General features: G+C 45.3%; 58 protein-coding genes and 3 tRNA genes (2 of these 61 cut by a window edge). 22 read left to right on the top strand and 39 right to left on the bottom strand.

The genetic code is table 11. The features are described from left to right. The 5 genes from M0P91_RS03275 to M0P91_RS03255 all read left to right on the top strand — a co-directional run. On the top strand, positions 1-861 hold the 3' portion of the coding sequence (locus M0P91_RS03275; RefSeq protein WP_295064448.1) for a phosphoglycerate kinase. The gene continues 363 nt to the left of window position 1, outside the view; the window shows 861 of its 1,224 coding nt (coding positions 364-1,224); its start codon lies off the left edge, out of view; the stop codon is at positions 859-861. Further along, a complete protein-coding gene (locus M0P91_RS03270; protein WP_295064445.1) occupies positions 862-4,062 on the top strand; it encodes a glycoside hydrolase family 15 protein in 3,201 nt (1,066 codons plus the stop codon). A gap of 21 nt (positions 4,063-4,083) precedes the next feature. Further along, on the top strand, positions 4,084-5,067 hold the full coding sequence (glk, locus tag M0P91_RS03265; RefSeq protein WP_295064442.1) for a glucokinase: 984 nt from the start codon (positions 4,084-4,086) through the stop codon (positions 5,065-5,067). A gap of 372 nt (positions 5,068-5,439) precedes the next feature. Then, positions 5,440-7,260 (top strand): pyruvate kinase, encoded by a 1,821-nt coding sequence (locus M0P91_RS03260; RefSeq protein ID WP_295064439.1) that lies wholly within the window; start codon positions 5,440-5,442, stop codon positions 7,258-7,260. Positions 7,261-7,363: 103 nt separating this feature from the next. Beyond that, positions 7,364-7,504, top strand: coding sequence for a hypothetical protein (locus M0P91_RS03255; protein ID WP_295064436.1), 141 nt, complete (start codon positions 7,364-7,366; stop codon positions 7,502-7,504). Between the two features lie 63 nt (positions 7,505-7,567). Here the strand turns inward: M0P91_RS03255 and M0P91_RS03250 are convergent, their stop codons facing one another. Next, complete coding sequence (locus tag M0P91_RS03250; RefSeq protein WP_295064433.1) at positions 7,568-9,025, bottom strand: HAMP domain-containing sensor histidine kinase; 1,458 nt, start codon at positions 9,023-9,025, stop codon at positions 7,568-7,570. Between the two features lie 348 nt (positions 9,026-9,373). On the opposite strand from M0P91_RS03250, the gene M0P91_RS03245 reads away from it, so the two are divergent. Next, positions 9,374-9,796 (top strand): hypothetical protein, encoded by a 423-nt coding sequence (locus M0P91_RS03245; protein WP_295064430.1) that lies wholly within the window; start codon positions 9,374-9,376, stop codon positions 9,794-9,796. A 129-nt stretch (positions 9,797-9,925) separates the two neighbouring features. Here M0P91_RS03245 and M0P91_RS03240 read toward each other — a convergent pair whose 3' ends face one another. Together M0P91_RS03240 and M0P91_RS03235 are read right to left on the bottom strand one after the other, a co-directional pair. Next, on the bottom strand, positions 9,926-10,648 hold the full coding sequence (locus tag M0P91_RS03240) for an NnrU family protein (protein WP_295064427.1): 723 nt from the start codon (positions 10,646-10,648) through the stop codon (positions 9,926-9,928). Between the two features lie 272 nt (positions 10,649-10,920). After that, positions 10,921-12,378: an acetyl-CoA carboxylase biotin carboxylase subunit gene (locus M0P91_RS03235; RefSeq protein WP_295064424.1), complete on the bottom strand. Its 1,458-nt coding sequence runs from the start codon at positions 12,376-12,378 to the stop codon at positions 10,921-10,923. Positions 12,379-12,702: 324 nt separating this feature from the next. Here M0P91_RS03235 and M0P91_RS03230 point away from each other — a divergent pair, with 324 nt between their 5' ends. Further along, the gene (locus M0P91_RS03230) at positions 12,703-14,328 is read left to right on the top strand and encodes a YcaO-like family protein (protein ID WP_295064421.1); all 1,626 of its coding nucleotides are present in this window, start codon (positions 12,703-12,705) and stop codon (positions 14,326-14,328) included. Between the two features lie 22 nt (positions 14,329-14,350). On the opposite strand, the gene M0P91_RS03225 is transcribed toward M0P91_RS03230, so the two are convergent. The 5 genes from M0P91_RS03225 to M0P91_RS03205 form a co-directional block, all read right to left on the bottom strand. Then, complete coding sequence (locus M0P91_RS03225) at positions 14,351-16,141, bottom strand: HD domain-containing phosphohydrolase (RefSeq protein WP_295064418.1); 1,791 nt, start codon at positions 16,139-16,141, stop codon at positions 14,351-14,353. A gap of 63 nt (positions 16,142-16,204) precedes the next feature. Further along, a complete protein-coding gene (locus M0P91_RS03220) occupies positions 16,205-17,365 on the bottom strand; it encodes a hypothetical protein (RefSeq protein ID WP_295064416.1) in 1,161 nt (386 codons plus the stop codon). Positions 17,366-17,473: 108 nt separating this feature from the next. After that, positions 17,474-18,055: a hypothetical protein gene (locus M0P91_RS03215; protein ID WP_295064413.1), complete on the bottom strand. Its 582-nt coding sequence runs from the start codon at positions 18,053-18,055 to the stop codon at positions 17,474-17,476. A gap of 122 nt (positions 18,056-18,177) precedes the next feature. Then, positions 18,178-18,966 (bottom strand): polysaccharide deacetylase family protein, encoded by a 789-nt coding sequence (locus M0P91_RS03210; protein ID WP_295064411.1) that lies wholly within the window; start codon positions 18,964-18,966, stop codon positions 18,178-18,180. Between the two features lie 78 nt (positions 18,967-19,044). Further along, a complete protein-coding gene (locus tag M0P91_RS03205) occupies positions 19,045-19,386 on the bottom strand; it encodes an Hpt domain-containing protein (protein ID WP_295064408.1) in 342 nt (113 codons plus the stop codon). Positions 19,387-19,689: 303 nt separating this feature from the next. Between M0P91_RS03205 and M0P91_RS03200 the strand changes: the two genes are divergently transcribed. Genes M0P91_RS03200 through M0P91_RS03185 form a run of 4 tightly spaced genes read left to right on the top strand, consistent with a single transcriptional unit; the run spans position 19,690 to position 25,330 of the window. Then, complete coding sequence (locus M0P91_RS03200) at positions 19,690-21,924, top strand: ATP-binding protein (RefSeq protein WP_295064405.1); 2,235 nt, start codon at positions 19,690-19,692, stop codon at positions 21,922-21,924. A 54-nt stretch (positions 21,925-21,978) separates the two neighbouring features. After that, on the top strand, positions 21,979-23,319 hold the full coding sequence (locus tag M0P91_RS03195; RefSeq protein ID WP_295064402.1) for a methyl-accepting chemotaxis protein: 1,341 nt from the start codon (positions 21,979-21,981) through the stop codon (positions 23,317-23,319). Next, on the top strand, positions 23,316-23,687 hold the full coding sequence (locus tag M0P91_RS03190; protein WP_295064399.1) for a response regulator: 372 nt from the start codon (positions 23,316-23,318) through the stop codon (positions 23,685-23,687). The genes M0P91_RS03195 and M0P91_RS03190 overlap by 4 nt, the downstream gene beginning before the upstream one ends. Then, complete coding sequence (locus tag M0P91_RS03185) at positions 23,687-25,330, top strand: hybrid sensor histidine kinase/response regulator (protein WP_295064396.1); 1,644 nt, start codon at positions 23,687-23,689, stop codon at positions 25,328-25,330. Before M0P91_RS03190 ends, M0P91_RS03185 begins: the two co-directional genes overlap by 1 nt. Positions 25,331-25,529: 199 nt before the next feature. Here the strand turns inward: M0P91_RS03185 and M0P91_RS03180 are convergent, their stop codons facing one another. Next, on the bottom strand, positions 25,530-25,754 hold the full coding sequence (locus M0P91_RS03180; protein ID WP_295064394.1) for a type II toxin-antitoxin system RelE/ParE family toxin: 225 nt from the start codon (positions 25,752-25,754) through the stop codon (positions 25,530-25,532). A 5-nt stretch (positions 25,755-25,759) separates the two neighbouring features. Continuing rightward, on the bottom strand, positions 25,760-25,987 hold the full coding sequence (locus M0P91_RS03175; protein WP_295064391.1) for a hypothetical protein: 228 nt from the start codon (positions 25,985-25,987) through the stop codon (positions 25,760-25,762). Positions 25,988-26,169: 182 nt separating this feature from the next. Here M0P91_RS03175 and M0P91_RS03170 point away from each other — a divergent pair, with 182 nt between their 5' ends. From M0P91_RS03170 to M0P91_RS03145, 6 genes are all read left to right on the top strand, one after another. Further along, entirely contained in the window at positions 26,170-26,421 is a 252-nt protein-coding gene (locus M0P91_RS03170; RefSeq protein WP_295064388.1) for a type II toxin-antitoxin system Phd/YefM family antitoxin, read from the top strand. Next, positions 26,414-26,806, top strand: coding sequence for a PIN domain-containing protein (locus M0P91_RS03165; protein ID WP_295064385.1), 393 nt, complete (start codon positions 26,414-26,416; stop codon positions 26,804-26,806). Before M0P91_RS03170 ends, M0P91_RS03165 begins: the two co-directional genes overlap by 8 nt. A gap of 136 nt (positions 26,807-26,942) precedes the next feature. Next, positions 26,943-29,282 (top strand): EcoAI/FtnUII family type I restriction enzme subunit R, encoded by a 2,340-nt coding sequence (hsdR, locus tag M0P91_RS03160; RefSeq protein ID WP_366934054.1) that lies wholly within the window; start codon positions 26,943-26,945, stop codon positions 29,280-29,282. Positions 29,283-29,297: 15 nt separating this feature from the next. Beyond that, a complete protein-coding gene (locus tag M0P91_RS03155) occupies positions 29,298-30,797 on the top strand; it encodes an SIR2 family protein (RefSeq protein WP_295064382.1) in 1,500 nt (499 codons plus the stop codon). After that, positions 30,798-32,285: a class I SAM-dependent DNA methyltransferase gene (locus M0P91_RS03150; protein ID WP_295064379.1), complete on the top strand. Its 1,488-nt coding sequence runs from the start codon at positions 30,798-30,800 to the stop codon at positions 32,283-32,285. It abuts the gene before it with no gap. After that, positions 32,278-33,519: a restriction endonuclease subunit S gene (locus M0P91_RS03145; RefSeq protein WP_295064376.1), complete on the top strand. Its 1,242-nt coding sequence runs from the start codon at positions 32,278-32,280 to the stop codon at positions 33,517-33,519. The genes M0P91_RS03150 and M0P91_RS03145 overlap by 8 nt, the downstream gene beginning before the upstream one ends. 49 nt (positions 33,520-33,568) lie before the next feature. Here the strand turns inward: M0P91_RS03145 and M0P91_RS03140 are convergent. From M0P91_RS03140 to M0P91_RS03130, 3 genes are all read right to left on the bottom strand, one after another. Beyond that, positions 33,569-33,645: transfer RNA gene (locus tag M0P91_RS03140), tRNA-Met, on the bottom strand. Between the two features lie 58 nt (positions 33,646-33,703). Beyond that, positions 33,704-33,780 (bottom strand) — tRNA-Met (locus M0P91_RS03135). A 9-nt stretch (positions 33,781-33,789) separates the two neighbouring features. Next, positions 33,790-33,864 (bottom strand) — tRNA-Gln (locus tag M0P91_RS03130). A gap of 158 nt (positions 33,865-34,022) precedes the next feature. On the opposite strand from M0P91_RS03130, the gene M0P91_RS03125 reads away from it, so the two are divergent. Beyond that, entirely contained in the window at positions 34,023-35,057 is a 1,035-nt protein-coding gene (locus M0P91_RS03125) for a bifunctional 3,4-dihydroxy-2-butanone 4-phosphate synthase/GTP cyclohydrolase II (protein ID WP_295064487.1), read from the top strand. Positions 35,058-35,081: 24 nt separating this feature from the next. Here M0P91_RS03125 and M0P91_RS03120 read toward each other — a convergent pair whose 3' ends face one another. The 15 genes from M0P91_RS03120 to M0P91_RS03050 all read right to left on the bottom strand — a co-directional run bounded on the left by M0P91_RS03120 (position 35,082) and on the right by M0P91_RS03050 (position 47,265). Next, positions 35,082-35,483: a glycine zipper 2TM domain-containing protein gene (locus M0P91_RS03120; RefSeq protein ID WP_295064373.1), complete on the bottom strand. Its 402-nt coding sequence runs from the start codon at positions 35,481-35,483 to the stop codon at positions 35,082-35,084. A 137-nt stretch (positions 35,484-35,620) separates the two neighbouring features. After that, entirely contained in the window at positions 35,621-36,328 is a 708-nt protein-coding gene (locus tag M0P91_RS03115; RefSeq protein ID WP_295064370.1) for a hypothetical protein, read from the bottom strand. A 2-nt stretch (positions 36,329-36,330) separates the two neighbouring features. Then, a complete protein-coding gene (locus tag M0P91_RS03110; RefSeq protein WP_295064367.1) occupies positions 36,331-36,951 on the bottom strand; it encodes a penicillin-binding protein activator LpoB in 621 nt (206 codons plus the stop codon). 13 nt (positions 36,952-36,964) lie between these two features. Beyond that, positions 36,965-37,333: a DUF1425 domain-containing protein gene (locus M0P91_RS03105; RefSeq protein WP_295064364.1), complete on the bottom strand. Its 369-nt coding sequence runs from the start codon at positions 37,331-37,333 to the stop codon at positions 36,965-36,967. Beyond that, the gene (locus M0P91_RS03100) at positions 37,320-38,687 is read right to left on the bottom strand and encodes a hypothetical protein (protein ID WP_295064363.1); all 1,368 of its coding nucleotides are present in this window, start codon (positions 38,685-38,687) and stop codon (positions 37,320-37,322) included. The genes M0P91_RS03105 and M0P91_RS03100 overlap by 14 nt, the downstream gene beginning before the upstream one ends. 60 nt (positions 38,688-38,747) lie before the next feature. After that, a complete protein-coding gene (locus tag M0P91_RS03095) occupies positions 38,748-39,101 on the bottom strand; it encodes a VanZ family protein (RefSeq protein WP_295064360.1) in 354 nt (117 codons plus the stop codon). Next, a complete protein-coding gene (cysE, locus tag M0P91_RS03090; RefSeq protein WP_295064357.1) occupies positions 39,098-39,799 on the bottom strand; it encodes a serine O-acetyltransferase in 702 nt (233 codons plus the stop codon). Before cysE ends, M0P91_RS03095 begins: the two co-directional genes overlap by 4 nt. A gap of 9 nt (positions 39,800-39,808) precedes the next feature. Further along, entirely contained in the window at positions 39,809-41,638 is a 1,830-nt protein-coding gene (gene speA / locus M0P91_RS03085; protein ID WP_295064354.1) for a biosynthetic arginine decarboxylase, read from the bottom strand. After that, positions 41,635-42,864 (bottom strand): histidine--tRNA ligase, encoded by a 1,230-nt coding sequence (gene hisS / locus M0P91_RS03080; protein ID WP_295064351.1) that lies wholly within the window; start codon positions 42,862-42,864, stop codon positions 41,635-41,637. The genes speA and hisS overlap by 4 nt, the downstream gene beginning before the upstream one ends. Next, positions 42,861-43,442: a dTMP kinase gene (gene tmk, locus M0P91_RS03075; protein ID WP_295064349.1), complete on the bottom strand. Its 582-nt coding sequence runs from the start codon at positions 43,440-43,442 to the stop codon at positions 42,861-42,863. Before tmk ends, hisS begins: the two co-directional genes overlap by 4 nt. Continuing rightward, on the bottom strand, positions 43,433-43,942 hold the full coding sequence (gene coaD / locus M0P91_RS03070) for a pantetheine-phosphate adenylyltransferase (protein ID WP_295064346.1): 510 nt from the start codon (positions 43,940-43,942) through the stop codon (positions 43,433-43,435). The genes tmk and coaD overlap by 10 nt, the downstream gene beginning before the upstream one ends. After that, positions 43,942-44,463, bottom strand: a complete 522-nt coding sequence (locus tag M0P91_RS03065) for a UbiX family flavin prenyltransferase (protein WP_295064343.1) — start codon at positions 44,461-44,463, stop codon at positions 43,942-43,944. Before M0P91_RS03065 ends, coaD begins: the two co-directional genes overlap by 1 nt. Beyond that, complete coding sequence (gene flgA / locus M0P91_RS03060; RefSeq protein WP_295064340.1) at positions 44,460-45,323, bottom strand: flagellar basal body P-ring formation chaperone FlgA; 864 nt, start codon at positions 45,321-45,323, stop codon at positions 44,460-44,462. The genes M0P91_RS03065 and flgA overlap by 4 nt, the downstream gene beginning before the upstream one ends. 2 nt (positions 45,324-45,325) lie before the next feature. Further along, complete coding sequence (locus M0P91_RS03055) at positions 45,326-45,598, bottom strand: thioredoxin family protein (protein ID WP_295064337.1); 273 nt, start codon at positions 45,596-45,598, stop codon at positions 45,326-45,328. Beyond that, positions 45,598-47,265, bottom strand: a complete 1,668-nt coding sequence (locus tag M0P91_RS03050; protein ID WP_295064334.1) for a SulP family inorganic anion transporter — start codon at positions 47,263-47,265, stop codon at positions 45,598-45,600. The genes M0P91_RS03055 and M0P91_RS03050 overlap by 1 nt, the downstream gene beginning before the upstream one ends. Before the next feature lie 278 nt (positions 47,266-47,543). Here M0P91_RS03050 and M0P91_RS03045 point away from each other — a divergent pair, with 278 nt between their 5' ends. Further along, on the top strand, positions 47,544-47,711 hold the full coding sequence (locus M0P91_RS03045) for a hypothetical protein (protein WP_295064331.1): 168 nt from the start codon (positions 47,544-47,546) through the stop codon (positions 47,709-47,711). A 95-nt stretch (positions 47,712-47,806) separates the two neighbouring features. On the opposite strand, the gene M0P91_RS03040 is transcribed toward M0P91_RS03045, so the two are convergent. The 9 genes from M0P91_RS03040 to M0P91_RS03000 form a co-directional block, all read right to left on the bottom strand. Continuing rightward, entirely contained in the window at positions 47,807-49,033 is a 1,227-nt protein-coding gene (locus tag M0P91_RS03040; RefSeq protein ID WP_295064329.1) for an MFS transporter, read from the bottom strand. After that, on the bottom strand, positions 49,017-49,970 hold the full coding sequence (locus M0P91_RS03035) for a cation diffusion facilitator family transporter (protein WP_295064326.1): 954 nt from the start codon (positions 49,968-49,970) through the stop codon (positions 49,017-49,019). The genes M0P91_RS03040 and M0P91_RS03035 overlap by 17 nt, the downstream gene beginning before the upstream one ends. Positions 49,971-50,033: 63 nt before the next feature. After that, positions 50,034-50,402: a thioredoxin family protein gene (locus tag M0P91_RS03030; RefSeq protein WP_295064323.1), complete on the bottom strand. Its 369-nt coding sequence runs from the start codon at positions 50,400-50,402 to the stop codon at positions 50,034-50,036. Positions 50,403-50,414: 12 nt separating this feature from the next. Continuing rightward, the gene (locus M0P91_RS03025; RefSeq protein ID WP_295064320.1) at positions 50,415-51,119 is read right to left on the bottom strand and encodes a cytochrome c biogenesis protein CcdA; all 705 of its coding nucleotides are present in this window, start codon (positions 51,117-51,119) and stop codon (positions 50,415-50,417) included. After that, complete coding sequence (locus M0P91_RS03020; protein WP_295064318.1) at positions 51,120-51,356, bottom strand: thioredoxin family protein; 237 nt, start codon at positions 51,354-51,356, stop codon at positions 51,120-51,122. Positions 51,357-51,450: 94 nt separating this feature from the next. Beyond that, on the bottom strand, positions 51,451-52,401 hold the full coding sequence (locus M0P91_RS03015) for a permease (RefSeq protein WP_295064484.1): 951 nt from the start codon (positions 52,399-52,401) through the stop codon (positions 51,451-51,453). A 2-nt stretch (positions 52,402-52,403) separates the two neighbouring features. Continuing rightward, positions 52,404-52,808: an arsenate reductase ArsC gene (locus M0P91_RS03010; protein ID WP_295064315.1), complete on the bottom strand. Its 405-nt coding sequence runs from the start codon at positions 52,806-52,808 to the stop codon at positions 52,404-52,406. Next, on the bottom strand, positions 52,805-53,128 hold the full coding sequence (locus M0P91_RS03005; RefSeq protein WP_295064312.1) for a metalloregulator ArsR/SmtB family transcription factor: 324 nt from the start codon (positions 53,126-53,128) through the stop codon (positions 52,805-52,807). The genes M0P91_RS03010 and M0P91_RS03005 overlap by 4 nt, the downstream gene beginning before the upstream one ends. Before the next feature lie 3 nt (positions 53,129-53,131). After that, positions 53,132-53,590 (bottom strand): ArsI/CadI family heavy metal resistance metalloenzyme, encoded by a 459-nt coding sequence (locus M0P91_RS03000; protein ID WP_295064310.1) that lies wholly within the window; start codon positions 53,588-53,590, stop codon positions 53,132-53,134. A 124-nt stretch (positions 53,591-53,714) separates the two neighbouring features. On the opposite strand from M0P91_RS03000, the gene M0P91_RS02995 reads away from it, so the two are divergent. Next, positions 53,715-54,152 (top strand): arsenate reductase ArsC, encoded by a 438-nt coding sequence (locus M0P91_RS02995; protein ID WP_295064307.1) that lies wholly within the window; start codon positions 53,715-53,717, stop codon positions 54,150-54,152. Next, the gene (locus tag M0P91_RS02990; protein WP_295064304.1) at positions 54,149-55,402 is read left to right on the top strand and encodes an arsenic transporter; all 1,254 of its coding nucleotides are present in this window, start codon (positions 54,149-54,151) and stop codon (positions 55,400-55,402) included. Before M0P91_RS02995 ends, M0P91_RS02990 begins: the two co-directional genes overlap by 4 nt. 18 nt (positions 55,403-55,420) lie before the next feature. Here the strand turns inward: M0P91_RS02990 and M0P91_RS02985 are convergent, their stop codons facing one another. Further along, positions 55,421-56,191, bottom strand: coding sequence for a hypothetical protein (locus M0P91_RS02985; RefSeq protein ID WP_295064301.1), 771 nt, complete (start codon positions 56,189-56,191; stop codon positions 55,421-55,423). Further along, complete coding sequence (locus tag M0P91_RS02980; protein WP_295064298.1) at positions 56,188-57,246, bottom strand: AAA family ATPase; 1,059 nt, start codon at positions 57,244-57,246, stop codon at positions 56,188-56,190. Before M0P91_RS02980 ends, M0P91_RS02985 begins: the two co-directional genes overlap by 4 nt. 353 nt (positions 57,247-57,599) lie before the next feature. Here M0P91_RS02980 and M0P91_RS02975 point away from each other — a divergent pair, with 353 nt between their 5' ends. Further along, positions 57,600-57,671, top strand: partial view of a class I SAM-dependent methyltransferase gene (locus tag M0P91_RS02975; protein ID WP_295064295.1) — the beginning only. The gene runs 1,305 nt beyond the window's last position; the window shows 72 of its 1,377 coding nt (coding positions 1-72); the start codon lies at positions 57,600-57,602; its stop codon lies beyond the right edge, outside the window.

Below are 57,671 nucleotides of genomic sequence, written 5' to 3'. Positions count from 1 at the left end.
GTCGAAAATATCCGTTTCCATGAAGGGGAGAAGAAAAACGATCCCCTCCTTGCCCGTAAATTGGCAGAGGTGTGCGATGTTTACGTCAATGATGCCTTTGGAACCTCTCACCGCAAACACGCTTCGACCTACGGGATTACGGAGTTTGTAGAGACTAAGGTGGCCGGATTTTTGATGATGAAAGAGATCGAAGCGTTTAGCAAAGCGCTCGAAAAGCCGATCCGCCCGATGGCACTGGTTGTCGGAGGGTCAAAAATTTCTTCCAAGATCACCCTTCTCACCTCTGTCATGGAAAAAGTGGACAAACTCATTATCGGCGGAGCGATGAGCAACACCTTTTTGCAAGCCCTCGGACATGAGATGCAAGGCTCTTTGGTCGAAGAGGAGTACCTGCAAACGGCCAAAGAGGTTCTGGAAGAGGCCAAACGCCATAAGGTAAAAGTCTATCTTCCGGTGGATGTCGTGATCACCGATTCGATTGACCATCCGGTCGATGTCAAAGTCGTCCCGGTGCAGGATATCCTCGAAGGGTTCAAAGCCGTCGATATCGGTCCCGCAACCCTCAAGCTCTTTTCCGAAGCGATAGAACTCTCCAATACCATCATCTGGAACGGACCGATGGGGATCTATGAGATCAATCAGTTCTCCAAAGGGACCTACAAGCTTGCAAGCGCCATCGCCGATTGCTATGCCTACAGTATCGTCGGAGGGGGTGATACGGCCGATGCGGTTGAAAAAGCGGGCGAAAAAGAGAACTTCAGTTTTATCTCCACCGGAGGGGGGGCGAGTCTGGAACTGCTGGAGGGGAAAATCCTCCCCGGATTTGAAAAGCTGGACCGTAATGACGTTAAAGGCAGTTAGATGAATCCGGAGACGCTTTACTCTTCTCTTGATCGCCATTTTCATGCCATTGAGAAGATCATCCTCTCCCGTCAGGACCCTATTACCGGGTTATTGCCCGCGAGTACGGCGGTCAATGCCCACGGCGATTATACGGATGCCTGGGTTCGGGATAACGTTTACAGTATCCTCGGGGTGTGGGGACTTGCCTTATCGTACCGCAAGCACAATCCGGAACATCACCGCAGCTATCTGTTGAGTCAGAGCGTCGTTAAACTGATGCGGGGGCTTCTGGGGGCTATGATGCGTCAATCGGACCGGATTGAAGCCTTTAAAAAGACCCTTGATCCGATTAATGCCTTGCATGCGAAGTATGGTACCAAAACAGGTTTGGCTGTCGTCGGGGATGATGAATGGGGGCATCTGCAACTGGATGCGACCTCTTTGTATCTGCTGATGATCGCCCAGATGACCGCTTCGGGACTCCGATTGATTTACACGATGGATGAGGTTGATTTTGTCCAAAATCTGGTCCATTATATCAGCCGGACCTATTGCACCCCCGATTTCGGTATCTGGGAACGGGGCAATAAGATCAATCACGGAACGACGGAGATTAATTGCAGTTCGGTCGGGATGGCCAAAGCGGCTCTCGAAGCGATGGACGGTTTCAACCTCTTTGGCAATGTGGCAAGTCAGGAGGCGGTGATCCATGTCATCCCCAGTGATATCGCCCGTTCTCGTTTTACCCTTCAGGGGCTTCTTCCGCGCGAATCCAATTCCAAAGAGAGCGATGCGGCATTGCTGAGCATTATCGGATATCCGGGGTATGCGGTTGAGGATGAAACGCTTGTCGAACAAACACGGGATAAAATTATTAAAAAACTTGCCGGCCGATACGGCTGCAAACGTTTTTTGCTCGACGGTCACCAAAGCACTATCGAAGACGTTACTCGGTTACACTATGAGCCTTCGGAGTTGCGGGAGTTTGAACATATCGAATCGGAGTGGCCCCTCTTTTTTACCTATCTGCTCTTGGATGCGCTGATGCGCGACGATACGGAGGCCATTCAAAAATGGAAGGAAAAATTGGAGCCGCTGTTTGTAAAACACGATGGTCAAAAACTCCTTCCGGAGCTCTATATCGTCCCCAAAGAACGGATAGAAGCGGAAAAGCTAAATCCCGGAAGCCAGATACGTATTCCCAATGAAAACGTCCCTCTGGTCTGGGCACAAAGTTTGTATATGCTCTCCGAGATGATCCTCGATGGGGTATTGCGTCCCAGCGATATTGACCCTTTGCGTCGCCGTGAACGGATCGGGCATAAACGCAATACCCATCTTCTGGTTGCCGTATTGGCAGAAAACGAATCGGTTAAACAGCAATTACTCGATCGCGGATTTAGCAGCGAGACGCTCGAAGAGGTGAAACCGGTCCGAATCATGCATTCATCCGAACTCTCCGAAGTGCACACCTTGTTGGGGAAAAACGAGAAACTCTCTTTAAGCGGGCGACCGTTTTTGGTAGCCCGTACAATTACCACCTCCCGCTTGCATCTTCTTGCCGGTGAGGAGATGATTTTTCTCCCCTACTATTTCAATCCGCACGGATTTTATTTTAGTTATGACAATACCTTATTGATCAAACAATTCCGCTCTTCGTTGAAATTTCTTGCGATGCATTGGGATCAGCCCGGTCAACCGATCGTCCCGTTTCTCGTACGCGAAGATATGCTTGCAGAGAGTGAGCAGGGGGTCGTTCTTGCGTTATTGCACGATTTTCAGACCGGGGAATGCGATTCGGTGGTGATTAAAACAAGACCGATCGGGCAATTGTTGACGACTGCGGCGGTCGAACGGATCGATTATCTGCACGGTTTCGATTTGAAGGATGTTCAACTCCATTTTGTCAATAGAGGCAACTGTACCTCTTCGGGAGAGAACCCGATACACGCCCCCCTGAGTGCACAGGAGCTTCAAGAGCTTGGGCACGGGGAGGACTCTTTTTTGGCGGATGCCCTGATCCACAGCACGAATCGTCAAATCCAGGTGAATGTACTCGGTTTATTATGGGAGCGCAGGGGGGGTGATTTTGAAATTTTTATTGAACCGGAAAACCTTCCCCTCTCTTCTATCGCCGAGCGGTTGTACGAGTCGGCGACAATCTGTCATGATTGGGCTGTAGTGCGCCGTATCGCCGATCTGACCGGAAAATACGATGATCGTCTGGAAGATGCTTTGCTTGATATTGTGATTCGGCAAAAACGGTTGGCGGTGGGACGTGCCTACAGTGAAAAGGCGACCTTTTCGAAACCCACCGAATGTACGTCGATTGTCAAAACTATTGCCGAATTTTGCGGTAACAATGCGGCTGAGCGGGTTCTGACGCAGGAGGTGATGCTACATCTTGGGCATCTGATCCGAACGGAGCCGGAGCTTTTTAAAAACATGCTCACCTTGCGTACCTGGTATTTCGTTCAGTTGCTGGTGGGACAGATCAGTCGGGAAAAACACTTGCCGATGGGGGATGCGTATGAATTATTACTGGGGATGGCTCCCCATGCCCTGTATGACCACCTCCGCTTGATTTTGAAGTCTTTTAGCCGTGAAGTGACCCAATTGGTGGGTCAGGAAAATCTTTATGCCTCGGGTATAAAGAGTGTTGCATCGATCAAATCGGCTCCGCCGCTTGCTGAGCTTTCCGAAGTCGATGATTGGGCTCAGTGGCGACAGCATGTGGGGATGATCGGGGCCCTCGCATCGACATTCTATAAAGATGTATGGTATTTGCTGCAACAGTGCAACGGTCTGGTGATCGGGGATAAATACAGCGTTCAAAGCCGTATCGGATCGGAACTGACCCTTGACTCTACTGCGGGGGAACAAAATTTTGCCTTGAGAATTGATGCTTTGCTTCAGAGTATTCATGCACCGGATTATCGTCAACTGAATATTGAAGGGATTGAAAGCCTCTCAAGGCTTTTACGGCAAAATCCCGATTTTCATGTGGAGAACGATTTGATTCTGGATGTTTTGATCGGACATGCCGTACGCATTGCCTGGCAAAAATACCATACGTCGGAAAATTACGATGAACAGCGTGCTCAGGCATGGGAGGCGATCTATAAGCTCTCTCCCCAAGAAACCGATAAGGCTTTTATCGAAGCATTTATCTATTTGCTGATACCGCAGCAGGAACATCATGATGAATCGGTCGTATAAGCCGACAACAAAAGGGGTATTATGATATTAGCAGGCGACATCGGGGGGACAAAAACGAATCTGGCCCTCTTCGCAGTAGAGGGGGGGAGAGTGGAACTTCAAGAAAAGTATCAGTTTGCCAGTCGGGAATTTTCCAGTTTGGAGGAGGTGATCATCGAGTTTGAAAAGCATACCTCCAAAGTGCCGATTGATGCTGCCTGTTTCGGTATTGCAGGTCCCCTCATCGATGGGCGTTGCCGAACCACCAATTTGGCCTGGGATGTTACAACCTCAGGGTTGCAAAAACATCTGAACACCGATAGGGTCCGTTTGCTCAACGATCTCGAAGCGACCGCTTATGGGATGCTCTATTTGGAAGAGGATGAATTCGTCACCCTTAACCCGACCGGAAAGGGGCGTAACGCTAACCGCGCCGTTATTGCCGCAGGGACGGGATTGGGGGAAGCGATGCTGTTTTGGGACGGGATGCAGTACCATCCGATCGGTTCGGAAGGGGGACATAGCGACTTTGCCCCTTTGGACGCCCAACAAGATAAACTGTTACAATGGCTGCGGCTTCGATATCCCGAACATCTCAGTTATGAGCGGATTTTATCGGGTCCGGGAATAAGTACCCTTTATGAATTTTTGGCGCAGAGCGGTTTCGCACCCCAGCCCTCTTCCCTGATGAATATACCCGAAGGGGCAGATCGCAGTGCCCGAATAAGCGAATGCGCTTTGGAAGAGAATGATCCCTTATGCCGGGAAACGCTACAGCTGTTTGCCCGGATTTACGGCGCCGAAGCCGGCAACCTGGCACTGAAAACGATGTCACTGGGGGGAGTGTATATCGGCGGCGGAATTGCTCCGAAAATTTTGCCGTTTATGACCGATATCCATTTTATGGATGCCTTTACAGCGAAAGGACGTTTTAAAGAGTTATTGCAGGGGATGGAGGTCAAGATCTCCTTGAACCCCGAAACCGCATTGTTCGGTGCAGCCCGTTTTGCCGCAGATAAATTGTAACAACGAGAGCTTTCGGAAGTCTCAGGTATCTCCCGCATCCGGAAGATGCGGGTAGCTTCAGGGGGGTGCAGGGGACAAATTGTCCCCTGCCACTTTCCGGGCTATGCCCAAAAAGTGCGTAACATCAGTAAGTAACCTCAAGGTAATCCTAAACATTCATAATTCGTGTAGAAAAAAATGAATAACTGAATCTTACGTACCTTGTCTTGACCGGTGAGGGGAGTTAATCTCGCGCATCCGAAAGATGCGGGTAGCTTTAGGGGGTTGTAGGGACATTTGTCCCTGCCACTTTCCGGGCTTTGCCCGAAAAGTGCGTAACATTAGTGATAAATTGATGGTTGGACAGGAGAGATAGTGTTAAACAGAGCTTTAATGGAATCGGCACTCGGAGATATAGAGATACTTCGAAAACATTTGCGAGCGGCACGTGATGAGGTAAACAGCGATTATCCGCGCGCCCAGAGTCTTCTGAATTTGAATCACTATATGCTTTTGCGGCAAGAGGATCGGACCGACCTTCAGGAAAAACTTTTCATGCTTTCACTCTCTTCTTTGGGACGCTCCTATGCCCATGTAGCGGCAAGCATCGATACCCTTTACGATCAGCTCAGCTCTTCACTCGGGAATGAAGAGATCAGTGAAGCGTTAATGGCTGAATTTCGCCATCTCTCCATAGCCGATGCCATCTCAATCGCTTCGAAAAACAGCAAAGCTCTTTTTGGCGGTAAAGCCAGTTCCAAACTCAGTAAACAAATCACTGCGGTTATGGTTACCCTTCCCTCACACGCCGCAGAGAATGATGGGCTACTGATTCGTCAGCTTGCCGATTCGGGGGTTAATGTATTCCGGATTAATACGGCGCATGATGATAGTGCGGTGTGGAGATCGATGGCCGAGGTGATTGCCGCGATCAATACCCAAAGAGATAGGGAAGAGAAGATCAAAATTTTTATTGATTTGGCCGGACCGAAGATACGGACAGGAACAATCCGAGAGGTAGAGATGCCGATCGAAATCGGTAGCAATAAACAGGTAAAAGAGGTAATGATCTATTCAACCGATGCTGCTACCAAAGGGGAGACGACCGACTCGGTGACTCAGGGAAAAATCCCGGCACAGATCGCGGTGGATAAAAAGTTCTTCAAAAAAATCGGAACGGCACACCCTGTCGAAATTATAGATGCGAACCATAAAAAAGCGTTGATAACCCTTAGCGAAGTGAACGAAAGCTACGCCAGAGGAGTGATTAACAAGAAAGTTTTTGTTAATAAAAAAACAAAACTCAAATACGGTGAACATGAAGGAAAAGTTCAAAATTTACAGATGCAGAAAGATCCGATCCGATTGTTTGTAAATGATCGTTTGATCATTACTGAAAATGAGATCGAGGGGAGTTCACCCTTGTTAGACGGTGAGAATAATATTATTCGTCCGGCATTGATTAGCTGCAGTTTAAAAGGGATGCTTTCCTCGCTCAAAGTGGGTGAAAAAATTTTTATCGATGATGGCAAAATCGGGGGTGTCGTCATCGAAAATAATGTCACATCCGTGACTTGCAAGGTCGTTGTCTCCAAACCGAGCGGAACATTGCTTAAAGAAGAAAAAGGGATCAATTTTCCCGATACCTATATCCAAACCTCGGCCCTTACCGCTTTGGACCGTACGAATGCGCTTGAGGTACTGGAGATCGCCGATAGTCTAAGCCTCTCTTTTTGTCAAAGCGCCCAAGATGTTCATGACCTTCAGCGTTTGTTGGAAGAAAACAAAAGAACCGACATTGGCATTATTGCCAAAATCGAGACTCAGCAAGGTGTAGTGAATATGCCGGAAATCCTTAAACAGCTTCTTCAATCGGAAAAAAGCGGTGTCATGATTGCCCGGGGGGACTTGGCCATTGAGGTGGGATTCGAAAATATGGCGTACATGCAAGAGGCGTTGCTCGATATATGCGACGCGGCACATATGCCTGTTATCTGGGCAACTCAGGTTCTGGAAAGCAAAATGAAAAACAATCTTCCCAGCCGTGCCGAAGTGACCGATGCGGCAATGGCAGGACGTGCGGAGTGTGTTATGCTTAACAAAGGGGCTTTTGCTATCGACACGATTGATGTTTTAACCCGTATTTTAAATGATATGCATCTCGTATCGAAAAAAAATAGACAGCTCTTAAAGAAAGAGACCCTTTGGTGTTAAATCCAAGATAGCCCCCTTCTTGACAATATTTTTTACTTTTTAATATCAGAATAAGTGAGTATACCTTAAGATGGGGGTCTACTAAACATGAAAAGGATTAAAAATGGGAAGTAAAGTCAAAAAAATGGTTAAGAAACAAGTGAAGAACCTCCTTAAAAAAGAGTTGAAACAAGAGGTTAAAAAGCAGATAAAGCTTTATAAGAAAAAAGAAAAAGAGGAAAAAGAGGTCGTTATCGCAGAATAAACACCTTTTTGAATGGAGTAAGAGTGATAAAGACGATACCGTTATCTTGGGACGGAGAGGGAGTTACTCTTGCTTTGGAAAAGGGACTTTGATTAAGAAGAGTGCACCGTCATTAAAATTATTGGCTTCTATCGTACCGTTAAATTTTAGTTGGATGATCATTTTTGCGATAAAAAGCCCCAATCCCGTCCCCTGAGACTGGTGTTTGGTCGTAAAATAGGCATCAAACAGATTATCCATAATTTCCGGTGCAAATCCTCCCCCGTTATCGTATAGTGTAATGAGATTGTTTCGGGGATCGGAGATGCATTCGATCGTTATTTTGGTGCTGCCGGCATCTACGGCATTATGCAGGATGATCAGTATGACTTGCTGCATTTCGCTGATAGATCCGTACGCATACGATCTTTCATCCAAACGCAATTCGATGGTTATATTTTTTTTTGCAAACGTATTGCCCACGAGTTGCATTGTCTCCTCTATCGCTCTTTGAATGGAGAATACCTCCATTTTTTTGTTGGATTGGTCATCTTTTAGAAAATCTTTAAAAATATCGATGGTTTTTGACATAAATACGACCTGCATGTGCATGTCGTTAAACACCTTTTGCTGATACTCCCTATCCACTTCGCCCATCATGCTTTTAATGGTTAAATCCGTTATGCACAGCTCAATTATATTAAGGGGTTGTTTCCATTGATGGGCGATATTGTTGATCATGGTTCCCATTTCAATAAAGCGGGACTGTTTCAATAAAATGGCATCTTTGAGTCGGCTGCTTTCTTCTTCTATTTCTCTTTTTCGCATTGCATCGTCAATATTTTGCTGCATTTGAAGAAAGCCGTTAATAATTTCATAAATGACATCGTCTTTGTTGGTGTTGATCGGGTCAAAAATCAGTTTGTCTCCGGGCATATATCCTTTGATTTCCGATGCTATTTTGCTTAAAGGGGTCAGCAGTTGTTTGAGAAGACGCATTTCCAGATAAAAATAAAGGGCCAGTAAAGCGATGAGAAGTACTCCCGCCGAGTAATATTTAACAGAGAGTTTTTTTAGCATCTGGTGCCCGTATGCTATCTCAAGCGTCCCTAAGCTCTTTTGAAATTTACCGTTTTCCGGGCTTTTGACAATGCTTTGATGCAGTAGATAGAATGGATCGTCGGAAGAATAGCTGGGCGAACTGACTTTGGATATCAGTGATCCGTTCTGATCTTTAAATGCGATGTATTCCAGATCGTAGGTAACCAGCATGTTATGTAAAAATTCATCCATCTGCCCATCGGCAGACTCTTTGTTGATAAAATACCACACGGCAACTTTTGCGGATAAGGGTTCCGAGATGATTGCTATGTGCCTCTTTTCGGATTCTCGAAACGTATCATTGACCAATTTATAGATTAATATACCGCTTCCCGCAAATATAATCGTTAGAGCTACTATAACAAATAAAAGCAATTTACGCTGCAGCGAAATGGTAGTAAATGATTTTATAAATTCTTTACGGAGGGTAGAATTATTCATGAATCGATTTTCTTTGAGTGCTTTTGGTTTGATTTGCAACCCATTTTACCAACAGACTACCGTTGTATTGGGATGAATTAAGAGAAGCGGTGCCAAGAGATGAGAATTTTATACAATATTTTTTCATGATGAATCCTTCTGATTGTTTATTGTAGCAAAAACAATTAAAATAGCAAAATGTATATTTTTGTTGTTTTACGTTTTGAACAGAGAACGTAAAAAGACGAACAGCTTCTTTTAACCGGTCGTTTGGAGATAAACTGCCAAACCATTTTCCATCTATACTTTTTTTTTCGATAAAATTTCAATCTTTTTAGCAAAGTGGCAATAGAATTATTAAGGAATTATATGAAAGAGTTAAGCACGATTGATGTAAAGCTCGCATTCGAACACGATATTAAAATGGCGCTGTATACGCTTGAGAGATACAATATTGATGCAAATCTGGCGTTAGTAGCCTGTGCCGATTACGATGTAGATAAAGCGTATCTGATGGAAAGCGTCAGGCAAAGCGATGTTGCAAAAAAAATAAACGATCATTATATCGCCGTTTTATTTACGTTTGTGGATCATACGGGCGCTCAGTATGCGTTGGAAAAATTGGTTGATCACTATCAGCAATACCCTTTGCGAGGAAGTTTAGTCGTATTGAAAAAAGGGGAAACGATTGATGATGTATGCGAACGGTTGGTACGTGTCAACCACTCTGCCCATCAAGACCCCCAAAGAAAAGTATTTCATGAATTTGATTATCCCCTGGCCATGGAGTAGGATAGCAACAGACCGCTCTTGTGTGACTAACTGATGTTACGCACCCCCTGAAGCTACCCGTATCTTTCGGATACGCGAGATTAACTCCCCTTGATGCACTTGCTGGGGCAAGGTGCGTAAGGTCAGTGCCTAAAAAGGGAACAGCATCCCGACACGCTGCTGATATTCTCGATAGGTATTGCCCCATACGGCGATTAAATCCCTCTCCTCATACCGAAGCGCGACAAAAATATAGATACTCAGCGTAACCGAGAGCATGAGATGCGAATAGGACATGGCGGGTGTAAGCCATATTCCGATCAGCACCCCCAATTGGATCGGATGGCGTACAAATCGGTAAAACAGTTTTTCTTTGAACGTCATCGATGGGGCAGGTTTGTCGATTAGATTTAGATAAATTTGCTGCAAACCGAAGAGTTCAAAATGGTTGATGATAAAGGTTGAAAAGAGAGAAAAGAGCCAGCCGAAAATATATCCGGCAGTTAATAGCAGTTGTAGTGTTTCATCCTCTGCCTGCCATAAAAATCCCTCCATCGGCTGCCAATACAGACAAATCAATCCTAATGCCAACCCTGAAAACAGGACATAGGTACTGCGCTCCGAGGCTTCCGGAATGAGTGTTGTCAGATATTTTTTAAATGACGGACGGGCCATGAGGGAGTGTTGCAGCGCAAATACCATCACCAAAGCGAGGTTGATACTAAATGCGGTAGATAAGGGGACGCGATGGTATGTGTTTATGGTGATCGGCATAAACTCCCACTCTCCGAGATACAAAATAAACCAGATCTGTGCGATAAGTGCCACAAGATAAGACCCTATCCCATAGATAAAAATAATTATTTTCGACATGTTACTCTTTTTGAATATAGCTTAAAAGCGGATATCTCTCGTATAGGCGGGGTTCCATTTAAGATGTTGATCTTACGCACCTTGTTTAAACAAGTGCGAAAAAGTTAGTAATTTCCCGTATCCGAAAGATACGGGAAGCTTTAGGGGGTTGTAGGGACTTTAGTCCCTGCCACTTTACGGGCGATGAGCGAAAAGTGCTAATATAAGGCTTGGGCGGAAGAATTCCATCCCGCGCAACCGCTCTGCACGAGGATGGAAAACGAGGGGGAATGTTAGTGACGAACGTTGAGCTTGTTTTTATTAATTGCTTCGATAACCGATGTGATATGTTTCATTTTCGCCTCTTCGTCATCCATGTTGTGGATCGCATCGAGGTTAAAATGCTGTAATTTGGTATCAAGATATCCGGTATCGATTTTACCGTCGATAAAATCCTGATCACGGACGATTTGTCGGTGAAGAGGGATATTGGTCGGAACCCCCTCGATCAAGAACTCATCGAGCGCACGCTTGGCTTTACGGACACAATCTTCCCATGTCAATGCCGAAACGATCAACTTTCCGACCATTGAATCGTAGTTGGAGGGAATTTGATAGTTGGTGTACGCCATAGAGTCCAAACGTACCCCCGGACCGCCCGGTGCAAGGTAGTTGGTGATAAGACCCGGTGATGGGACAAAGCCCAATTTCGGATTCTCCGCATTGATACGGAACTCAATCGCGTATCCGCGAAGGTGAATCTCCTCTTGCATGAATTTAAGCGGGTCGCCTTCGGCAATTTGGATCATCCGTTGAATCAAATCGATTCCTGAGATCGCTTCGGTAACCGGATGTTCAACCTGAACGCGGGTGTTCATTTCGATGAAATAGATATTGTCATCCTGATCAACCAGATACTCGATTGTACCGACGCTTTCGTATCCGAGACGGTACATCGCTTTTTTGGAAATACGGTAAAGCTCACGACGAGTTTCGTGATTCAATAACGGTGATGGAGCAATCTCGATGACCTTCTGGTGGCGGCGCTGGATTGAGCAGTCACGGTCTCCCAAATGGACGATGTTGCCGTATTTGTCTGCTACGATTTGGATCTCAATGTGGCGCGGGTTTTTGAGATATTTTTCAATAAATACTTCACCGCGATTAAAGAAACGCAACGCTTCATTGGTTGCCGATTCGTACATCTCTTTAAAATCGGATGCACGTTCTACGATACGCATACCGCGTCCGCCGCCCCCGAAAGCTGCTTTGATGATGATCGGGAAACCGATGCCGGTTGCAATTTTTTCGGCATCATCGATGTTGTCGATCGGCTCATCCGTACCCGGAAGCATCGGAACACCCACTTCGCGCATGGCCACTTTGGAGGCCATTTTGTCACCGAAAAGGGCAATGTGCTCCGGTTTCGGGCCGACAAAAATAATACCGTTATCGGCACACGCCTGTGCAAACTCGGCACTCTCCGAGAGAAAACCGTATCCCGGATGGATCGCATCACAATCGGCTTTTTTTGCCAGTGAAATAATACGATCATAATCCAGATAGGCAGCAATCGGATCTCCCATGATCGGATAGCACTCATCTGCTTTGCGCACCCATACGCCGTTTACGTCGACTTCTGAAAAAACGACGACACTTTTTATGTTCAGCTCTTTACAAGCACGGATAATTCGCAGTGCAATCTCACCGCGATTGGCAATAAGAAGTTTGGTGATTTTTTTTGTCTTCACATTGTTTCCTTCATTCAGAGAGTACCGTTTCAAAGTGATTTGAGGCGCTCTAATCATCAATTTTCGGTATTTTATCGTAAATCGAAATAAAAACTTCTTAGAGTACATAATAACTTTAGTGCGGGACTTCTGCCTCGAAGAGGCAAGCTTTAGCGCCATAGCGGCTAGCGCAGTGCTTTCCTCAAAGGAGGTTTAAAAGAGAGTTCTGCAAGAACGCTAATGAAATTTTTTTTGGTTATACTTCTTCCATTAGCATCAGCGTATGTGTGTTGGTCCTATCGCTCTGCACCCATTCTAAAATTCCAAACCATGAGAAGTGAAGTTATGAATATTTTATCTAAAAATCTCCCTGTTGAAGATTCCATTGCCGCGATGCAAACCATCTTACGAGAAGTTGGATGCGAAGTGCTCTTTTCAGAGGAAAAACATCCGTTGAACTCCTGTTTCTCGGTTAATCTGGCTTCGGTGGAGGCCCCGAAACATATCTATTCCAACGGGAAAGGGAGCTCTTCGGAAGCTTCGACGGCCAGTGCACTGGGCGAATACATCGAGCGGCTTCAGACCAATAATTTTTTTATCGATTTTTATCTGCCGAATCGCCGCTATTATCCCGATGAGGTGGCTTTTGAGATGGGCGGCGGCTATTTAAATGACGAATTACGTGAAGTATACGATCCAAGCGGTAGCCTCAGCGATGATGATTTGATCGATTTTAACAGCGACTATGAAGATAAGGTTGTTGCGCTGCCGTTTAAGAAACGTTCAACCGGGGAGCAGGTTTATATCCCTCTGAATATTTTGAGCAATCTCTACGTCAGTAACGGATTGGCGACGGGGAATACCGCTCCTGAGGCTCAGGTACAGGCCTTGAGTGAAATTTTTGAGCGCTATGCAAAAATAGAGATTATCAAAAACGGGTATGCTCTTCCGAAATATCCGGACGAAGTGGTCCGATCATTCGAAAAACTCTATCGCGATCTCACGATGCTGCGTGAAGCGGGATACATCGTCGAGGTACTCGATGCCTCATTGGGGGGGAGGTACCCGGTAACGGCGATCTCTTTGATCAATCCCGAAAATTCAACCCTTTTTGTCTCGTTCGGTGCCCATCCGATTTTGGAAGTCTCTCTGGAGCGGACCATGACTGAGTTGATGCAGGGGCGGGGGCTTGAAAATCTCGATGCGTTTGAAGTACCGACATTTGATATGAGTCTGGTTTCGGACAGTTTTAACCTGGAGTCCCACTTTATCGATTCCAACGGCAAACTCGGATTCGGTTTTTTAAGCCGTACCAAAAGTTTTGAATTTGCATCGTGGGAGTATCACGGAGAGGGGAGCGAAGCGGAGTACCTTTATCTGAGTGAAATCGTACGCACCATGGGCAAGGAGATTTATCTGCGCGAATATACCTATCTGGGATTTTACTCGTGTCAAATGATTGTCCCGGGGGTGTCGGAGGTGTATCCGATCGAAGATTTGATCTATAACAATAAAAACTGCGGCAAACTGATCCGGGACATGGTGTTGAATTTCGAGGAGTATGATCCGGAGGATATTCTGGATGCGGTTGAATCGCTGGAGGAGTCGCTGAATATCGAAAAATACATCGGGGTGATTTTCGAAAAGAATTTTACGATGGCCGAATTCAAAGCCCAAATTCATTTGTTGGCGGATAACCGGGAAGAGGCACTGGCACTTCTGGAGTTCGGGACGGATAAGATGGGGTATCTTGTCGCAGAACTGATCCGGATGGATGAGGGGGGATTCTCCATGGATGAGTATGAAGAGGGGCTTTGCAACCTTTTTACACGTTCCAAGGTAGAAAAAGCGCTGCAAATACTGGGAGGGGAAGCATTTTTGATCGATCGGACCCTCCATCGGAATTATGACAATATGTTAGCCCTGTATGATCGGCTGGAGGAAAAAAAACGGGGGATAAGCATCTCCTGACTGACACCTTACACCTTTCCCCTCATTCCCCGTGCTTGTACGTTTTAATGATCTCTTCGAGTTTGCTGATACTGTCGATTTTGTTATCGATCAGATGAATGGTGGTTACCGTGAGGGTGATATCGCTCTTGGCAATACATTCGACGCGGCTCAGAGTGTCGGGAGAAACATCGAGATACTCTTGAGAGAGAATAATAAAGGTATCGCCGAATATCCGATAGATATGGTTATTGCTGAAGCGCTCTTTGAGCAGCGTACTGAATTTTCCGAGTAAAAGATCGCCGTTGGTCCATCCTTGTTGATGGTTATAGGCGATGAGGTTGTTGAGGGTAATGGAGGTTGCATAGCGGTACTCGTAGCTGTGCTGATTGATGTTGAGAATCGATTCGAGTGCCCAGTGATTGTTGACCCCGGTCAGCTGATCTTTGAGGTAATAGGCGAACCGCTCTTCTTCGATCTCTGTTTTCGGAAACTGGTCGTACGCTTCAATCGTGATATGGCGAAGGGCGATAATCGCTACGTCAGCGACGTCGGGATCGAATTGTGACCCTTTGAGCATCTCAATCTCTTTCAGCGCTTCATCCAGACTTTTCCGGGCTTTGTAGATTCGATTGGTGGTCATGGCGTCAAATGCATCGGCAATAATCATAATACGGGAGAGGGGGGGGATCTGATCTTTCGAAAGGGCATTGGGATAGCCGCTACCGTCATAGCGTTCGTGGTGATGGCGCATGATATCGGCGAGTTCCTGATACATACCGACTTTGGAGAGGAGTTCGTAACCGGCGCTGAGATGGTAGTTGATCAACTCTTTTTCGGTAGGGGTCAAAATACCCGGTTTTAAGAGGATGGAATCGGGAATGGCGATTTTACCGACATCGTGCAAAATAGCCGCCTCTTTGATTTTGTTGACAATCTCTTCATCGTGATACATGGCCCGGGCGATGATTTCACAGTAATGGGCTACCCGCTGTGAATGTCCGGCGGTATAGGAGTCGCGTTTATCGATCAGGTCAACGACGAGTGCAATCATGCTTTGGTAGTTTTTGATCTTTTCGAGTTCGGTCGCATGGAGCTGAAGCGATTTTTTTTCGATCATCTTTAGTGCGGCAATGATGGCGGACGTTCCCAGAAACCAAATCAGGAACAACCAACCGAAGGTATGCATCAGGGTATCTTTCATCATTGCATCAAATGCTTTTAGCGGGACGGAGATACCGATTCCTCCGCGTAATCCGCCGATCGTATTTTCGGAGGGATTATGACACTTCAGACAGCTTTGATCGGTGACCATCGGGATCATCATCCGCAGGTATATCCCCTCTTTTTTGTGTTCCAGTTCGTGAAAGTCGCTTTGATTGCGATTGGTCTCAAGATAGCGGAGCGCTTTTTTTTCCCATGGAGTCGCTTTATTGTCGGGATTGATCGGTTTGAGGGAGGTGATCCTTGTTTTTTCTCCATACAACGTCCCGTAATTTTGCATCATCTGTCTTAGAACATAGGAAGAATTCATTAAGGTCAATTGCTTTCCGGAAGGGGTTTGGATATCACGTTCGAGAATATGGGAGAGATAAGGGCTGGCCGGAGTTTGCTGATCGATCGGGACGTAAACCCCTCCATGCGAAATAATCCAGATACGGGTGGCGAGATCTTTATTCAGTGCAGTTTTTGCGGTATTCTTTGCCAGTTCGATAACCTGTCTGGATTGATCGTTCCAGTAAAAGAGGGCGACGGTGAGCATCAATAAACTCCATACCGCCACTCCGATGAAGAGGGAACGACGGTACGAAGTGATTATTGTCTGAACATGCACTGAAGTTCCTTATCAAAATGGTATCACCAGTATAGCCAAAAGAAGATTGAGAATTTCCTTGAGTTATTCGCTCTTTTCGGTCGGTTTAAGCGATTTGACGTTGATCCGGCGCGGCGTACGTTTCGGGGTGGAATCGGCAGGAGAAGATTTGGTAGCATTATTTGAGGGTTTGCTATTTTTGGGAGATTTGTTATCGTAAGGTCTCTTCTCTCCGTAAGGCTTTTTGTCACCGAAAGATTTTTGAGCTTCATAAGGCTTTTTCTCCCCGTTTTCAAAAGATTTTTTCCCTTCATAAGGTTTCTTTTCATACGGTTTTTTGGAATCATACGGTTTTTTTTCATTATTTCCGAAAGATTTCTTAGCGTCATAGGGCTTTTTATTTTCGTACGGTTTTTTCTCTCCGTCAAACGATTTGGGTTTATCGGATTCTGTTTTTTCTTTTCCGAAAAATTTAGGTTTGCTCGAATAGGGGGTTCTGGCCGCTTTTTCGGTATCACTGCGGGGTGTTCCGTCGATATAGTGATTGCGTTCGCGTGTTTTTCCCTCAAAAATCGGCTTGCCGTTTTCATCTTTTCCTACAAAACGGGGTTTGGAATCTTTATTTTTCCAATTGTCCGGTTTTTTATCGTCGCGTGTACCGGAGAAAGGTTTTTTAGCAGGACGGTTTTCGTCCCGGTTTCCCCGATCGTCACGTTTGAAATCGGAACGCGGTTTTGAATCCCGTTTTGGTTGAGCATCCCGTTTCGCATTTTGCTCATCGCGTTCGGCACGTCGTGCTTTTGCCTCCTCTTTGCTCTTTTGTTCTACCGCGATACCGAAATCGGGCTCAAAACCGGCAACAGCCTCTTGAATTATCGTACGTCCGACGAGGGTTTCGATGGGGTAGAGCGATTTTTGGTCTTCCGCTGAAAGGAGGATAAGGGCATATTCTTGTGCACGTGCAAAGCGGGACATGTAAATGATCGCTTTATCGGGGAGATCGTAGCTGATTAGAACATCGCATTTGAGATCGGGCGATTGGGAGAGTGTTTCATCACTCGATAGGGTGATGTTGTCGTTGTGCGACAGGTGAATTCGTGCCGGATCGTTTGCCGTGACGATCAGGATCGATTTGCCGTGGTACCGGGTAATAAGGTGGTTTAAAAGCTCGTTTTTACGTGCTGCGTTACAAGGGTGGATACGGTGATTTTGGCGTTTAAGCGCGGGGGTTGCTGATGATGGCATGGGTAGTCCTTTGGTAAATGCCATTATAGCGTAGTGAGGCTAATTATCACCACATCTCCATGAACCAAAGGCGGGATTGGTCTCCCGGCGCAAGAGCGGGGGATCAGTTTACGATTTTTCTTTGAAGTAGCGTCCGTCGGTCGTAAAGAGTTTGAGGATTTTATGGTATTCGGCGTATGCTTGCTTATACAGATGGCGGGTCTGATTATTCATTTCGTAGAGTTCCGTAGCGCTCATTCCCGTTTCCAGCGCATTTTTAAGGAGTTTTGTCCGTCGCAGATAGGTAAAAGCCAGATTCGGAAAGTGTTCATGAATTTTTTCCCGAATGATTGCGGCATCATTGGGATTGTCAATCATATTGGCAAAAACAAGAATAGTCTTTTCACGAAAGTTTTTGATCAGGATGAGGCTTTTCATGATGGAGTTGAGATCATTGGTGGTCGGGAGGATAATAATATCCGACTCCCGTAGTATCTCATCCGAATTTTTGTCCACAAAACCGCCGAAATCATAAACGGTATCGGGATAGAGGGGGATGTTGTTGGGGTAATAACGGGCATTTTTGTATTTATTTAAAGTGACGGACATATCGTTGGTTGCGTATCGGTAACCGAGATCTTTTGCCAGTGAAAATGCCAAAGAGGTTTTACCGACGCCCCCTTTTGTCGATGCAATAGAGATGATTGCCATGAGTACCTTCGGAAATTTTTTCCGTATCGTAGCATAAAGAAGATTTTGTCGTCAAAAAATCGGCAAAATCTAGCCCCTGCAGGAGCGATTTTTTGAGAAGAGTTCGAGCAGATGCTGCTTTTTTAGCGATACGCGGCGATCCCCATCAGCTGAGAGAGGGTGACAAAGGTATACCCCTCTTGTTGAAGTTTTTCGATGATTTCGGGTAAAGCTTCTGCGGTAGGGTGATTGGAACGGCCGCTGTGCATCAAGATAATATCGCCGGGGCGGATATGGGTAAGGACATTCTCGACAATCGGATCTTTCTCTTTGATCGCCCAGTCGAGTGAATCGAGAGACCATAATACGGCAGTGAATCCATGGGTATTGATGGTGCGGACGACCGATGCGTTGATCGAACCGTATGGGGGGCGGATGAGAAGGGGATAATGGCCGGTGAGCTCCTGAATTCTCGAACTGGAGGCATTGAGCTCCTGAAATACCTCTTCGTCGCTGAGTTTCGTGAAACGCGGATGGGTAAAACTATGGTTTAATACCAGATGCCCCTCTCTGGATGCCCGTTGGACCGTTGTGGCATTGATATCCGTCATCGGTGAGCCGATCATGAAAAAGGTTGCTTGGACTTTGTGCTCTTGTAAAACGTCCAGAACTTCGTTGGTGACGTTTTCATCCGGTGAATCATCGAAGGTGAGGGCGATGGTTTTACGTTCGGGATTGCCGTTGACGATGACGTCGGAATAGGTACCGTTTTGGATAGGGGTAATCGTATCGGCACGCCAGACATCGAGAAAACGGGTGAGATTGGCATCAAGTATCGGTGAAGCCCCCCGAATATCATAAATCGTGCGGGTATCGCCGAAGAGAAGGGAGTGAAAGAGAAGGAGGAAAAGGAAAAAAAAAGAGGTGTTCATAGGGTCCGTCTCGCTATAAGATAGGGGTTGAAATGTGCGCCATTATATCCAAAAGGGCACTTTGTTTAAACGCAAGCTTTAATCCCCTTCTTTTCCTCGGTAATCGATTTCGATAGCTTTGATCATATCGGCCAGTTTGCCGTAAGCGGCGTCATAATCATACGGTGTATTGTTTCTGCCGGCTTTTTCGACCTCCAGTGCATAGGTGTAAAGTTCTGTGAGGTGCAGAGTCCCGGCACTCCCTTTGATACTGTGTGCCGCTTTATATAGGGCTTCATAATCGGACAGGGCAATCGCATTGCTCAGGGCATCGAGCCCTTTTTTGGCACTTTTGAAAAACATGGCAACAATTTTGGTGACCTCTTCGGGAGTAAAGTCAAATTCATCTGCAAGGGTTTGCACATCGATTGTATCCGGCATCGGTTCTCCTTGAATAGGGAAGTTGACTGCATAAAGATTATGGTATCATAAAGGTGATGTGTTATCAACATCTATACTGATGTTATGCACATTAGGAACAAAGTCCCTAATGTGGCAGGGACAGATGTCCCTACAACCGCCAAAACAAGCGAAGCGCTCCCAAAGGGATGTTTCCTGAAACGCTACCCGCATCTTTCGGAGACGGGAGAGTAACTGATCTTTAATTGCACTTTTCGCTCATAGCTCGTATAGTACGTAACATCAGATCTATATTTTGAAAACCGTTTTAAAGAGGGGTGTCAAATGTTTGAACTTTTTGAAAAAATACCGATTGCCTTACGATTTTTTGGAATCGGGTTCCTCTTTACTCTAATCTTTCTCGGCCATATTCTGTTTGATCTGGGGGATCAGCTCATGGACGAAAAACAGAATTTGCAAATGAGATTGAACGGTTTGAAATATCTCGAAGAGACCAATGCCGAGATCGCCTTGTTTCAGCAAATACGGGGGCTTACGAACCTCTATCTGGAGGGTGATACTACGGTTTTGGGGCAAATTAAAGCCTCTCAGAGAGAGGTACGAAAAAGTTTTGCGATCCTCAGTACCCTTGAGCATCCCCATGATGCCTACAACTGTAACGAAAAACTGGATATTATCCGTCACCGTTTTGATTTTTTGGAGGAGAAGTTTGAGCGTGCACATCGGTTTGGCGCGAGTGAAGAAGAGAGAAAAAAGGTGTTCGAAGGGTATTCGGAAATTATTGAAAAGCTCCTTTATTTTAATTCCTACATTGCGGTAACGTACAATATCGGTGAAAGCGGGGATTGGCATCTTTTTGTCCTCTCTGAGTTTCTCTCCGAACGGATACCGATGTCGATCGAGGTGTTGGGAAAGCTCAGAGCGATTATTTCGGGGGGGATACAACACGGGCACATTACCCCCGCAGAGAGAGACCAGAGTCAATTTTACATTCGACTGCTCAATCATAACCGAAGTGTCATCCAATCCAAACTGGTTCATATTTTTGAACACGATATCCGGATGAAAAATTCTCTCGAACCTTTTTCGGATGCCACTATCAAGGCCAATAAAAAACTACTCACCGATATCGAATCGTATCTTGCCGATCCCGATTCGATTAAGGTGGACGGTAAAACTTTTTTCTCCATGGCAACAGAGAATATGGAAAGCGGATTCTATTTTCTCTCTGCCATTCATATGAATCTCGAAATGAAAATCCGCGAACATGCCCAGATCCGTTTGCACGCCCTGTGGTTTAAAATTTATTTTGAGTGTGCGATCCTTTTGGGCGGTCTTTTTACGTTTTGGCTTTTTTATCTCTCCAGTATGGGGCATATCCGAAAGATTGAAAATGCTGAAAAAGCGAAAGCGGTATTTTTATCCCATATGAGCCATGAAATCCGCACTCCGTTGAACGCTATTTTGGGTTTTATCGGAATTTTGAAAGAAAAAACGAAAGAGGGGGAAAATCTTACCTACATTGATACGATTCAGCAAAGTTCAACTCTGTTGCTGAGTATTATCAACGATATCCTCGATTTGAGTAAAATTGAAAACGGAAAGCTCTCGATAACGTTGGTTCCGTTTCAGCCTCGCCCCGAGTTTACCCCCATCATCTCGATCTATAAAGCCAAAGCCAACGAAAAAGGGATCGAATTTCACTCCCGTATCGATGGGGAGGTTCCCAAATGTATCACCTCCGATCCGATTCGTCTGAAGCAGATCCTCAGCAATCTCCTCTCCAATGCGATCAAATTTACACCCGAAAACGGCGTTGTTTCACTGAATATCGGGTATGAAGAGGAGAGTCGGATATTGACGCTTGATGTCATCGATAACGGGATCGGCGTCCCCTTGTCCAAACAAAAAAAAATATTTGAATCGTTTATTCAGGCGGAAGAGTCAACGACGCGCAATTACGGAGGGACCGGACTGGGGCTCGCGATTTGCTCCAAACTCGTTTCAATGTTAAACGGGGAGATCGGATTGGAGAGCGAAGAGGCGAAGGGATCAAAATTTTCGGTGAGAATACCGATCCCTCCGTGCGCCACCTGTGTCCTCGAATACAATCCTGAGATACAGTTTCATCCCGCCAACGCACCTTCGGCGTCTCCCTGTGAGAGTTGTTTTCAGGGGAGCGTTCTGCTGGTGGAAGACAATGAAACGAATCAGATGTATATGGAGATCCTCCTTGAAAAGATGGGTCTGACGTATGAAATCGCCAAGGACGGAGTCGAAGCGGTCGAACATTTCAAAACAAACCGCTACGATATCATTCTAATGGATGAAAACATGCCGCGAATGAACGGATTGGAAGCGGCGAAAGTGATTTTACAGACGGAGCGGGACGAAAACCGTCCCCATACACCGATCATTGCCGTTACGGCAAATGCCCTTCAGGGGGATAGGGAGATTTTTATTGAAGCGGGGATGGACGGCTATCTGACGAAGCCGGTGGATAAAGGAGCCCTGATCGGGGTGTTCGAACACTATCTAAAAAAAGAAAATTTAATATAATACCCGATAAAATCATCTTACCTAAATAGTAGGCCAGTGGAGGAGAATTAATAGATGTTTTTTAATAAAGAAAAAGTTGCCATGCAACAAGAGATCGATTCGCTTAGAAAGGAGCTGATGGAACGGGGTAAGGAGGTTGCTTTTTATAAAGAAGCCGCCCTGGTATCGATGGATGAAGGTCTCATTATTATGGACAACCGGAAAAATATCGTTTTTGCCAATACGAAAGCGCGTGAGCATGAAGGGCAATTTTACATCCTTTCCGCCGAACTCCTCAAAAATAATTCGACGATTGCTCTGGAAGGGTGCAGCGCCAAAGTGGAACGTCGAAATTTTTTCGTGGAAAATGAGAACTACACGGCCTATACGATGATGAAAACCGATGTTCGCAACGGGCAGGAGAGCCGTTTGCTTTCCATGCATCAGTCATCGATTAAAACCGCATTTCAGGAGACCCAAAAAACATTTGCCAGACTTTTGGAAAATCTGAAAAGTATGAAAAATGACACGATCGTGACCTCGAATGAGTCGACGGAGGGGTTACAGCTGATCCAGCGTTCGGCCACCGATATGGAAGTGCTGGCAACCCATATGTCCCATGCGGTCGATTCAACCTATTCGTTGAGTGAGCGGAGCCGCGAAATCGCATCGGTTATCACCCTCATCGAAGATATCGCCGATCAAACCAATCTGTTGGCCCTGAATGCGGCTATCGAAGCGGCGCGGGCAGGGGTGCATGGACGGGGGTTTGCCGTTGTCGCCGATGAGGTGCGCAATCTGGCCGAAAAAACCCAAAAAGCGACGAAAGAGATTACCATAGTCGTTCAGTCGATGCAAGAAGAGACGAGTCAGATCCAATCCAATACCGGAGATATCAGTACGATTGTCACCGATACCAAAGAGGTGATTGACCGGCTCAAAACCAAGGTGACCGAATTTCAGCGTAATGCAAACCGTGCGGCATACGAAGTGGAATACATCAGTGACGAGATTTTCGGCGCACTGGCGAAAATCGATCACGTGGTTTACAAAAACAATCTGTATGCTATGATTTTTGGCGAAGCGCATGAGTTTAAATCGATCAGCCATCATGAATGTCGACTGGGAAATTGGTACGAACGGGGGATCGGCAAAGAGGAGTTCAGCCAGTGCAAATCGTATTCGAAACTGGAATCTCCCCATGCCATCGTCCATACTCAGGCCAATCTTCTGGCGGAACAGTGCGGTTCGGATAAAGCGATGTGTTCGAAAGCCGAGATCGAAGCCATGGTGGATAAGATCGAAGAGGCGAGTAACGGAGTGTTTAAAACACTGGACGTTTTGTTGGAAGAGAAAGCGCAAATGATGATGAACGAAGCCAAAGTGAAACTTTTTGACCTCAAAGGATTAAAATGAAAACGGTTGCCATAATTGACGATGAACGCGAAATTCTTACGTTATTGGAAAAATTTCTGATGAAAACGGGAAAATACAAAGTGCAGACGTTTACCGATCCGGTACATGCCCTTAGAGTATTATCGGGAAATTTCGAGGTGGATGTCGTCCTCTTGGATATTATGATGCCGCAGATGGACGGTATCGAATTTCTCGAAAAATTCAAAGCGACCGACAATCCTGCCGAAGTGATTATGATGACGGCCTATTCGACGTTGGAGAGGGTGCTGAAAAGCCATAAATACGGTGCGAAACAGTATGTCACGAAGCCTTTTGCTTCCCTGCACGAGATCGATGAGAAGATAACCCTGGTTCTAAATAATCGTTAATGAAACCGAAAATTCTGATCGTCGATGATCTGGAGGAGACACGGTTTGCTGCCGTGGCGATTTTACGGCGAAACGGCGATTATGAATTCTTTGAAGCCGAAAATGGACAGGAAGGGGTTGAGATCGCCTTTAAAGAGCTTCCCCACCTGATTTTGATGGATGCGTTGATGCCGGTCATGGACGGTTTTGAAGCGATTAGAATCCTCCGAAACGATCCTCGGACGAATGAAATCCCCATTCTGATGGTCAGTGCCCTCAGTACCCATGATGAGAAGGTCAAAGCGCTTACCTCGGGGATCAGCGATTTTATTGCCAAACCGTTTGATAAGACGGAACTGGTTATCCGGGTGAACTCCCAACTGAACCTCTATCTCAATTACCTCCGTAAAGAAGAGGAGTTAAGCCAGCTGAACAATGTGCTGGAACGCAAAGTAGAAGAGAGAACCCGTGCGCTTCAGATCAAAGAGAGATATACCCGCGCAATTTTGGATTCGACCCCCGATTTGATCTGTGTTTTCAACAGCATAGGGGAGATTTCAGATACCAATCAGGCCTGGTGCGACTTTTTTGCCCCTCTATGTCTCACCTTTCCCCTTAAAAACGATTTTACTTTTTTGATCCCCTTTGTCCCTGAGTTAAATGATAGCCATTTCTTAAATGCCTATAATCCCTCCCAATGGTTTGCAATGCTTTTGGGAAGTAAAGAGCGAAGTTACAAGCTCAAAGTTATCCGTGATAACCGGTACTATCTATTCAGTATGAGTGCGCGTAACATGCTGCACCATGATGACTGGCTTGTGGATCGCCGTAATAGCGAAGAGCGCTATATCGTTATCCTCAATGATATTTCAGAGCTTGAACGGATACGTGAAGAGCGTGAAGGGCAGATCAAACTCGCTTCGATCGGAAAACTGGCTGCGGGGATCACCCATGAAATCAACACGCCGCTGACCTATATCAAAGGGAATGTCGAACTGATGCGAATGGAGCTGGATACGATCGGTGATTCTCCGTCCAAATCGGAATTATTGGAGAATATGGAGAGCATCGAGGAGGGGCTGCGCCGAATCGGCAATATTATCGATGCAACACGGGAATTCACCAAAAAAGGGTCGGGAAACAAAGAGGTCAGCAATCTTTTCTCGACGCTGATCTACGCGGCCCGCATGGTTTACAATCGGACGAAACATCTCTCCCCCATCTATGTCAACGGCGTTGTGTTTGATCTGGATCTTGCCTGCGATGCGTACACGTATGATGTTCTGGCCATCAAAGAGAAACTGGAGCAGGTCTGGATTATTATCCTCAATAACGCTTCAGACGAATTTCTAAACTGCAAAAAGCCTTTTGACCAACGGTGGATAAAAATCAATATCGCCCTTAATGGGGGAAATATTGAAATCGCTTTTCACGATAACGCCAGAGGGATCGATGAAAATATCCTCCCGACCATTTTCGAACCGTTCGTCAGCTCTAAAACCTATTCGGGGATGGGAATCGGTCTGAATATCGCCCAATCGATTGTTCACGAACACGGAGGGACCATCACGGCAAATAATGATGACGAAGGTGCCGTCTTTACGGTGATACTGCCGCTGTACCGGCGTGAAAAGCCACTAGGGGATGATAGACGACTTTTTTAACGCTCCTCCCTAGAAAAATCGGCTTACAAACCTCTACGATATTTTGTTATTCCCAATAAAATTATTTTGGTATCGGAGATTTTATAATACCGTCTATCTTTAACTGTATATACGCATTTTGTCATCCCGTACTTGATACGGGATCCATCTCTTGCATTAGATTCCGTGTCGTAGCACGGAATGACGAGAGTATACTTAGTTAATGAAGTTTGGTATAAGGCACCACATACCCCTTGAAAATACAATCTCTGATCGTTTCGTCGTCAAAATAGATGGATTTACAGTATTTGTAGAGATAGGGTTCAATACGATAAAGCGTTTCGTACAGTTCGTTAACGAATCGATGAGCTGAGGGTTTAGAGTCTTTGGCAATATAGATGAGGATTTTTTCCAAATCTTCGGCGATTTTTTCGCTTCTTTGCATTGCGATTAAACGGCTTCGATGGATGCGTGCATTTTATCCCAAAAACTTTCGTTTATAGAATAGCTATTACCCGCTTCGACTTTGCGAAGTGCTTGGGCGTACTCTTCTTTTTTACGTTCGAACTCCGGATCAATCGGTCGTGCGGTAATCTCAATATAGCGATTGCTCTTCACACCTGTGACATCGGTTTCGTTTAACTCAACAGATGCCTCGCTACAAGCTAAAAACGACACGCAGGTGTCCTTTTTTTAACGCTTTCCGCCCTGTCAATCGGGTGAAGTAGTTTCATAAAACTGTCACGTTTAAGCGTAAAGTATTTGATAGGACAATTGGACTGAACTTGGCTATTTAAAATAATTGTTGATATACAATCGTTTAAAAGGTATAATGATATAAATAGACAAAAGGAGTTAAGATGAACATTTCAGCAACTCAACTTAAGCAACAAACTCATCTGCTCGATAATCTTAAACACGAAGATATCATTATCACAAAACGTGAGAAGCCTTTCGCTGTTGTAATTGATATTGAAAGATATCGGACCCTTATCAAAGAAGCCCAAGCAGGTAAAATTGAACATAAGCTTGCTGCTTTATCTGAACTTGGTTCATTTTCATTGGGCGGGAAAGACTTTAATGATTTAAAAACAGAGATGGGCAATGGCTAAGTATTTTTTAGACGCTAATATTATCCTTGATCTCATCGATAGTGATCGTGGTAATATAGAAATAACTCGTGAATTTGTGAAAGAGGCTATCGTAAGCGGTAGTGAGCTGTGCACCAGTTGCGATATTTTTACAACGGTTTATTACGTTGCATCTAAAAAATTATCTTCCAAAAATATTATTGCAGAGCTTGAAAAGTTATTGATCTTTATCGATGTGATTGCTATCGATATCGATACCATCAAAGAAGCGATGGGTCTCATGGGAGATAAGGATGATTTTGATATGCTCCAATACGTTTGTGCTCTTAGAAGCCATAGTGATCGGATTGTAACGAATGACAAAAACTTTTATCGTGGTGAGATTGTATTACACGCTTTAAAATAGGAATTTTATCTTATACTTGATGTTCTTTATACAATTATAGTTATTCTTTATTTGGAAATATTTATTTTTTAAACTTTGAATTGATATTGTTTTGGCTAGAATAGTGACTACTTATAGCAAAGTGGTGGAATCGCTAATGGCCTTCTCTGAATCAGATACTCGTTCAAAACTCATTGATCCAAGAATCAAAGAGAGCGAATGGAATGAATCCCATATCGTTAGAGAGTATTTTTTCACTGACGGGCGTAAACTTATCGGTAACAAAAGAGGTAAACAATATTTTGTGGATTACCTCCTTACCTACAAAAATACCAACCTAGCCATCATCGAAGCCAAAGCCGAAAACAAAGACCCACTGGATGGATTACAACAATCTATTAACTACGCTGAAAAACTCCGTATCGATTACGTATACACCACTAACGGACATAAAATTTACGAACACTCATTGAAAGAGGGTAACGGTAGATGGATCGAAAGTTATCCAACACCAACCGAACTATTTGAGCGAAAATACGGACAGCCCCAAACCAAACAAGAAACAATCATCACCTATCCTTTTCATATCGAAGGGTCAATGAAGCCCCGTTTCTATCAACAAATTGCGGTTCAAAAAACGATTGAAGCAATAGTGAACGGGGATGATAGGGTATTGCTCACTCTCGCAACGGGTACGGGTAAAACCTATATCTCTTTTCAAATCGTGTATCGATTATTCCAATCCAAATGGAATCGAGACGGAAGTGATAGAAGACCAAAAGTTTTATTCTTAGCAGATAGAAACGTATTAGCCGATCAATCGATGAATACGTTTAATCCATTGGAAAAAGATTGTGTACGCATTAACGGTAAAGAGATTAAAAAAAGAGGGGGGAAAGTCCCCACAAATGCCAATGTCTTTTTTGCTATTTATCAATCCATAGCCGAGAGAAAATCGGATGAAGCCAATACCGAAGATGATGTAACCGCCTATTACAAACAATACCCCCATAACTTTTTTGATTTGATCATTATCGATGAGTGTCATAGAGGAAGTGCCAATAATGATAGCAGTTGGAGAGAGATACTAAATCATTTTAAATCCGCCGTTCATTTGGGATTAACCGCTACCCCTAAACGGGATGATAACGGGGACACGTATGAATATTTTGGTGATCCAGTCTACGAATACTCTCTCAAAGACGGTATCAATGATGGATTTCTCACACCGTACAAAGTGAAGCGTATACAGACCAATATCGATGAGTACCGATTTGATCCTAACGATATTATTACAGGTGAACTAGAGAGTCAAATCGTTACACTAGAGCAGTTCGAAAAACAGATCGTCATCCCTAAACGAACCGAGTTGGTAGCCAAAACAATTTTAGAAAATATGAACCCAATGGATAAAACGATCATTTTCTGTGTCAACCAATCCCACGCATCCGATATGAAAATCGCAATCGATAAATTCAAAACGATCAAAGACAATAACTATTGTGTCAGGGTCACATCGGATGAGGGTGACATAGGGAGAAACTTTTTAGAAATGTTTCAAAACAACGATAGAGATATCCCAACCATTCTGACATCATCGAAGATGCTCACGACGGGTGTCGATGCGAAAAACGTTAGAAATGTTGTATTGACCGTACCGATAAAATCCATGACCGAGTTTAAACAGATTATTGGACGAGGTACGAGGGTATATGAGGGGAAAGACTTTTTTACCATTATGGACTTCGTAGGGGCAACGAATCTGTTTTATGACCCTAAATGGGACGGAGAAGACCTGCCCATAGAAGCAAAAGAGATCCCGAATCAAGTTCGGGATGACAAAGAAATAAAAGAAGAAGATGATAATGCCCGTCATTCCGTGCTTGACACGGAATCCATAGATCATCAAAATTACAAAGAAAAAGTGACCATTGATATCAGAGGTAAAAAGCTAAAAGTTATCAATATCGAAACAACCTATGTCGGTGAAGACGGTATCCCTCTCAAAACCGAAGATTATTTGGAATTGCTCATTGGAGTATTAGGGAAATTTTACAATGATGAAGAGGGCTTGCGAGAAATATGGAGTAATCCAAAAAACCGTAAAGACTTACTGGGTAAACTCAAAGAGATGAATATCGATGAATCTCAACTGGATGACCTAAAACAGATATTTGAAGCACAAGATAGTGATATCTATGATGTATTGGCGCATCTATCATTCAATATGGATATCAAAAGCCGTAATGAAAGAGTTATAGCGGTTGAAAACTCCGATTTCATAGATAAATATCACAACGAAAAAGCAAAACAATTTATCGAATTTATATTGGATAGATACCGTAAAGACGGTGTGAAAGAGTTGGATGATGACAAGCTCGGTAAGTTGGTGGATTTGAGCGGATTGGGAACTATTAGAGAGGTAGCATCCAATTTTGGTGGGATACCTCAGATGGGGAATGAGTATCTTGAGTTACAGAAAGAGATTTATAGATGAAAAATAGAGGTTAAAATGGACATTAATGAATTTATATTAAAATATAGGAATCATCCTGTTTTGTTTATTGGTACTGGTATTAGTCTTAGGTATCTTAAGCAATCTTACAATTGGGATGATTTACTTTCTTATATTGCTCAAGCATTACGAAATAATGATGAATACTACTTGGATTTGAAATCAAAATGTTATATAAATGGTAAATATGATTTTGCACAAATTGCTTTACTTTTAGAAAATGATTTTAATGTTGAATTAGAAAAAGATAGAAATGGTAGTTTCAAAGAAGTAAATGATAAATTTTACGCATATATGAAAGAAGATAAAAATATTAGTCGATTTAAAATATATATTTCAATGATATTAAATTCGATAGAAATCAAGGAAGAAAAGCTAAAAGAAGTAGAAATCTTTAAGAAGATTAGAAAGAATATTGGTTCAATAATTACAACAAATTATGATGAATTTATAGAAAAAACATTTGAATTTACACCATTAATAGGCAATGATATCTTATTAAGTAATCCGTATGGCTCAGTCTATAAAATACATGGATGTATATCAAATATTGAAAATATAATTATTACAGGTAATGATTATCATAAATTTGATAAAGAATATGATTTGATTAGAGCGCAATTGCTTTCATTATTCATACATAATCCAATAATATTTTTAGGATATAGTATCGAAGATACTAATATAAAAAAAATATTGAAAACGATTTTTTCTTATATCAATCCAAAATCTGAATTAGCTAACAAAATAAAGAGCAATTTTTTATTGATTGAATATGAAGAAAATTCTGAAAATAATATTGTTAGTGATTATGATATTAATATGGATGACACAATAATAAGAATTAATAAACTAAAAACAGATAATTTTGAATTAATTTATGAAACATTGTCAGATTTAAATTTACCGATATCAGCTATGGATGTAAAAAAAGTACAGAATATAGTTAAGGAAATATATGCGGGTGGAGATATAAAAGTTAGTATTACAGAAGATTTGAACAGTTTGAAAAATTCCGATAAAGTATTGGCAATTGGTTCAAGTAAAACAATTAAATATGAGTATCAAACAATTAACGAAATGATTGCTGATTATTTTAAAATAATCAGCGATGAGAACAGCCAGCTATTATCTCTAATTGACAAACAAACTGTTAGTAAAAATCAGTATTTTCCAATTTATGGCTTTTATAAAATAAATCAAAAAATTACCAGATATTCCGAATTTAAAGAAAATCAAGATAGAAATATTTCTAATGCCGTTGAGAAAATTGCTTTTTCGCTTCACCATGACCATAAGACAATTGATGAAATAATTAATGATGAAAATATATCAATTAGTAATAAAGCAAATTCAATTTTATGGGGAATAATGAATGATAATATTGACATAAAAGATGCTGAAATTTATTTAATTAATGCAGAAGACAAAACAACATCGAATTATAAAAAATTGCTGTGCGCTTATGATATAAAAAAATATAGTCAGGAATTTTAATTGGAATCAAAAATAAACAGAATAACTGACATCCTAAGACGTGATGACGGTATTAGCGGTGCGATGCACTATACAGAGCAAATCAGTTGGATATTATTTCTAAAATTTCTCAATGATCTCGAAGACTCAAAAGCAGATGAAGCATTACTGATTGGTAAAGACTACAACACTATTTTAGATGATAAATTCAAATGGAGCAATTGGGCAGTTCCGAAAGTCAATGGAAAAATCGATCTCATCAATGCCAAAAGTGGAGCTGATCTACTGGACTTTGTAAACAAAGAGCTATTCCCGTATCTAAAAGGGTTTAAATCGATTACAGAAGATCCAAAATCGATCAAATATAAGATTGGTGCTATATTCGAATACCTAGATAACCGTATCGCAAATGGGCATACGATCAGAGAGATATTGGATATTATCGATGAGTTGGATTTTCATAACCAATCCGATCTTTTTCAACTCTCAATCATTTATGAAAAACTCCTCAAAGATATGGGAAGTGATGGTGGAAACAGTGGGGAGTTTTATACTCCACGCCCACTTATCAAGGTAATGACAGATGTAGTTGATCCACAAGTCGGGCAAACGATCTATGATCCCGCAGTGGGGAGTTGTGGATTCTTGATCGAAGCCTACAACCATATCCGCTACATAGACGCAAAAGAGAACAAACAACGTGATATATCCGTCAATCAGTTGAAGTTTTTGAGCGAAGATACATTTTTCGGAAATGAGAAAACACCATTGTCCTATGTGATGGGTGTAATGAATATGATTTTACATGGTATCGAATCCCCGAATATCTACAAGACCAATACTCTGACCAAAGATATCCGAGGGCTAGAGGAAAAAGATCGTTACGATATTATCCTAGCAAATCCTCCATTTGGTGGAAAAGAAAAAGAGCAAATCCAACAAAACTTCCCCATCAAATCAAATGCGACCGAGCTACTTTTTCTTCAACACATGATGAACAGTTTGAAAGTAAATGGACGATGTGGGGTGGTAATCCCAGAGGGTGTATTATTTCAAACCAATAATGCGTTCCAAGCGGTTAAGCAAGAGCTGTTAGAGCGTTTTAATGTTCATACAATACTTAGTTTGCCATCAGGGGTGTTTTTGCCGTACAGTGGCGTTAAAACGAATGTCATCTTTTTCGATAGAAACGGATCGACATCGGATATATTTTATTACGAAGTCAATCCAACTTCGAAACTCACCAAGAACAAACCGATTACCTACGATCATTTCTCGGAATTTTTATCCGTATGGAAAGATAGAACCATCACGGAGAATAGTTGGATAGTAAATATCAACGACATCAAAGATTTTGACATATCGGCAAAAAATCCCAATCGAAACGAAGCAATAGAGCATAAATCACCCATCGAACTTGTAGAAAATATCAAACTAAACAATGAAGAAATTAATGATTTGATGAATGAAATCGAAGCAATATTGATTGGGAAAGATATCAATGAGTGAGTTATATAAACTTACAAATTTAATTGATTTTATCGGTGGTTCACAACCACCAAAATCTACTTTCTCAGAAATTAAGAAAGATGGCTATGTAAGATTGATACAAATAAGAGATTACAAATCTGATAATTATATTGTTTATATTCCAGAAGATAGTACAAAAAAGTTTTGTACTAAAGATGAGATTATGATTGGTAGATATGGACCACCAGTGTTTCAAATTCTTCGAGGTATTGAAGGTGCTTATAACGTTGCTTTGATGAAAGCCAAACCAAAAATAGATGAATTATCAAGTGAATATTTATTTAGATTTTTACAAAATCCTTCAATACAAAATTATATTATTGGATTATCTCAAAGGTCGGCTGGTCAAAGCGGAATAAATAAAGAAGCTTTAGAAGAATATGAAATGTTACTTCCATCACTCTCAGAGCAACAACGAATCGTTTCAAAACTCGATTTACTTTTTGCCAAAATCGATAAATCCATCGAACTTCATCAAAAAAATATGGATGAAGCGGATGCTTTTATGGGGAGTGTTTTAAATGAGGTTTTCGACCGTCATTCCGTGCTTGACACGGAATCCACAATTAACCAATGGATCCCGAATCAAGTTCGGGATGACGAGAAGTGGGAGAAGAATGTATTATTAAAAGATATTACCAGCAAAATAGGAAGTGGTGCAACTCCATCTGGAGGACAAAAAGCTTATAAAACAGAAGGCATAAGTTTAATTAGAAGTATGAATGTCCACGATTACGGTTTTAGATTCAAAAATCTTGCTTTTATAGATGATACTCAAGCTAAAAAATTGAGTAATGTAACGGTCGAAGCAAATGATGTTTTATTGAATATTACTGGAGCTTCTGTCGCAAGATGTTGCATCGTTGATGAATCAATTTTGCCTGCTAGAGTCAATCAACACGTCTCAATAATTAGATTAAAAAACGATATGTTACCAAAGTTTTTACATTATTATTTGATAAGCCCTTCAATTAAATCTGATTTATTATTTAGCTCATCAGGTGGGGCAACAAGAGAAGCTATAACTAAAAGTATGATAGAAAGCTTCATTGTCCCATTACCCCCACTTCAAATCCAACAAAAAGTCGTAGACTATTTAGATTCTGTATCCGAAAAAATGGAAAAAGTTAAATCGATTCAGAAAGAAAAAATGGAGAGTCTCAAAGAGTTGAAATCGTCTATTTTGGATAAAGCGTTTAGGGGGGAGTTGTAATCGTCGTAAAGTTTTGGATGATATGAAAGATTGAAGTGATAATAAGGTTTGGTTGCGGAAGCAGGATTTGAACCTACGACCTTCGGGTTATGAGCCCGACGAGCTACCGGACTGCTCTATTCCGCGGTATGAAAAGGGTGTTATAATTTCTTTAAATTGAAAGAAGAAATGTTTATGTCTAGTTTGGTTGCGGAGGCCAGATTTGAACTGACGACCTTCGGGTTATGAGCCCGACGAGCTACCGGACTGCTCTACTCCGCGGTATAAAAGTGGATGGGGAGGAGGGATTCGAACCCCCGAATGACTGGACCAAAACCAGTTGCCTTACCGCTTGGCGACACCCCAACGTTCTCGTTAAGAGGCCGAAATTATAGTCATTTTTCACCTATTTGTCAAGAGATAATGAAAAGAACTTTGAAAATAAGCCCATTTCTACTACGAGAGCATAGTTTTAGCCCATTTATTCTATAATAAAAAAGAAATAATTAGGTGAAGAGTGAATGATGTCAGCAACGCAAAGAGTATTGGAAGCGATTGAAGAGTTTAAAAAAGGGCGAATGGTGATCATGGTCGATGATGAAGACCGTGAGAATGAGGGCGATTTGGTATACGCTTCGGTTTTTTCGACTCCGGAACACGTTAATTTTATGGCAACACATGCCAAAGGGCTGATTTGCGTCGCGATTAATCCTCAGATAGCGAAACGATTGAGTTTGGAACCGATGGTGCGCTCCAATACCTCGATGCACGAGACGGCATTTACCGTCTCCGTTGATGCGACGGCGGCGACAACCGGTATTTCGACCCATGAACGGGACATGACGATTAAAATCCTGGCAAATCCTCTTTCTCAGCCTTCCGAACTCGTAGCACCGGGGCATATTTTTCCGCTGATTGCCAAAGAGGGGGGGACTCTGGTCCGCATCGGACATACGGAAGGGTCTGTTGATTTGTGCCGTCTCTCCGGATTGGCGGAGTCGGCGGTTATCTGTGAAATTATGAAAGAGGACGGGAGTATGGCCCGTCGTGACGATCTCGATATTTTTGCGGCAAAACACAATCTTAAGACCGTTTACATCTCCGATATCGTCGAATTTCGTCTTGCTAACGAGATGCTGGTACGGGCCGTGTCGGAAGAGGAGATCGATTTTTTCGGGGTGCAGGTGAAACAATATGTGTTTCTGGATCATCAGGAGAATCGCCATACGGCCATTATCTTTTATAAAGCGGGTGAAACGGCGAACGTCAAAGTGCATAATATCGTTCCCGATATCGAGCTTCTGCTGAATCAGAGCCGCTATGCTCAGCTGATCGATTCGATACACTATCTCAAGCACAACAGCGGTGTTTTGCTCTTTATCGACAAGCCTCATCATCAGCACGGCAACATGAGAGAGTACGGGATCGGCGCACAGATCCTAAAAGCACTCGGGGTTCGCCACATGCGTCTCATCACCGATACCAAAACCGCCGATTTCGCCGGGCTTGGCGGGTTTGGACTCGATGTGGTAGAGATTATTGATCCGATTAAAGGGTGATGGCGGACACCGGCGGAGGATAAATCAGCGCACTGTGTTGCATCTGCGGATTAATTGATAACGGGGTGCTGACTCTGTCGGCTTTGCGCCGATAGCCGTCCCGATGGCGGCTCCGGCGATGGTCGCCGCCGTTTTTCCGCTTCCACCCCCGATCTGGTGCCCGAGGACGCCGCCGATGACCCCGCCGACGATTGCACCGCCGACATTGACATCGGTTTCGGGAGGGAGGGGGACTCGCTCATACCAGCACACTTCGGAGGGGGTCTGGTCGGAAGGGGATTGGACACTCTCCATCGGCTCATCGCTGAGCGGCACATACTCTTTTCCGTCGACAAAAATATGGTTCCCCTGTCCCAGCAGATACTCCCCCTGCACGGTCGTACCGGCAAGGGCAAAGAGCCCGCATACGTATAGAAAATATTTCATTTTGACCCCCTTTTAGAGTTCTTTCAGAACTCTCTTTTAAACGTGCTTTGAGCAACGCTCAAAGCACTACGCTAGCTGCTATGGCACTAAAGCTTGCCTCTTCGAGGCAGAAGAGTTCTTGCAGAACAAGGTCACATCTAGTCAATCAGCCGTTTGCCGGGAGAATCTCGGTAATCGACGCTCTCTTTGGATTTTTTCTCCCCGCCAAAGGCTTTGGTAATTTGCGCACTCAGATCCTGAACCGAGAGGTCAACGCTTTTGTCGACCGGAATCGGATCGGATCGGTGGAAATCACGTTTACCGATCCCCGTAAAGGTGTCGGCGAAAATGGTTTTTCCCGAATTTTTATCGGTAATCTGAAGGTAAAGCGACGTGGTGGATTCGACCGAAAAACGGGTGTCGGTTCCATCGGGTATACGGCGGGGTTTATCGGTCCGCATCGCTTTGATCGATCCGGTAAGGAGGTACTCTCCCGATGTGCCCATAGGGACCCCTGCATGGCTGAGCGCGGTTTCGATAACGGAGGTCATCTTATCTGATTGCATCGTTTTCTCGACGATGAGGGTGTCTTGGTAGCGTGAGGATTTCTCTTCGCGATCCTTGAGGGTGTGGGTGAAATAGGTAAATTTGCCGGCATTCAACTCATTGGAGCTGTTTTGATCCTTCGCAGGGGTGTCACTGAGGGGATGGGACGATTCATGTACGCTGTTTTCAAAATGTTGAACTACCGTATAATGGTATGTGAGAGGGGCTACCTCTACCGTTTTTCCCTCAGGAATAGGGGAGGCCCAAAGGGCCACATACGAAAACGTCAAAAGGGCGGCTGCCAGAGAAGGGAGTCTCATTTTTACCAACCTACGGAAGATTTCGAGGTAACCTTGCGAATCTCTTTCTCATCGGCCCATAAGATCTCTCCGCTTTGGGGATCGACCAGCTCCAACGAGATATTGTAATAGACATCTTTGACGGTATCGTTGGCTTTTTTGATCGATCGGACATTTCCGGTAATAATATAGTCACTGTCGGTCATCGATTTGAGATCGGCTTTGGTCGTCGCGGTGGTCGTCAAATCTCTCTCGTCGCTCACTTCCCCCAGATTGGCTTTGTCCGCTAAAAATCGTACCTGTCCCGATTTGAGGAGTTTGATACGGATTTTATCGGTAATCGCTTTGGTGTCGATGTGCTCATAGGTCAGATTGTTGACCGTACGCAGACGCACTTTCGGAGGTTGCTGCGCTTTGATAATATAGCGCGATTCCAACAGCGATTGGGTCATCGCTTCGGCGGTTGACTGCAAATCGGTGGAACCAAAGTCTGCCGTGACGGTTTCGGTTGCTTTGGCATCGCCGTATTTGACGGTCGAATCGTATCCGACCATCCCGGCTCCGCCGGGTTTTGCACATCCGTTCATTAAAAGTGCCGTTGCGCCCACGGCTAAGAAAAGGGAGGTTTTTGTCATCATTTTCATCAATATTTCCTTGTTAGAGTTTTTCCGGCACGGAGACTTCAATTTCGTAGCTGGTGACATCGGTAAGATTGGACATTTCGACAATCTGAACGCGTTGATTTTTATGGATTACGATCGGTTTCCAAGAGGTCGTATCTTTGAGGATTCCGTTGTCGTCAAACCATTTGACGCGGTAGACAAACCCTTCGGTTTCGTCGCTGTCGTCATTTTTGAGTTCCGCGACCAGTTTGAGAAACTTTCCATCGGTGATACTTTTATGCTTGATAATTTCAACACGTTTGTCTCCGATGATGCTCACTTTATTGGCGGAACATCCTGTAAAAAGTGCAGTTGCAAGGGCCCCCGCAGTGACGGCGGCAAGTAGAGTTTTAATAGGCGACATGATCAATCCTTATATTATCGGGTGTTAGGTAAGAGACAAGAACCACTGCCCCTTTTTTATCGGCGGGGAGGGTAAGGGACTCTTCGTGACCGTTCATCGAGAGGGAGAGTATCCCCCCCTTTTTGGTTTCAAATTGCATAATATATCCTGAATTTGGCAACACTTCCCAATTTCGGTAGCCGGCATCGACGAGTGAACTCCCGGCATCCATGACTAATGATGCCACAAATCCCCCTAAATTTCCAAAATGGTCACTTGCCTGCTTGGCAGTGATCGCTTTGGTCGTTGCCCGAACGACCGCTTTGGCCAATTCGCCGGGGAGTTCATCTTTCAGGGTTCTGTAGGCCATGATATCGGTATTTAGGAGTCTGGGGGGGTGCAGCCGCATTTTGTTGCTCATAATGGTGACTCCGTTGATATCATTTACAGGGGGGGTGTAGGAGGGTAAATCGATGCTGGTGTATTCGGAAGCGTAATAGATCGGAAAACGGATTTTTTCGATCTTCAACGAGGGGGCCTCTCCCGCGAGTACGATGACGGTAACGTTCATCTTAGTACTTTGTTTGGTCACGGAGGCCGGGGAACCCTGAGGGGATTTGACAAATGCTTTGGTGACGTTCGGATTGAGGGCTAACGCCCTTTTCAGGCTGATTTCGGCTGAGTTTCCGGATGCCGCCGATTGCCCTGAAATATCGAGAATAATACTGCTGAGGGTGTAGGAAAAAGGGTCCTGATAATTGTTGGCCATCTCACGCACATCGCTGTCTTCGAGGAGTGCGGCCATCGAATAGCCTTGGGGAATTGAGGGGATCTCATTTCCCTGCCGTTTGGCTTTTTCTTTCTCTTCGGCGGCTTTTTTGATTTTCTCTTCGCTCTCTTTGAGCCAAAACTCCTGCCGCTGCTCCATTCTTCGCATTTCGACGGCGGCCCCTTCAAAATCACCGCTCATAATGTAATTCAGGGCATTGAGGGTGTGCATCAGTGTCCGCTCATACCCTTTGCCGTAATAAGATTCCGATCCTTTGGTGAGGAGCGCTGAGCCTACGAAAGAGGAGAGATTGCGGAGGCTTACGGTAGCCCGGTTCTCGTATTCGTCTAAAATGGCATACCCCTTTTCAAACGATTGAATCGAGAGGTTGAAATCGCCGTTGGCTTGTTGAAGGCGGGCCAGATTAAGCCAATACCACAATTCGTCATCCTCGGAGCGCTGCGAAGCAAAATCGGCAAGGGTAGAGGGGAAACTGTTTTTTGAAAGGCCGAAACGGAGTTGGGAAGAGGTTAAAACCGCTGCGTTCAGGGCAATGGCAGAGCAAAGGCTTAGGAGAAAGGCCCCTTTCAACGGTGAATATTTCATGCTATGCTCATTAACTGTAGTAAATTACCCTATTCTAAAGCGTTTCAGGTTAAAAGCCCATTAACAAGAAGGGCCAAAGCGGCGGAATAGGGGGAGATTTACGGTGATAAAATAGGCGATGAGGATACCGACACTGTCGGCGGCGATATCCTCGAAAGAGGCACAGCGTGTCGGCAAGAGATATTGAACGGCTTCAATCCCGATGGCGTAGAGGAAAAAGATTCCCAACTTCTGTTTAACGGTGTAGCAGAAGGAGAGGGTAAAAAGGAGGTACAAGACCATAAAAGCAAGGGTATGATTCATCAGATCACTGACACAGACGATAGGGGGGAGTCCTGAATAATCGGGGAGAAAAGCAAGCGCCGTGACGGCAGTAAATGCCGTGAAAAAAGAGAAACGGAAAAACCCGATCAATGTTTCATCGCTTTGATAAAGGATTCGTAAATATTCTCCAGCTGTAAATCCTGTTCCAGAATCTCTTTGTTGTCCTGGACCATATAGTGTTCCAGAACGGCTACCCTTTTAAGAAGATATTCAAACATCTCTTTATTGATATCGGGGAGTTTATTGTGGCTGAAAGGATCTTTGTCCCTCCCTTTTTGGATGACGTGGGCCGGTATCCCGATGGCGGTACTGTTCGGCGGAACTTCCCGTACGACGACGGAATTGGCCCCCACTTTTGAGTTGGCACCGATCGTAATATTGCCGAGAACTTTTGCCCCCGCTCCGATAACGACTCCGCTTTTAATCGTGGGATGGCGTTTGCCGTGGACGAGACTGACCCCTCCGAGGGTAACCCCCTGATAAATCAGGACATCGTCTTCAATGACGGTGGTTTGTCCGATAACAACACCGGTGCCGTGATCGATAAAGACCCTGCGCCCGATAGTGGCCCCCGGATGGATATCGATATTGGTAATAATCTGATTGATTCCCATCAGGGTACGGGCTAAAGCTCTAAACCCTTTTCGGTAAAGACGGCTGGAGATACGATACCAAAAAATTGCCCAGACCCCGGGATAGTTGAACAGCAATTCAACGCGGGAGCTAATAGCGGGGTCATTTTTATAAACGTTCGAAAAATCTTCAGCAATTTCAGAAAAAAGTCCCAAATTATATCCTTATCGAGTAGTTCGCAGGTACCCGTTTTGATAAAGGTACATTTCTAGTCTTTGAAGTGTATCACCTTTTTCTTCTTCTGTAATAAAGTCACAGATGGCTAGTTTATTTTTAAGGTTGGTCAGAAGTTTCGACGAGTCATAGCCGATATCTTCGAGAATATTGAGAATGTTGTCCGATTCGGTAAAATTTTCGATCTCATACCCCGTATCGTTGATCAGAATCGTACATTCGCTAGGATGGGTGAAGAGGTTGTGATTCATCCCCAATGTCTCCTGATAGGCCCCGACATTGAAGAATGCGAGGAAATACTCCTCTTCGTCCAGATCGATGTCGTGCAGATAGAGGGGAGTTTCGGGTTTGAACCGGATCTCTCCGTCGCTGTCGCAGGTGATGTCCCACAAACTGGCGGCACGGATCGCCGGTTTGTCGAGACGGTCCAGCGGCATGATCGGAAATTGCTGCTGTAGTCCCCAGTAATCGGGAATACTCTGGAAAATAGAGGTATTGATGAGATAGCGCTCCTGGAGTTTTACCTGCAGACGCTCGATTTCAGGCATCGGATTGTCCTGCGAAAGGTAAAGCGATTTTTTGATGATCTGGTGGACCAGAATTTCGGCGTTTGAGCGGTCCTGCAAGTCGATATGACCCAGATTAAAGAGAGTAAGAAGCGATTCCATGTGATCCAGGGCATCGTGCATATACTCGATACAGGTGCGTGGAGCGAGGAGGGCATTGAGCTCACGCAACTCTTCGATGAGCGGAGGGTTTTGCTCTTTGAGCTTAAGCGATTTGGTTTGATAATCGTGTGAAAAGAGCTCCAAAACGGGAGCGATCAAAACGGAGTGGGAGGCGACGATAAAACGGCCCGATTCGGTAAAGATGTCGGGATGGGCAACCCCTTTTGCGTTCATGATTTCACGGAGCAAAAAGACGACGCTGTTGGAGAACTCTTCGAGGGTATAGTTACGCATTCGGGTAGAGGTGTGCTGGGAATATTCGACGGCAAGCCCCCCTCCGATATTGATGGCTCTTAAATTGTCCGCCCCCATTTTTTTCAATTCGGCGTAGATGTTTCCGGCTTCACGCAATACCCGTTTTAAGGTCGCAATCTCCTGCATCTGGGAACCGACATGGAAATGGATCATGGTGAAATATTCGAGCATATTGTTTTCTTGAAGCATCGATATGGCTTCAATCAATTCGGTAGAGGTAAGGCCGAATTTGGCGTTGAGGCCGCTGCTTTTTGCCCAGATTCCGCTCCCCTCGGATTGAAGACGGACCCGGATTCCGATGTTGGGAACTTTGAGGTTGCATTGTTGGGCTACGTCGATGATCCACTCCAACTCTCCGAGCCCTTCGATGGTAATGGTAATTTCATGTCCCATTTGGGCCGCCATAAATCCGAGGGTAACCATCTCTTCGTCTTTGAAGCCGTTTACGGTGATAGGGGAGCCCAACGGGGTTTTGGCCATAGCAAGGGCGAGTTCGGCTTTGGAACCGGCTTCGAGACCGTAATTGTATTTTTCACCGTGTTCGACAATGGCATCGACCGCTTCGGGGAACTGATTGACTTTCAACGGGAAGACGGCATGAAATTTTCCGGTGTAATCGTTTTCGAAAATGGCGCGGCGAAAATTGGAGTAGAGGGCATCTATCTGTTTGCCGATCAAGTGGGGAAAACGCAAAATCAGCGGACCACGGAGATTGGTTTTCCGAATTTTCTGGGTAATCTCCAGCAATGAGGGGGAACTTTTATAGTTGACTTTGATCATCCCCTGATCGATCATAAAATTGTTTTCGCCCCAAATGTCGATTCCGTAGGTTTTCATGCGTTCTCTTTCATAATAAGATGGGTAAGCGGGAGGGTGGACTCTTGTTTTTCGACCAGATCTTTGATCCAGATTGTCCCCTCTTTACGCTCGTTTTCACCGATGACGGCACAATAGCGGGCATTGATCCGGTCGGCCCCTTTGAGGTGGGCCTTCAAACTTTTTGCCTCATAATCGACCACCGCTTTTTCGGATTGTCGGAGGCTCTCGGCCGCTTTGAGGATATCCGGGATGGATTCGGGATCCATGGCTCCGAGATAATATCCTCTTCGAGTGGGTTCGGGCATCACGATCAGCTCAAGAAGCCGTTCGATCCCCAGCGCAAAACCGACCGCCGGAGTCGATTTTCCGTCCAAAAACTCGATTAAACGGTCGTAGCGCCCCCCTCCGGCAATGGCACTTTGAGAACCGATGTCGTCGCTGACGAATTCAAAGGCCGTTTTAGAGTAGTAATCCAATCCCCGCACGAGGTTCGTGTCGATTTCATACCCGATCGCATGGTTGTCCAAAATCGTTTTAAGGGTGTCAAAATCGCTCAAGCATCCGTCGCAGAGGTTTTCGATCAGCTTCGGAGCCTTGACGTAAAGGGCTTGGCACCCCTCATTTTTGCAGTCGAGGACGCGGATCGGGTTGGTGAGTTTACGGCGCTCACAATCCGGGCAGATCGCATCTTCGCACGATTCGATAAAACGGACCAATTTTTCGCGGTAGGCCGGCATACAGTTTTGATCTCCGAGGGAGTTGAGCTTGAGGCGATGTCCGATTCCGAGTGCTTTGAGGGTATCGGACACCATCATGATCATCAACGCATCTTCGTAGACCGAATCGACACCGAAGCTCTCCACGCCGAACTGGTGGAATTCTCTCAGCCGCCCTTTTTGGGGACGTTCATAGCGAAACATCGGACCGTGATAATAGAAGCGGTGGATCCCCCCTTTTTTATCCAGTTTGTGCTGGACGAAGGCCCGTACGACTCCGGCTGTCCCTTCTGGACGAAGACAGACATCATTTCCCCCTTTATCGGTAAACTGATACATCTCTTTGCCGACGATATCGCTTGATTCTCCGACCGATCGCTTGAAGAGGGCCGTCTCTTCGAGTAAAGGGGTTTCGATGTAATGAAATCCGTATCGTTTGGCAATTTCCGAAGCAGTGGTCAGAAAGTATTCAAAACGTTCGTATTCGGATGAGAGGATATCGTTCATTCCGCGCAGAGATTGGATCATAAGGCTCCTTTGAGTAGGGTTGAAATTTCAGTTGTAATTGTATCAATAGATTGTGTCGCATCGATTACATGGGTTCGGATTCCGAGGGCATAGGCCGCAGAGATCAGGGCATCTTGAATACTCAGCAGATAATCGATACCGCGCGATTCGATCACGTCGTGCTCTTTTTGGCTCAGACGAAAGGTTAGCTCTTCAGGGGTCAGTTTGAGGATAAATACAGCCTCCGGGAGAGTACCGCCCGTAACCAGACGGTTAAGGAGTACGAGTGTCGATTCGTCGCACAGGTTCTGGACACTGGCGTAGGCCATACCCGATACGGCGGAACGGTCGCTGATGATTAGTCTATCCAAATTCGGAACGATGAGCGATTCGGTATGCTCGGCACGATCGGCCAGAAAGAGGAACAATTCGGCTGTTTTACTGACCAAATTGCCGTGCAGAACCATATTGCGGATCGCTACTCCGGCTGTCGTTCCGCCCGGTTCTTTGGTGATCAAAGCATCGGGAAATAGAGAACGCAGAGATTCGATTTGGGTGCTTTTGCCTGCGGTATCGATCCCCTCAATCGCTATATACATGGTGCGGCCTCGGGTAATGTGCAGGATTTCATATCCCAGATAACCTTCTGGACCGGCAACGGGAGGAGATGTTCCGTTTTGCCGTTGAATTTGAGAAGATTTCGGACGATAGAGGAGCTGATGAAGGCATGTTTGAGTTTGGGCATCAAATAGACCGTCTCAATCGTGGGATCAAGCGAGTTGTTCAGATATCCCAACTGCAATTCAAACTCAAAATCGCTGACGGCGCGCAAGCCACGGATCAGTACGGTAGCCCCCAGAGTATGGGCCAACTCTACCGTGAGATTGTCAAATCCGACGACCCGCACCCGCTCGAAATTTTCGACGGACAGATTGGTCATCTCTACCCGTTGATCCAGGGTAAACATCGGCCGTTTGTCACGCGATTCGGCAACGGCAATGATCACTTCGTCAAACAGCTTGAGTGCCCGTTCGATGATGTCGAAATGGCCGTTGGTAATGGGATCGAAGGTTCCGGGGTATAAAGCTATTTTATGCATTACGAATCCCATCGCTTGTAAAGAGTATTTTCGATCCCTATCAGGTCAAACCATTTTCCGATCATAAAATCCTCCATTGCTTCGAGTGTATTTTGTCCTCCGTAATAGGCCAGTACGGGGGGGGCGATAATGACCCCCATCATGGAGAGCTTATGCATGTTCTCCAATGCAATCGGAGAAAAAGGGATCTCACGGGGGGCGAGGATCAGGGTGCGCCGCTCTTTGATCATGACGCTCGCGGCGCGGGTAATCAGATTGTCCGCGATGCCGCATGCGATTTTAGCCAGAGTGTTCATGCTGCAGGGGACGATGATCATCGCATCCGCCCCGTACGAACCGGATGCGACGGAAGCCCATATCTCGTGATTTTCATGCACACTGAGGTTCTCCTCTTTCTCCAACACGATTTTGGCGTGTTCGGAGAGGATCAGATGCTTTTGTACCGTAAGGGGGAGCTTTTGTACCAGTTTAATACCCAGAGCCGCACCGCTGGCACCGCTGATCCCGACGACAATTTTCATAAAAGTTCCACCCGTCTCTCTCCGATTACTTTGGCTTTGACCCGTTTGCCGTCATTTTTTTGGATCGTAATCATATCATACAGTCCACCCTCTTGCGTTGCGACGGCACCAAATTCGACGTTTACATTTCCGTTGCGAATCTCGACGGTCACTTTTTCACCCCGTTGAACGAGGGGAGAAGCCTCGATATTTCGGGCGATCAGCGGGACGTCTGCTTTAAGGGTGGCGCGAAAGCGGTGTAAATCGGAGGGGACGGCGGTCAGAGGAAAATCTTTGAAACGCTCAAAAGGGATCGGTTTGAGGAGGGTATTGGAGTCGCTGAGGGGATCTTTGCGGGTCACTTTTTGGGCGGTATGGAGGACGTTGATCGTCGCGCTCACGCTGTAGTCGAGGTAGCGGCGGACGTTTTGATTGTCGAGAAAATAGAGGGTCCCTTTTGCATTTTGAAACACTTTCGGATCGTAGAGGGCTTTGACATTTTTGGGGAGGGAGTCAAGATAGCCGCGCGGCGTGATGAGAATCTCATCGATCTGCATCGTGGGATAGCGGCTGAGAAATGCGGCGGAAAGCTGCTGTCGGATCGGTGTGAAATCGACGGGGCTCTTTTGGGAAAAGTTGACAAAACGGACCCGCCCCGTATCCACCTCTATCCCGTTGAGTTCAAACGATTTGACCAGAATCCGGGCATTGATCCGGTAGTGGTTCAGCTCGTCCGGGATGCGGAGTATTTCAAATTTTTTGGGGAGTTCCGGGATCAGATCGTTCGAATAGATGACGCGGTTCTCAAAAAAATAGTTTTCCTGCAGCTCATAGCCCCATCCGTTCATCCAAAAAACGATCAGTAATATAAATCTATTCATTCTTATAATTGTAACACAGGGTGATTGGTTTTCATAGCGTTTGCGGTGTCAAACGCTGCCATCACCTCTTCCAGAGTCAGCTTTTTGCCGACAGAGAGGAGTTTCCCCTCCAGTACGACACTCGGGGTGCTTTGGATACCGTAAGAGAGCATCCGGTGCAGATCGGACGTTTTCTCAAACGTAACGGTGTATTCGCAGCGTCGTATCGCCTCTTCGATGGTTGCGGCAAGTTCACGGCAGGAGTCGCATCCGGTTCCGAATAAAAGTAGGTGCATCAGTATTCCTTTGAGAGAGTGTGGTTGGCCTGCGTGAGGGCCTTGTCGATATGATTGACGATGTTATCCAAACCGATGATTTTATCAATATGCGATTGGGTGATAAAGCGGCGTACCTGCGGGTTGACCCCCGAGAGGATCAATACCGTACGGTTTCGGGAGAGACGCTCATGCAAGGTTACCAGAGCATGCAGCCCCGCTGCGTCAATGAGGGGGACATGGCGCATCCGTAAAATAAACACCTTCGGCGGGGTTTCGAAAATGAGCAAGGTATCGATCAGTTTTTCGGCGACCCCGAAAAAGAGCGGTCCTTGAATTTCGTACACCTCTACCCCGGCGGGAATCGATTTGTGACGGATGGAGTCGGGATCATCCTCTTCGCTCTCTACGGAGCGAATTTCGGTCGATTTCATCATCTGATCGATAAAAAGGATGGAGGCCAGTGCAATTCCCGCTTGAATCGCGAAATTGAGATCGACCAAGACGGTCAAAATAAACGTAACGATTAAAACAATACGATCCGCTTTCGGGGCTTGCATGATCTCACGGACATGTTTGATTTCGGACATATTCCATGCGACGACCATTAAAATGGCGGCCAACGCGGCGAGGGGAATTTTAACGATTAGCGGCGAGAGGATGAGGATAAAGAGAAAAAGCCATACCGCATGCATGATCCCCGAGATCGGGGTACGGGCTCCCGCTTTGATATTGGTCGCGGTCCGGGCGATCGCTCCGGTAGCGGGGAGACCGCCGAAAATGGCAGAGGCCATATTGGCAACCCCCTGACCCAAAAGCTCTGCATTGGGTTTATGGTGAGTCCCCGTCATACCGTCGGCGACGACGGCGGAGAGGAGGGACTCGATTGCGGCAAGGGTGGCGATGGTAATGGCATCAGGGAGGAGTAGACGGAGTTTTTCGAAGGTGATCTCCGGCCATACGGGTGAGGGGAGCATCGAGGGGATAGCGCCGAAACGGCTCTCGATGGTATCGACGTGTAGATCGAGGGCCCATACCGCCAGTCCGGACAAAACGACAACGACAATGGGGCCGGGGAGCTTCGGAATAAAACGTTTGGTCAGGAGAATGACACCGATAGAGGCAACGGCAAGGGTTACGGCGACGAAGTTGGTCTCATGCAGATGGGCAAGATAGACGGTCAGTTTGTCAATAAAATCGGGCGGAACCGCCGTAATGGAGAGGCCGAAAAAATCGCGGATCTGTGAAAAGGCGATCAGCAAAGCAATACCGGAGGTAAAGCCGACGATCACGGGATAGGGGATGAATTTGATCATCTCCCCGGCACGAAAGAATGCCATAATCATCAAAATCCCCCCCGCCATCAACGTCGCAAGGACCAGCCCCTCATACCCGTGTTTCATTGCGACCGTAGCGACGGTGACGATAAATGCTGCGGTAGGACCGCCGATCTGGTATCGGCTGCCGCCGTGTGCCGAGATCAAAAAACCGGCAACGATGGCGGTAAAAACTCCCCTTTCCGGGGGGAGATTCGAGGCGATAGCGATTGCCATCGCCAGGGGCAATGCGACAATGGCGACGGCAAGACCGGCAATGGTATCGGCACCGAAATCGTTCCATGAATAGCGTTGACGGCGAAAAAGGGTGATCAGTTTCGGCTCTAACGAGTCGTGAATAGAGCGCAACATTATGTCGGTGTCCTTGGGCAAATTAGTTAAAGTGTGTAATATCCGTTAGTTATGGAATTTTAGCACTTTTTTATTCTATCTGATGTTACGCACCTTGCCCTATCCCGTCTATCTTTAACTGTATATACGCATTTTGTCATCCCGTACTTGATACGGGATCCATCTCTTGCATTGGATTCCGTGTCGTAGCACGGAATGACGAGAGTATACCTAGTTAATAAAGTTTGGTATTAGTACTCTCCCGCATCCGGAAGATGCGGGTAGCTTTAGGGGGTTGTATGGGTGAAAAGCGTCAAAAAAGCCAACTGCTTGGCTTTTTTAGCTTTGGAACCCAAGCCGATGACACGCAGTACCGGCTGGGCCGTCCCTGCCACTTTCCGGGCAATGAGCGAAAAGTGTATAACATTAGGTCGGTTATCTCTCCCGCATCCGGAAGATGCGGGTAGCTTTAGGGGGTTGTTGGGACGCTAGTCCCTGCCACTTTACCCAAGCAAGTGTAACATGGGAATTATTCTCCCGCATCCGGAAGATGCGGGTAGCTTTAGGGGGTTGTAGGGACTTTAGTCCCTGCCACTTTCCGGGCTCTGCCCGGAAAGTGCATAACATCAGTATATAAAAGACGTTGACGCATCCGGTAAAGAAGGGCCGCCAATAGCAGCGCACCCAGTGATGAGAATGTGAAAAGGGTGGCGCTTCCGAACGTATCCCACACGATACCGCCGAGTGCAAGCGACAAGAGGGTCGCGATCCCGACAAAGGTGTAGTAGATTCCGTAAGCGGTTGCTTTGAGCTCCGGCGGTGCCGTGTCGGAGATGATCGCCTTGGCGAGCCCATTAAACCCTCCGGCAAAAAAACCGTAAATGGCGAATCCCAGCCATACACTCCAGATGCTTCCCGTCGCCATTGCCAGTGCGCCGAGTCCGAACGCACCGTATATCATCGATAAAAGGGTCCCTTTGCCGAGACGGTCGGCCAATTTTCCGATCGGGATGGCAAAGAGCGATTGGGTGAGATTGTACAGAGCATAGGCCAGTGGGATCATAGCCAAGGCAAGGGTATTTTCCTCGGCTTTGAGGAGAAAAAAGGAGTAGTTCATTGCAAAGAGACTAAAGAGGGTCTGGAAACCTACGAGCCAATAAAACGGTGCGGGGAGTGCACCGGGAGAAAAGCGTTTTGTTGCGGACGGGGTAAAGGGGGCATCGGTCACGAGAAAAATAAGAATAGCCATTGAGATAAGACCGGGGATCAGACTAATGGCAAAAACACTCCGAAACGATGCTTCGCTCTCACCTAAAAACCATAAAATGGCAAACGCACTCAATGAACCTGCCAGTGCCCCGGCTCCGTCCATCATTTTGTGAAATCCGAAGACAAAACCGCTGATCTCTTTTGGGGTAGAGGCGCTGATGAGTGCATCGCGCGGTGCGACCCGTATCCCTTTGGCCAGACGGTCACCGATACGGATCGTGGCGATCATCGTGGCGCTTTGGGCGAAAAAGGCGAGGGGTTTGATGAGATTCGAGAGACCGTATCCAAAAACAATCAGCCCTTTGCGTTTTCCAAGGCGATCGGAATAGAAGCCGGAGAGGGCGATCAGCATCGCGACTCCGAATTCGGCCACCCCTTCGATCAGACCGATTTCACTTTTGGTCGCATGCATAAAACGCTCCAGAAAGAGGGGGAGGAGGGGGAGGATCATCTCCGTCGAAAAGTCGGTGAAAAAACTGTTGGCCCCGAGGGCGATAATATTTTTATTCAGTGTGGCCATGATGATGTTCCGTATGTCCGTTGCAGTGGTTATGGCCGTTGTCACGGTATTTGAGCGTTTCAGGCTGAAGAAGAATATGGGTCGCCCCCGCATGGGCGAGATCATGGCGTAAACGTTCAATAATCATCTCAATCTCTTTAAGCTGTAGATTTTCATCCAGTACGATATGGGCCGAAAAATAGTGCTGATGGGTGGCCGGATGGATGAGATGGAGATCATGTACCTCCATTACCGAGGGGTGAGCCGTGATAATGGAGGAAAATCCGGCTATCCTCTCCGGATCACTTTTATCCATAAGACTTGCAAACGATTGGGCTATCAGTTTGCCGCTGGCCATTAAAATGACCCCCGCAAACAAGAGAGAGAGGGACGAATCGACCCATGGAACCCCCCACAAAATCATTGCTCCACCCCCCAGGACGACGGCAAGGGAGAGGAGCGCATCGCTAGCCATATGCCAGAAAGCGGCCCGGACATTCAGATCGTGATGGGGTGTTTCATCTTCATGATGGGGATGATGGAGGTGTCCTCCTAAAATAACGGCGCTGGCACTGTTGACGATGAGGGCTATGGCTGCCGTGATCATCGTCAGCCACCCGTCTACCGGCATCGGATGGATCAAACGATTCAGCGCTTCCGCCGCAACCCAGATCATTAACAGGGACAAAAAACCGGCATTGATAAAGGTTGCCATCATCTCAGAGCGGACATAGCCGTAGGTCATCGTCGCAGAAGCAGGGCGTTTCCCCAGTCCAAGAGCGATGGCTGTCACGACAAGGGCTAAAACATCGCTCAGATTGTGCCATGCATCGGAGAGGAGGGCAAGTGAGCCGCTGATAACACCGACGGTACTTTCGATGATGACGATGGCAATATTGAGGGCAATGACCAGCGCGACGCGGCGCTGATCGGGGGAAAGATGTTTTAAAACATTCATGCGTTTACTTTTTAAACTGTTTGTAATCATAATATCCAAAAGCAATACAATTTTCGGCAGCCCCTAGATTTTATGCTTGGCTAAAAACTGTTTGAGTGCATCGGTGGTAAACCCCCCGATATGACGGTCGATCTCGCGTCCTTGCGGATCATAGACGATTTGTGTCGGGATCATCTGTATCTTCATGGCACGCGCCGCATCACGCTCTTCCGCGACGTTGACGAAAAATATTTTTCGTTTGGGGTTGATCTTCATCTCGGAATAGAGGAGTTCCCCCATCTCTTTGCACGCACTGCACATCGTCGAACCCGCTTCGACCATGACGACTTGACCTTTACCTATCTCTTGTTTGACGAGAGCATAAGGGCGCGGCTGCAATTCGGCGGCGAAAAGGGAACCGCATAGAGCGATGAGGGATAAATATTTAATCATGATGTCATCCTTTTAGAGTTGTTGATAGGCTAAAGTAAAAAAATAAAGCCCGATACCGATCAGGGCAAACGAAAAAATTCTCGTCATCCAGGTGGTGACAGTAGCGATCTTAGAGTTCGACGCGACGCTTTGGGCAAATCCGACTGATACCCCCGCCGCCAGAAGTAGAAGTGAATGTCCCAACGCAAACGTCAGGACGAGAGCATAGGCATACCATTCAGGGGCGTTAGCCGCAACCGATATGATCGCTACCAAAGGGGCAGACGCACACGGCGTCGAGACAAGCCCGAAGAGCATCCCGATCAAAAATGCTCCTACATAGCGTAACGTAATAAGCCGGCTCATCCAGCGTGATTTATCGATCACTTCAGGCAGTATCCCTAGTGAGTATAGTCCGATAGCAATGGCGAGTATTCCTCCCGCGACGTACGCTTCCAGCGGTGCGATCGAGAAAAAATATCCCATTTTGGCCACCATGTAGGCGAGGATGGAGAAACTCACCGCCACACCCAGCGCAAATAGCGATGCGAAGAGATAGGTAAACCGCACCCGCTCACGGGGTGAGAGATGCGAGCTCATCCCCAACGCACTTCCCACGAGCAGCGGCACCGAGACGATGGAGCAGGGGGCGAGTGACGTGAGGGCTCCGATACTGAACGCTCCGGCAAAGACCAATGCTCCGTGCGATTCGAGCAGTCCTAAAAGAAAACTCTCCATTTAGTGCGCTTTGATCAGATCGACGATCTCAGGGACACTGAGAAGTTTCCCGGTGCTGATCACTTTACCGTCGATCACCAGCCCCGGGGTGCTCATGACTCCGTATGCCATGATTTTCATAATGTCTTCGACTTTTTCGATTTGGGCAAATTTTCCGCTTTGCGCCACCGCTTGTTTGGTCGCCTCTTCGAGGGCTTTGCATTTGGCACACCCTGTCCCTAAAATTTCGATTTTCATATTATCTCCTACGATATATTTCTGCCTCGATAGAGGCAAGCTTCAGTGCCATAGCGGCCAGCGTAGCTGAGGGGGTTTTACTCCCTCAGCGTTCTCATAATAGTGCATTAAACAGATATCCGACGCCCATTATCCCAATTGTCACCGTACCGAAAAAGATGGCGATGAGTTTCAGACTCATGACCCGCTTGAGGATCATCGCTTCGGGAAGCGAGAGTGCGGTGATCGCCATCATAAACGATAACGCCGTCCCCATCAGCATCCCTTTGGCGGTGAGCACTTCGATGAGCGGCATCACCCCTGCAGCGTTAGAGTACATCGGCACCCCCAACAGTGTTGCCAGAGGTACGGCAAACGGATTATCCGCCCCCGCGACGGAGGTGATGAACTCGGTGGGGACATAGCCGTGGATAAACGCCCCCGCCCCGACACCGATCAAAACATAGAGCCATATTTTGAGGAGAATATCGAAAGTATACTCCCATGCCTCTCTCAATCGTGTATCAAAGGCAACCTTTTGCTCATGCGCTTTGATCTCCCCCTCTATCGGTTTGACCTCGATCAGAATCTCATTTTCCAGTCCGAGCCGTCCGATGATGATCCCGCCGAGTATGGCGACGAGAAGACCGAATCCGACATACAACGCCGCCACTTTCCACCCGAACATGGACAATAGCATTGCGATGGCAATTTCGTTGTTCAGCGGTGCGGAGATGAGATAGCTAAACGTCACCCCCAACGGGATTCGTGCTTGTAAAAATCCCAGAAAAAGAGGAATCGCCGAACACGAGCAAAATGGGGTGATGATCCCGAACAATGCCGCGAGGACATTTCCCGTATACTCGTGCTTTTTACTGAGATATTCCCGTACCTTTTCGGTAGAAAAATACGATCTGAGCAGCGTCACCGCATAAATAATGATGGTGAGTAAAAAGAGAATCTTCACCGTATCGTAGATGAAAAAATTGAGCGCGTCGGAGAGTTTCTCCCCCTGAGGCATGTTTAGCCATTCATAGACGAGGACGTTGACGCTCTCCTGCCACATCATCAGTCACACAACTCGGATTGGATGATCGGCAAAAGTGTTGCTTCGATCAGAGCAAGCGTTTTAGCGTACTCTTCCACTTTTTTACCGCTTGGGTCTTCAAACGCAACATGGATCGTTTTAACGGCCTTTGGGAACATCGGGCAGGTTTCGTGGGCATGATCGCAGACGGTGACGACGAGATCAAACGGGGTATCGATAACGGTATCGATCACTTTGGAGTGGTAGTCGTCTCTCCAATATCCTTTGGATTCGAGAAGCGCTTGGGCGTTCGGGTTTACTTTTCCACTGGCTTTGACGCCGGAGCTTTGGGCATACACGCAATTTCCCATTTTTGCATTGATGAGCGCTTCGGCCATGATAGAGCGGCAGCTGTTGCCGGTGCAGAGGATAAGGATATTTTTCATAGTTTACAGTCTCCGGTTTGTGATAATTTTTGTAAAGGGGGGAGTTCGATCCCCAGACAACGGATTTCAGCCAGCGCTTCGCTGCGGAAACGGTCCAGCGGAGAGCGGATGGAGTAATAGCCCCACGTGCCGCACCGATCGACCCGCAAAAATCCCCCCTCCTTGAGGATTTTCAGATGCCGCGACAATCGTGATTGGATCATCCCGAAACTCTCCTGCAGATCGCAGACGCACAGCGGTCCGTGAGTATCCAGAAACGCGAGGAGTTTGATACGGGTTTCGTCGTTCAGTGCCGATACGGTAGCGAGAAAGTTATCCATGCTTTAGCAGCAGCTTTGGGTAGCAGACCATTTTTTATCGGCGGAAAATGATGGGGTACAGCATCCGACACCGCCGGTAAAGCTGTCTCCGCCGAATACGTCGATCTGCTCAGAGGTATGATAGTTTTCCCAAATGATATTTTGCGGATCCTGCACCCAGTATTTTTTCGATGCGGCATAACAGCATTGAGCCTCTTCTTGCTTTTCTCCGGCGATCTCCGCATTGACAAGCCGTTTTTCGATGACGTCGAGCTCTTCGTCATTGCCGACCTGAAGACCCAGATGGTTTAGCCCGACTTCGGTACGCCCTACCGAAAGTGCAAAATTGATAGTGGGATCATCGAGGAGCCATTGAAGATAATCGGGTTTGACTTTTGTCGGTTCGCAACCGAATAAAGCGGTATAAAATGCACGGCTTTCATTCAAATCTTTGACACTGATATGCAGATGCAAACGTTTCATCTTGAAATCCTTTGGTGATATTTGTCGGAAGTATAGCGAAACTAAAATACAATATCAAGATATATTGATTTATTAAATTTTATTCTGCTATAGTGTCGTTATCACAACAATCAAGAGGAATTCCATGTTGAAAGTTTTATTCGTATGTGTTCACAACAGCGCACGGAGCCAAATGGCAGAGGCATTTTTTAATCAATATGCTCAAAACAGTGACAGTAGCGAGAGTGCCGGAATCGAGCCGGGTAAACTGAATCCTTATGTTGTCCGCGCGATGGCGGAAAAAAATCTCGATATCTCAAACAATGAGACCAAAGGGGTGTTTGCTCTCTATAAAGAGGGGCGAACCTTCAGTCATGTCATTACCGTTTGTGATGCCGAAGCGGCACAGCGTTGCCCGATTTTTCCGGGAATCAGCCGTATTATCATGTGGAGTTTTCCTGATCCTTCGACATTTGTGGGAAGCGATGAGGAGATGATGGAACAAGTCCGCGTCGTGCGTGATACCATTGAAGCGAAAGTTAAAGCGTTTATTGCCAATCCAATTGACGAGAATACTCTATGATTTTAGCCGTTGCACTTTTTTTGGTGACCTTAGTTTTTATTATTTGGCAACCGCGAGGATTGCAGATCGGCACGACGGCAGTCGTCGGTGCCGCTCTAGCGGTAATCCTCGGAGTCGTAAGTCTGGATGACGTGTGGACGGTCACCTCTATCGTCTGGGATGCGACACTTGCCTTTATCGGCATTATCATCCTCTCGATGGTACTCGATGAGATCGGCTTCTTCGAATGGGCGGCACTCAAAATAGTTCGTTTGTCGAAGGGTAACGGAAATCTGATGTTTATCTATATGATGATTCTAGGAGCATTGGTAGCGGCATTTTTTGCCAACGACGGGGCAGCGCTGATCCTCACTCCGATTATTTTGGCCAAGATGAAATATCTCAAGCTCAACCCCGTTGCGATGTTCGCATTTTTGATGGCGGGAGGATTTATCGGCGACAGTGCTTCCAATCCTCTCGTGATCTCTAACCTCACCAACATCGTGACGGCGGGGTATTTCGGACTCGGATTCTGGGAATACGCACGGACGATGTTTCTCCCCAATCTTCTCAGTATCATCGCCTCGATCGTCGTATTGTGGCTCTTTTTTCGCAAAGACATCCCGACCCATATCGATGTCGACAACCTCGCCACTCCAGAGAGTGCCATCAAAAACATGACGATCTTCCGCCTCAGCTGGTGGTTCTTGGGACTACTCATGGTCGGGTATTTTATCGGGGATGCGTATCATCTCCCTATCTCGGTATTTGCCCTCGGCGGTGCGCTCGTATTTTTAGCCATCGCGACTTACTTTAAAGCGACGAAACCGATTATGACGATCAAAGCAGCACCGTGGCAGGTGGTATGGTTCAGTATCGGACTTTATGTCGTCGTCTACGGTCTTAAAAACGGCGGGCTCACCACCTATCTCGCAGGGGTGATTATGGAGCTTCAGAGCATGGGTAACGTCTATGCCGTGATCGGCACGGGATTCCTCTCCGCGATCCTCAGCTCGGTGATGAACAACATGCCGACCGTTATGATCATGGATATCGCGATTGCCGAGGCCGGAAACAGCGCATTGGCGTATGCGAACATCATCGGATGCAATCTGGGGCCGAAAATGACCCCGATCGGATCACTCGCGACCCTTCTTTGGCTCCATGTTTTGGCGCAAAAAGGGGTCAAAATCGGATGGGGCGAGTATATGAAAGTGGGGCTGGTGATTACACCGCCGGTATTGTTGGTAGCGTTATTGGGGTTAATTTAAGAGTAACAGAACAAGAAGTTATCGAAAGATAGTATGTAATATAGGAGGCACAAAAGAATCCTTTTCCATCTCTATGGCTAGATCTTTAGCAATGTCACTTTCAGAAGGGGGGTTATTAAAGATTTTATTTTTTAGTTCTTTAAAAATCTCTTTCCCAGGTAAGAGCTTACGTGGCAAACTATCGTATTCTTCTTTCCATATTTGTAAGTATGTTGTTTTAATCTCATCAATTTTTGTATTAACTTCGGTATAGTTGTGATCAAGTTGAGACAATAGTACATCAATTAAGTCACCTTCTGATGGCAATTCAGTATTTTCAAGCTTAGAGATACGAGGGAATTTATCTAAATGTGTATTGATTTTAAATTGCAAAAAATCGGCTAAAAATCGGACTCTTTTTGCAAGAATAATTTTATTTATTTCAGTTGATATATTTGCTTTTTTTCTGAAATATGGTAATTTTTCTAAGTAGGTTTGATTCAGAAAAAAATTTTCTATTTCATGAACATCTAAAAATTTAATGCTATATTTTGATTCAATCTTTGCAATTTCATCATCTGTTCTAAAATCTCTGTCGATAAGACAAAATCCATTTTCAATCAATCGGGTTTCTGCAAAGCATAATAAGGTATTGGATGAGCCTATCGGTTTAAATTCGAATTTATTTGCATTAACACCCAAAAGCGTTTTATAAAATATTACATCAAGACTCTGTTCTCCACCTTCACAGAAGACAATTTTCCGGTCACCCGCAGTTGTGTCTGTCTTATAGCCGCGACTTACTTTCATTCTTCTTCCTTTTGAAGCTCAAACAGTTCTGATTCGCTTGCAGATTGATGTATTTCACTCGAATGTGTAGCTAAAAATAGTTGTGAATTTGGGAAAATTTGATGGATAGCATAAAGTAAAATTGATTGCCATTTTGAATGTAAATGAAGTTCCGGTTCATCAATAATCAAAATCGAGTTACTAATAGCTTTCGTACATAAAAATGTAAAAAATGCGATAATTTCTCGTTCTCCTGAACTTAGTTGATCAAGATCGACAACACTTCCATCTTCATTTTTAATCATCAATCTGTAATCTTTTATATTATCGGTTCGGGATAATTGTTCTAAAAAATCTTTTTTAGGAAAAAATATTTTGAAAGATTGTTTTATTTTTTCTAAAATTGCATCATTTTCAGAGGTAATAGCTTCTACTTTTTTGTCTGTAATTAAATTTACAAGATACTGTTTTACAGTTTTATAGTTATTTTCAAATTGTAAGCTCAGCGATGGAAAATAATTATCTCGTCGATACATTGGATGGCGAGGGCTTCTTGCATAACGCGTTCTTTCTCGAAATGCTTCGTCTTCAATACGCTCTATTTCACTCCAATCACCTGCACTTTGCACAGTACTTGGATTTAATAACCGATATGAAGATAAATAAGTAAATGAGCCAAAAAAATCACTTGATAATTTATGATCAATTGACCATTTTAAACCTTCTTTTTGACTGTATGTTAATTCACCTTTTTTTATTTTTTCGTGGTCAATAATTTCAATGACAATATGAAATTCTTTTTCTTTATTGTATATCCACTCACTTCCTAAGGAAATATAGTCGACCAGAAAGTCTTCTATGCGTTTTAAATCATTTTTTTCGTGATAAGCTGATGCAACGATTAGGCAAAGATAAATTGCTTCAAGTATTGTACTTTTGCCTGAACCATTTACTCCATAAATAACGATATTATCTAATAATTTTTCAGTATTATTTGGATAAGTGAAATCTAGTGCTAATTCTTTTATCCCTTTGAAATAATTAATAACGAGACTTTTAATTTTAATTTTTGCCATCTTATCAGCCTTTTCTGCTAAATTATAGTGATTATATCGAAAGTAATGAAAAGTATTTGCATTATTTGTACGAACTGAATTTTATAAATTATGGAAGAAAACCCCTCCGTTGGCACTTTGTGTAGAGGTGGGAGAGGTGTGTTGAGAGAATTATCACTAAAACAAGCTTTGGAATTTAACATGCACACTGCAATAGATCCTATTGAGACTTAAAATGTGCGCATTCATGCTCAGCAACAAAAAAATATTGCAAAGATTAGAGCAGATTTAAAATCAGCTCGTTTAAACGGGCAAATTGGTATAAGCAGTAATAATTCAGTAAAATAGCAAACTTTATTACCGTTAGGATCACCATGGCTTCATCTCAATGCGCACTTCAAGGCGTTATCGCACTCTACAGCGATCTGGCACAAAATCCTGATAAA

Origin of the sequence: Sulfuricurvum sp., assembly GCF_023229695.1 — a bacterium.
Lineage (GTDB): Bacteria > Campylobacterota > Campylobacteria > Campylobacterales > Sulfurimonadaceae > Sulfuricurvum.
This window is presented reverse-complemented; position numbering and strand designations above follow the sequence as displayed.

Coding starts and splice junctions, on each gene's coding strand:
- M0P91_RS03270 (WP_295064445.1), top strand. CDS start 862: ATGAATCCGGAGACGCTTTACTCTTCTCTTGATCGCCATTTTCATGCC.
- glk (WP_295064442.1), top strand. CDS start 4,084: ATGATATTAGCAGGCGACATCGGGGGGACAAAAACGAATCTGGCCCTC.
- M0P91_RS03260 (WP_295064439.1), top strand. CDS start 5,440: ATGGAATCGGCACTCGGAGATATAGAGATACTTCGAAAACATTTGCGA.
- M0P91_RS03255 (WP_295064436.1), top strand. CDS start 7,364: ATGGGAAGTAAAGTCAAAAAAATGGTTAAGAAACAAGTGAAGAACCTC.
- M0P91_RS03250 (WP_295064433.1), bottom strand. CDS start 9,025: ATGAATAATTCTACCCTCCGTAAAGAATTTATAAAATCATTTACTACC.
- M0P91_RS03245 (WP_295064430.1), top strand. CDS start 9,374: ATGAAAGAGTTAAGCACGATTGATGTAAAGCTCGCATTCGAACACGAT.
- M0P91_RS03240 (WP_295064427.1), bottom strand. CDS start 10,648: ATGTCGAAAATAATTATTTTTATCTATGGGATAGGGTCTTATCTTGTG.
- M0P91_RS03230 (WP_295064421.1), top strand. CDS start 12,703: ATGAATATTTTATCTAAAAATCTCCCTGTTGAAGATTCCATTGCCGCG.
- M0P91_RS03220 (WP_295064416.1), bottom strand. CDS start 17,365: ATGCCATCATCAGCAACCCCCGCGCTTAAACGCCAAAATCACCGTATC.
- M0P91_RS03215 (WP_295064413.1), bottom strand. CDS start 18,055: ATGGCAATCATCTCTATTGCATCGACAAAAGGGGGCGTCGGTAAAACC.
- M0P91_RS03210 (WP_295064411.1), bottom strand. CDS start 18,966: ATGAACACCTCTTTTTTTTTCCTTTTCCTCCTTCTCTTTCACTCCCTT.
- M0P91_RS03205 (WP_295064408.1), bottom strand. CDS start 19,386: ATGCCGGATACAATCGATGTGCAAACCCTTGCAGATGAATTTGACTTT.
- M0P91_RS03200 (WP_295064405.1), top strand. CDS start 19,690: ATGTTTGAACTTTTTGAAAAAATACCGATTGCCTTACGATTTTTTGGA.
- M0P91_RS03195 (WP_295064402.1), top strand. CDS start 21,979: ATGTTTTTTAATAAAGAAAAAGTTGCCATGCAACAAGAGATCGATTCG.
- M0P91_RS03190 (WP_295064399.1), top strand. CDS start 23,316: ATGAAAACGGTTGCCATAATTGACGATGAACGCGAAATTCTTACGTTA.
- M0P91_RS03185 (WP_295064396.1), top strand. CDS start 23,687: ATGAAACCGAAAATTCTGATCGTCGATGATCTGGAGGAGACACGGTTT.
- M0P91_RS03180 (WP_295064394.1), bottom strand. CDS start 25,754: ATGCAAAGAAGCGAAAAAATCGCCGAAGATTTGGAAAAAATCCTCATC.
- M0P91_RS03170 (WP_295064388.1), top strand. CDS start 26,170: ATGAACATTTCAGCAACTCAACTTAAGCAACAAACTCATCTGCTCGAT.
- M0P91_RS03165 (WP_295064385.1), top strand. CDS start 26,414: ATGGCTAAGTATTTTTTAGACGCTAATATTATCCTTGATCTCATCGAT.
- hsdR (WP_366934054.1), top strand. CDS start 26,943: ATGGCCTTCTCTGAATCAGATACTCGTTCAAAACTCATTGATCCAAGA.
- M0P91_RS03155 (WP_295064382.1), top strand. CDS start 29,298: ATGGACATTAATGAATTTATATTAAAATATAGGAATCATCCTGTTTTG.
- M0P91_RS03145 (WP_295064376.1), top strand. CDS start 32,278: ATGAGTGAGTTATATAAACTTACAAATTTAATTGATTTTATCGGTGGT.
- M0P91_RS03125 (WP_295064487.1), top strand. CDS start 34,023: ATGTCAGCAACGCAAAGAGTATTGGAAGCGATTGAAGAGTTTAAAAAA.
- M0P91_RS03120 (WP_295064373.1), bottom strand. CDS start 35,483: ATGAAATATTTTCTATACGTATGCGGGCTCTTTGCCCTTGCCGGTACG.
- M0P91_RS03115 (WP_295064370.1), bottom strand. CDS start 36,328: ATGAGACTCCCTTCTCTGGCAGCCGCCCTTTTGACGTTTTCGTATGTG.
- M0P91_RS03110 (WP_295064367.1), bottom strand. CDS start 36,951: ATGAAAATGATGACAAAAACCTCCCTTTTCTTAGCCGTGGGCGCAACG.
- M0P91_RS03105 (WP_295064364.1), bottom strand. CDS start 37,333: ATGTCGCCTATTAAAACTCTACTTGCCGCCGTCACTGCGGGGGCCCTT.
- M0P91_RS03100 (WP_295064363.1), bottom strand. CDS start 38,687: ATGAAATATTCACCGTTGAAAGGGGCCTTTCTCCTAAGCCTTTGCTCT.
- speA (WP_295064354.1), bottom strand. CDS start 41,638: ATGAAAACCTACGGAATCGACATTTGGGGCGAAAACAATTTTATGATC.
- hisS (WP_295064351.1), bottom strand. CDS start 42,864: ATGATCCAATCTCTGCGCGGAATGAACGATATCCTCTCATCCGAATAC.
- tmk (WP_295064349.1), bottom strand. CDS start 43,442: ATGTATATAGCGATTGAGGGGATCGATACCGCAGGCAAAAGCACCCAA.
- coaD (WP_295064346.1), bottom strand. CDS start 43,942: ATGCATAAAATAGCTTTATACCCCGGAACCTTCGATCCCATTACCAAC.
- M0P91_RS03065 (WP_295064343.1), bottom strand. CDS start 44,463: ATGAAAATTGTCGTCGGGATCAGCGGTGCCAGCGGTGCGGCTCTGGGT.
- flgA (WP_295064340.1), bottom strand. CDS start 45,323: ATGAATAGATTTATATTACTGATCGTTTTTTGGATGAACGGATGGGGC.
- M0P91_RS03055 (WP_295064337.1), bottom strand. CDS start 45,598: ATGCACCTACTTTTATTCGGAACCGGATGCGACTCCTGCCGTGAACTT.
- M0P91_RS03050 (WP_295064334.1), bottom strand. CDS start 47,265: ATGTTGCGCTCTATTCACGACTCGTTAGAGCCGAAACTGATCACCCTT.
- M0P91_RS03045 (WP_295064331.1), top strand. CDS start 47,544: ATGGGTGAAAAGCGTCAAAAAAGCCAACTGCTTGGCTTTTTTAGCTTT.
- M0P91_RS03040 (WP_295064329.1), bottom strand. CDS start 49,033: ATGGCCACACTGAATAAAAATATTATCGCCCTCGGGGCCAACAGTTTT.
- M0P91_RS03035 (WP_295064326.1), bottom strand. CDS start 49,970: ATGAATGTTTTAAAACATCTTTCCCCCGATCAGCGCCGCGTCGCGCTG.
- M0P91_RS03030 (WP_295064323.1), bottom strand. CDS start 50,402: ATGATTAAATATTTATCCCTCATCGCTCTATGCGGTTCCCTTTTCGCC.
- M0P91_RS03025 (WP_295064320.1), bottom strand. CDS start 51,119: ATGGAGAGTTTTCTTTTAGGACTGCTCGAATCGCACGGAGCATTGGTC.
- M0P91_RS03020 (WP_295064318.1), bottom strand. CDS start 51,356: ATGAAAATCGAAATTTTAGGGACAGGGTGTGCCAAATGCAAAGCCCTC.
- M0P91_RS03015 (WP_295064484.1), bottom strand. CDS start 52,401: ATGTGGCAGGAGAGCGTCAACGTCCTCGTCTATGAATGGCTAAACATG.
- M0P91_RS03010 (WP_295064315.1), bottom strand. CDS start 52,808: ATGAAAAATATCCTTATCCTCTGCACCGGCAACAGCTGCCGCTCTATC.
- M0P91_RS03005 (WP_295064312.1), bottom strand. CDS start 53,128: ATGGATAACTTTCTCGCTACCGTATCGGCACTGAACGACGAAACCCGT.
- M0P91_RS03000 (WP_295064310.1), bottom strand. CDS start 53,590: ATGAAACGTTTGCATCTGCATATCAGTGTCAAAGATTTGAATGAAAGC.
- M0P91_RS02995 (WP_295064307.1), top strand. CDS start 53,715: ATGTTGAAAGTTTTATTCGTATGTGTTCACAACAGCGCACGGAGCCAA.
- M0P91_RS02990 (WP_295064304.1), top strand. CDS start 54,149: ATGATTTTAGCCGTTGCACTTTTTTTGGTGACCTTAGTTTTTATTATT.
- M0P91_RS02985 (WP_295064301.1), bottom strand. CDS start 56,191: ATGAAAGTAAGTCGCGGCTATAAGACAGACACAACTGCGGGTGACCGG.
- M0P91_RS02980 (WP_295064298.1), bottom strand. CDS start 57,246: ATGGCAAAAATTAAAATTAAAAGTCTCGTTATTAATTATTTCAAAGGG.